The 45,350-nt window shown below is 42.8% G+C and carries 31 protein-coding genes (1 of these 31 only partly in view); 20 read left to right on the top strand and 11 right to left on the bottom strand.

Annotated features, from left to right (window positions below; all coding sequences use genetic code 11):
• Positions 1–145 precede the first annotated feature (145 nt).
• The 4 genes from glpK to JFC10_RS05625 all read left to right on the top strand — a co-directional run bounded on the left by glpK (position 146) and on the right by JFC10_RS05625 (position 4,788).
• Positions 146–1,738 (top strand): glycerol kinase GlpK, encoded by a 1,593-nt coding sequence (gene glpK, locus JFC10_RS05640; protein ID WP_087814991.1) that lies wholly within the window; start codon positions 146–148, stop codon positions 1,736–1,738.
• A gap of 251 nt (positions 1,739–1,989) precedes the next feature.
• Entirely contained in the window at positions 1,990–2,502 is a 513-nt protein-coding gene (locus tag JFC10_RS05635) for a hypothetical protein (RefSeq protein WP_193012842.1), read from the top strand.
• A gap of 327 nt (positions 2,503–2,829) precedes the next feature.
• Entirely contained in the window at positions 2,830–3,858 is a 1,029-nt protein-coding gene (locus JFC10_RS05630) for an endonuclease/exonuclease/phosphatase family protein (RefSeq protein ID WP_198332039.1), read from the top strand.
• Between the two features lie 237 nt (positions 3,859–4,095).
• On the top strand, positions 4,096–4,788 hold the full coding sequence (locus JFC10_RS05625; RefSeq protein ID WP_193012903.1) for a TetR/AcrR family transcriptional regulator: 693 nt from the start codon (positions 4,096–4,098) through the stop codon (positions 4,786–4,788).
• Between the two features lie 144 nt (positions 4,789–4,932).
• Here the strand turns inward: JFC10_RS05625 and JFC10_RS05620 are convergent, their stop codons facing one another.
• The 5 genes from JFC10_RS05620 to JFC10_RS05600 form a co-directional block, all read right to left on the bottom strand.
• On the bottom strand, positions 4,933–5,706 hold the full coding sequence (locus JFC10_RS05620) for a hypothetical protein (RefSeq protein ID WP_198332038.1): 774 nt from the start codon (positions 5,704–5,706) through the stop codon (positions 4,933–4,935).
• A gap of 154 nt (positions 5,707–5,860) precedes the next feature.
• Positions 5,861–11,194 (bottom strand): SdrD B-like domain-containing protein, encoded by a 5,334-nt coding sequence (locus JFC10_RS05615; protein ID WP_198332037.1) that lies wholly within the window; start codon positions 11,192–11,194, stop codon positions 5,861–5,863.
• A 77-nt stretch (positions 11,195–11,271) separates the two neighbouring features.
• Positions 11,272–13,308, bottom strand: a complete 2,037-nt coding sequence (locus tag JFC10_RS05610; RefSeq protein WP_198332036.1) for a hypothetical protein — start codon at positions 13,306–13,308, stop codon at positions 11,272–11,274.
• 51 nt (positions 13,309–13,359) lie between these two features.
• Positions 13,360–13,824, bottom strand: coding sequence for a hypothetical protein (locus tag JFC10_RS05605; protein ID WP_198332035.1), 465 nt, complete (start codon positions 13,822–13,824; stop codon positions 13,360–13,362).
• 273 nt (positions 13,825–14,097) lie between these two features.
• Complete coding sequence (locus JFC10_RS05600) at positions 14,098–16,188, bottom strand: hypothetical protein (RefSeq protein WP_198332034.1); 2,091 nt, start codon at positions 16,186–16,188, stop codon at positions 14,098–14,100.
• A gap of 629 nt (positions 16,189–16,817) precedes the next feature.
• Here JFC10_RS05600 and aceE point away from each other — a divergent pair.
• A complete protein-coding gene (gene aceE, locus JFC10_RS05595) occupies positions 16,818–19,631 on the top strand; it encodes a pyruvate dehydrogenase (acetyl-transferring), homodimeric type (protein WP_198332033.1) in 2,814 nt (937 codons plus the stop codon).
• 25 nt (positions 19,632–19,656) lie between these two features.
• Complete coding sequence (locus JFC10_RS05590) at positions 19,657–21,408, top strand: 2-oxo acid dehydrogenase subunit E2 (protein WP_198332032.1); 1,752 nt, start codon at positions 19,657–19,659, stop codon at positions 21,406–21,408.
• Between the two features lie 196 nt (positions 21,409–21,604).
• Here the strand turns inward: JFC10_RS05590 and JFC10_RS05585 are convergent, their stop codons facing one another.
• Positions 21,605–22,246, bottom strand: coding sequence for an OmpW/AlkL family protein (locus tag JFC10_RS05585; protein ID WP_198332057.1), 642 nt, complete (start codon positions 22,244–22,246; stop codon positions 21,605–21,607).
• 483 nt (positions 22,247–22,729) lie between these two features.
• Here JFC10_RS05585 and JFC10_RS05580 point away from each other — a divergent pair, with 483 nt between their 5' ends.
• Together JFC10_RS05580 and JFC10_RS05575 are read left to right on the top strand one after the other, a co-directional pair.
• Positions 22,730–22,906, top strand: a complete 177-nt coding sequence (locus JFC10_RS05580; protein ID WP_198332031.1) for a hypothetical protein — start codon at positions 22,730–22,732, stop codon at positions 22,904–22,906.
• Between the two features lie 181 nt (positions 22,907–23,087).
• Positions 23,088–24,071 (top strand): ion transporter, encoded by a 984-nt coding sequence (locus JFC10_RS05575; RefSeq protein WP_198332030.1) that lies wholly within the window; start codon positions 23,088–23,090, stop codon positions 24,069–24,071.
• Between the two features lie 114 nt (positions 24,072–24,185).
• On the opposite strand, the gene JFC10_RS05570 is transcribed toward JFC10_RS05575, so the two are convergent.
• The 3 genes from JFC10_RS05570 to JFC10_RS05560 form a co-directional block, all read right to left on the bottom strand.
• Positions 24,186–24,833 (bottom strand): TerD family protein, encoded by a 648-nt coding sequence (locus JFC10_RS05570; protein ID WP_198332029.1) that lies wholly within the window; start codon positions 24,831–24,833, stop codon positions 24,186–24,188.
• Between the two features lie 88 nt (positions 24,834–24,921).
• Complete coding sequence (locus JFC10_RS05565) at positions 24,922–26,040, bottom strand: helix-turn-helix transcriptional regulator (protein ID WP_198332028.1); 1,119 nt, start codon at positions 26,038–26,040, stop codon at positions 24,922–24,924.
• A gap of 230 nt (positions 26,041–26,270) precedes the next feature.
• Positions 26,271–29,102 (bottom strand): ATP-binding protein, encoded by a 2,832-nt coding sequence (locus JFC10_RS05560; RefSeq protein ID WP_198332027.1) that lies wholly within the window; start codon positions 29,100–29,102, stop codon positions 26,271–26,273.
• A gap of 339 nt (positions 29,103–29,441) precedes the next feature.
• On the opposite strand from JFC10_RS05560, the gene rsmG reads away from it, so the two are divergent.
• The 10 genes from rsmG (at position 29,442) to JFC10_RS05510 (ending at position 39,329) form a co-directional block, all read left to right on the top strand.
• Complete coding sequence (rsmG, locus tag JFC10_RS05555) at positions 29,442–30,158, top strand: 16S rRNA (guanine(527)-N(7))-methyltransferase RsmG (protein WP_198332026.1); 717 nt, start codon at positions 29,442–29,444, stop codon at positions 30,156–30,158.
• Between the two features lie 225 nt (positions 30,159–30,383).
• Positions 30,384–31,163: a ParA family protein gene (locus JFC10_RS05550; protein ID WP_193011337.1), complete on the top strand. Its 780-nt coding sequence runs from the start codon at positions 30,384–30,386 to the stop codon at positions 31,161–31,163.
• Positions 31,164–31,302: 139 nt separating this feature from the next.
• Positions 31,303–32,448 carry a ParB/RepB/Spo0J family partition protein gene (locus tag JFC10_RS05545; protein WP_198332025.1) on the top strand — a complete coding sequence of 382 codons (1,146 nt, stop codon included), beginning with the start codon at positions 31,303–31,305 and terminating at the stop codon, positions 32,446–32,448.
• Positions 32,449–32,533: 85 nt separating this feature from the next.
• Positions 32,534–33,268, top strand: a complete 735-nt coding sequence (locus tag JFC10_RS05540) for a MotA/TolQ/ExbB proton channel family protein (RefSeq protein WP_198332024.1) — start codon at positions 32,534–32,536, stop codon at positions 33,266–33,268.
• 72 nt (positions 33,269–33,340) lie between these two features.
• Positions 33,341–33,772 (top strand): ExbD/TolR family protein, encoded by a 432-nt coding sequence (locus JFC10_RS05535; RefSeq protein ID WP_025651795.1) that lies wholly within the window; start codon positions 33,341–33,343, stop codon positions 33,770–33,772.
• 90 nt (positions 33,773–33,862) lie between these two features.
• On the top strand, positions 33,863–35,650 hold the full coding sequence (gene msbA / locus JFC10_RS05530) for a lipid A export permease/ATP-binding protein MsbA (protein ID WP_198332023.1): 1,788 nt from the start codon (positions 33,863–33,865) through the stop codon (positions 35,648–35,650).
• A 66-nt stretch (positions 35,651–35,716) separates the two neighbouring features.
• On the top strand, positions 35,717–36,856 hold the full coding sequence (gene lpxK / locus JFC10_RS05525) for a tetraacyldisaccharide 4'-kinase (protein ID WP_198332022.1): 1,140 nt from the start codon (positions 35,717–35,719) through the stop codon (positions 36,854–36,856).
• Between the two features lie 37 nt (positions 36,857–36,893).
• A complete protein-coding gene (gene kdsB, locus JFC10_RS05520) occupies positions 36,894–37,706 on the top strand; it encodes a 3-deoxy-manno-octulosonate cytidylyltransferase (RefSeq protein WP_198332021.1) in 813 nt (270 codons plus the stop codon).
• Positions 37,707–37,789: 83 nt separating this feature from the next.
• Positions 37,790–38,926 (top strand): DNA polymerase III subunit delta', encoded by a 1,137-nt coding sequence (locus tag JFC10_RS05515; protein ID WP_198332020.1) that lies wholly within the window; start codon positions 37,790–37,792, stop codon positions 38,924–38,926.
• A 55-nt stretch (positions 38,927–38,981) separates the two neighbouring features.
• A complete protein-coding gene (locus JFC10_RS05510) occupies positions 38,982–39,329 on the top strand; it encodes a PilZ domain-containing protein (protein WP_198332019.1) in 348 nt (115 codons plus the stop codon).
• Between the two features lie 139 nt (positions 39,330–39,468).
• On the opposite strand, the gene ppk2 is transcribed toward JFC10_RS05510, so the two are convergent.
• Positions 39,469–40,548 carry a polyphosphate kinase 2 gene (ppk2, locus tag JFC10_RS05505; RefSeq protein WP_265089988.1) on the bottom strand — a complete coding sequence of 360 codons (1,080 nt, stop codon included), beginning with the start codon at positions 40,546–40,548 and terminating at the stop codon, positions 39,469–39,471.
• A 185-nt stretch (positions 40,549–40,733) separates the two neighbouring features.
• Entirely contained in the window at positions 40,734–42,278 is a 1,545-nt protein-coding gene (locus JFC10_RS05500; protein ID WP_198332018.1) for an acetyl-CoA C-acetyltransferase, read from the bottom strand.
• Positions 42,279–42,861: 583 nt separating this feature from the next.
• Between JFC10_RS05500 and JFC10_RS05495 the strand changes: the two genes are divergently transcribed.
• Both JFC10_RS05495 and JFC10_RS05490 read left to right on the top strand, forming a co-directional pair.
• Positions 42,862–44,262, top strand: a complete 1,401-nt coding sequence (locus JFC10_RS05495) for a 3-oxoacyl-ACP reductase (RefSeq protein ID WP_198332017.1) — start codon at positions 42,862–42,864, stop codon at positions 44,260–44,262.
• 344 nt (positions 44,263–44,606) lie between these two features.
• A protein-coding gene (locus tag JFC10_RS05490) for a MaoC family dehydratase (protein WP_198332016.1) crosses the window boundary here: on the top strand, positions 44,607–45,350 show its 5' portion. 174 nt of this gene lie beyond the right edge of the window; 744 of the gene's 918 nt are visible here — the first part of the coding sequence; the start codon lies at positions 44,607–44,609; the stop codon falls past the right edge of the window.

Genomic DNA, 45,350 nt, shown 5'->3' with positions numbered 1-45,350 from the left:
TGATAAGTTGATAAGTTGATAAGTTGATAAGTTGATAAGTTGATAAGTTGATAAGCGTTGCTCTTACAGATTATGTGATATCAGTAAAGACATTGCTATAAAATTCAAATAACAAAAATGCATGAAATAAGACAGGGTGTGAGTAATGGCAGGATATATTTTGGCTTTGGATCAAGGGACAACATCGAGTCGAGCGATATTGTACGATGATCATGCGCGTCCGATAAAAATGGCGCAGCAGCCCACCACTTTACAAACCCCAAAAGCGGGGTTTGTCGAGCAAGACGCGCAACAGATTTGGCAAACGCAGATTAGCTGTGCGCATGATGTGATTAATCAAGCAGGGCTGCTTGCTATCGATGTCACCAGTATCGCGATTACCAATCAGCGTGAATCGATTGTCATGTGGGATAAGCAAACGGGTAAACCTTTAGCCCCTGCCATCATTTGGCAAGATCGCCGCACTGCGGACTATTGTAAAACACTCGCGGCTGAGGGTGCTAGCAGTATGATGAATGACAGCCATGATGATGTGGCAAGCGAAGTGCAACGCATTACAGGGCTGCGTTTAGACCCGTATTTTAGCGCCAGTAAAATCGCTTGGTTGTTAGAGAACAATCCAAAATTGAGCGTACGAGCCAGTAGAGGAGAAATAGCAGTTGGTACTATAGACAGTTGGCTTATATATAAGCTAACAGGTGGCGAGCATGTCATTGATGTGACCAACGCTTCCCGTACCTTGCTATATGACATACATAAGCTGGCGTGGTCAGACGAGCTTTGTGCCCGTTTCGCCATACCCATGAATATCTTGCCTAAAGTGCTACCATCTGATGGTGATTTTGGTAAAACCAAGAAAGGACTGTTTGCCAAACAAATTCCTATTCAAGCGGTATTGGGCGATCAGCAAGCGGCGCTTTTTGGCCAAGGCTGCCTCGATGCTGGTATGGCCAAAAACACTTATGGGACTGGGTGTTTTATGCTGATGAATATTGGTCAAAAACCTAGACTTAGCGAGCATAAACTCCTAACAACCATTGCTTGGCAACGAAAATCCACACCAACTTGTCCAGATAATTTATCGTTTGATCAAATTGTACAGTCGGGTAAACGCATATTGCAGCCACCCAAAAAGGAAGTCACTTATGCCTTAGAAGGTAGTGTGTTTATGGCAGGTGCTATTGTTCAATGGTTACGTGATAATTTGGGTATGATTCAAAAAAGCAGTGAAATCGAAGAGTTAGCACTGCAAGTGGACAGTAGTGAAGACGTGGTGTTACTGCCTGCATTCACGGGACTAGGGGCCCCTTATTGGCGCTCCGATATCAGCGCGAGCATTACCGGTATGAGCCGTGGTACGACTAAAGCCCATATTGCCCGTGCGGCTTTAGAGGCAGTTGCTTATCAAACTTATGATGTGCTCATTGCTATGCAAAAAGACAGTCCCCATCCATTAACTGAGCTAAGAGTAGATGGCGGCGCTGCCAATAATGACTTATTGATGCAGTTTCAAGCTGATTTACTCGATGTGCCTGTTTTGCGTCCGAGGGATACAGAAATCACTGCCAAAGGTGCAGCATTACTCGCGGGATTAAAAACGGGGCTATATGATGAAGCGACGATGCAAGCGTCATGGCAAGTCGATCGGATTTTTGAACCCAAAATGTCCAGTGATATCCGTGAACAGCATCTGGATAAGTGGCAACGAGCCATTGATAGGGCATTGACTTCATTATAAGTATTTGAATAGATGAATAAAAATATTGTAACAACTGAATGAAAAATTACTTAAAACGCTTCACTGTCCTACAAAATCGTTATAAAGATACAGGCTGTAACGCAAGGCAATCGCAATACGGACACAGTTTACATAATCAGCCTATCTGTCCTTACCTATAAATTTCTATACTTCAGTTGGATTTAGCAAGACCGCTAGTTTTTTAGCAAACAAATAATTCAACAAATAATAAATAATTTAAGGAAAATATAATGAGTAACCATGACGGTATTGATCGCAGTGAAGTAAAGCACATGTCAAAAGAAACCAAGCAAGATTTGAATGCTGACATTATTACAGGTGAGCCAGGCTCGCATCCAATAGGGACGGGTATTGGTGGTATCGGCGGTGCAGCAGCGGGTGCAGCAATTGGTACAATGGCTGGCCCACTTGGTACGCTAATTGGCGGTGCTATTGGTGCTATCGTTGGTGGCGGTGCAGGACATGCAGCAGCAGAAGCGATTGACCCAACGCGTGAAGAGGCTTACTGGCGTGCAGAATATGCAAATGTAGATTATTATAAAGAAGGTTATGATTTCGACCGTGATCTACATCCAGCCTATGCAGTAGGGTATGCCAATCGTGCTCGTTATCCTGTCGATGCGCGCTTTGAAGATCATGAAGCTGAATTAGAGCGTTCATGGCATGAAGTAAAAGGTGAATCGCGCATGGAGTGGGAAGAGGCACGCAGAGCATCGCATGACGCATGGAATCGTGTGTCGTAATAAGGGCAGTTGACCCCTATAGGCGAATACTATTGTGAATGAGGTGATAGTAGGTAGTAGTGCTATCTTTAAATTAAATAAGCGAAACTAACAGCATATCTAATTTAAGTAAGTAAATAGCACATAAGCTTACTATCTTATCACTGTGATTAGTCTAATTGTAGACTTTATTCTGTTAATAGACTAAGTAATTTCAATTTATGCTATTTTAAAGCTTCCAAAGATTTCTTTGGAGGCTTTTTTACTGTATATTAGTATATATGAATATATCTAATAGCAAGGTTATCTTTAGAAGCAATAATCTAAAATAAAAATAATAGGTAATTTATGACCAGTAACGCAGCAGGTAACAGCGCCAAACAATTTTATATCGCCACTGCCAATTTGCTCAATCTTGCCAATCCTAACCGAATTTATTACGACAATGCGCCGGCTTACAATGATAATGAATACGAGCATAAGCTACGCGGCATTACCGATTTATTAGCAAAGGCTCATGCCGATATTATTGCAGTACAAGAAGTCTGGGATAGTGAAGCGCTTGAAGCATTGGCGGTATCATTGGGGTTTAAGCCCGAGCATGTCGTTATACCATTGGCAAGTAATGACAGTTCAAGCCCTTATACCCATGGAAAAGGGGCGCAAAACACTCCTGCCGTTGGTATCATTAGTCGCTTTGAACAATTAGAAAGCAGCTTGCTTGAAGATATTGCACCAAAAGCGGTGATTGATATCCCTGATATTGGCCCTTATCTACGTTTTAATCGTCCACCATTGGTAGTACGGGTTGATGCCTTTGGTCAACCGATAACGATTATTACGGCGCATCTAAAAAGTAAACGTGCTTTTTTCTTACGTGATGAAAATGGCGATTTGTTAGAAGACATGGATGATCCAAATATTCGAGTCCGTGCCAAGCTCCGTAGTTTATGTATGCGCGCTGCAGAAGCTGCCTCTATCCGTATGTCTATCATAGAGCGTTTGCACCATACTCGAGAGCCATTGATTTTATTAGGTGATATGAACGATGTCACCGGTAGCGTCACTACCCAATTGATGGCTGAGACTGGTGAAGTTAATTACGATAAAGGCATGCGTGATGTTGCCTTATTCGATGCTGCTCGCATCCAAGCACGCTATGGCTGGATGAAAGATGTGGCATATACCCATATATATCAAGGTATGCCAGAAGTGATTGATCAGTTATTTGTTTCAGAAGAATTTCTACCTGATAGTAAGTTTTCACTTGGTCAGGTTGAAAGAGTGGACTATTTTAATGACCATTTGAAGTGGGATTATGCAGATAGGGTCATCGATCATGGTATTATAAGAGCGAAAATTAAACTCAATGATTAATTTTATTACATTGCTTGGTTAACGCTATTAAATGGTTGACCTATACATTTTTTTAAACCCATTTATCTCCCTTGCTTGATAGTGTACAAGCGTTTATGATGCCACTCCGTTAGACGTAGTAGTGCTGATACCAGTTCTACATTATTAGCTAATAGGATGTAACTCTTCAATTTAGGGCGAATACTAACTATTGAAGATTATATTCATAAAATAGGGTGTAACATTAAGAGAATTATGATGAGCGAAAATAAAGACGAAAAGATTGAAGATGTGTTGGTAGACTCGGAACTGGCAAAAAAACTGGTACCGAATAAGTTTAAGTTTACTAGCCAGCAAGGCCGTGCGCGCCGTCAAAAACTTTTGGCTGGTGCCAAAAAATTGAGTGAAACCCAACCTATTAATGATATTACTTTGGCTGCTGTATGTGAAGAAGCCGGCATTCCAAGAGCTTCTGCTTATCACTTCTTCCCTAACATCGAAGCAATATTTTTAGCATTGCGTTTTTTGAATGCTATCGAAATATTAGAAATAGTAGAAACGGTCGATATTGGTAATTATGACAGATGGCAGGGCTATTTGACGGCACTTATTGATAAGTGTGTGACGATATTCCATAACGACGAAACCAAAGCCAAGCTCATTTATGACACGAACACGCCTGATTTTGAAGGTGATAGTTTTGGTGAAGATATCGATCATCAAATTGTCGATTTGGTTTATAAGCGTTTGTCAGAGCGTTATGAGATGCCGAGTTTCCACGATATTCAAGACACGCTATTGATTGCTTATAGCATTATTAATGCGATATTCACATTGTCTTATCGTCGTCATCAAAGCATTACCAATGAATATATCCAAGAAGCGAACACCGCATTTATCGCTTATTTGCGTTGCTATCTACCAGAAAAGCTACCGCGTAAAAATCGTTAGTTTTTTTCGCTATATAGGTGATAAAAAGACATTAGGGCATGGTTAACATGCTCTAATATCATCTAAGTAAATACAGAAAAAGCCGACATCATATGTCGGCTTTTTCTGTATTTACTGCCTTGATGAGCAGTGGTAATAATGGACTTAACGGATAGGCGTTAATACTTGCCCACGGCAACTATCAGCACTCGTATCTAATGTCTCATATTGCTTATAATAGCTGACGATCAATTCTTCCAAAGCGACGTTGGTCTGTGAATCATGGGTATTGACGTAAGCTTCGCGGGCTTGTTCAAGCCAACGATCTGCCATGCGGAAATGGATACCTGATTCCCGCCAGCCGCGCTCGCATTGGTTCGTAGCGGCCCAAATTAAAGCGACCTCGCTGAAGGCTATCTCTCGTGGTGCTGACTTGATACCACCACTATCTTTGAGTGCACTTAAGGTCGCCCATAGATCAGGGCGCATGAGAGCAGAGTTTGATGGTATGTCTTGAATAAGGTTGAGATCTTGTTCCTTGCCATTTTTTAAGGTGTTCAAAATCGTCTCCGCTGCCTGTGCGGCTTGCTGGCCAGCAGGTGAACGACTATTCATACTGTCTTGATGAAGGGCATAGTTAAGCCAAGCCTGAGCTTTATAGGCAAAATATTGCTGACGTGCGCTCATATTTTTTTGTTGGTACGGTTGTAACTGTGTCAGCATGCAATTCATATTACGTTGGCGCGTACTTTGGTATTTTGGGCGGTGAGGCTGAGTTTGAATATCATTGGCACAGTGAGTAGCGCCATGGGTTACTGTCATTTCAGGAATATGAGGACCCGCCGATGCAACCGAGGTCATTGTCAGGAACAAAACAGTCGATAATAAAGCCGTTATAGGCTGTTTATAATGGGCTGCTTTGTTGGCAGGATTAGGCATGATGCAAAACCTTATATTAAGCGGATCAGTATCAGTACTTGCAATTTTCGGCGCTGATTTCATTGCTTATTAAAATATATTTGTCATGTAATATGATGAACAGCGCGATAACGCCCGCATTGTCGTCAGATGATAACACGACAATGAGACTACATTACAATGTAGAATGGGTCGTTAAATGCTTGTTTTTGCGTGGATCATCACGTTTGAATAAGTTTTCGTCAAACTTGAAACGTAGTCTAAAGTAAGCGCCCTGCTGGGTTGTATCATCATAGGCGATGTCTTCATCCTCAAAGCCCATAAAGTTATAACCTAGTGACAACCAAAGATTGGTCATTGGACTATAGCCCACTTCAGCACCCAGCATATAAGATATATCATCTGCTTGTTTGTTCCAATAAGTGCCTGCTTGCAAGCCTACATCCCAGCGCTCACTGATGTCATACAGACCACGAGTATAAAGCGCATGAGCTGTATTGTCACTGCTGATATTATCTGCATCAAATTGAGTATATTTACCTGCATAACGACCTGATAACGTCAGCGGACGCGTTGGATGATAGTTACCACTCAATGACCAGATAACGGCGTCTTTTTGATAGGCATCATCGCCAGTACTGTTATCATCTAAGCGATATTCAAGCTTGGCTAACATGTCTAACTGATTGCTATCATAATCACGATAAGCAGCCCCTAGCTGGAAACGATTAATCGTGCGATTGCCATCGTCATAATCGACGCGCGAGTAGATGTCTTTGGCCAACAGAGTCACATCGTCGGTATAGCGATAAGCAATACCTGCGCTACCAAGTAAAGTATCGCTTGTTTCACCCCAACGTTTCTCAAAGCGTCCTGATGCTTTGTAGTTTTCTTTCGCAAGATACTCTACACCAATGCCCGCTGCTGTTGCGGTGTTTTCGGTATCACCCTCTAATGATTCAACACGCTCAAATAGAGTATTGATGGTTAAACCTTGCTGGACATACCATTTGTTCTTAAGACCGATGGCCGCTTCAGCTTCGCGGGCACTGATAGCATCGCGCATGCGGTATTCGCTATAGACTTTGCCGTCTTTCATATAGTTGGCATCAAAACCAAATACGGTACGTTGGCGTTCTTCAGTATCATCAAGACCATAGCTACCAGATAGACTGTTGATCAAGTCATGACGGGCGTATAGGCGACCTAAACCACCTAGCGGCGTTTCGCCTCCGATAGAGGTTGCATTACGATTACTGTTCTCGATATCTTGCTCATATTCTGCAAATACTAAAGAGTCATTGAGCTTTGGTAATCGTGCCGTGATACGAGCGCGGGCGGTGGTACCTTCAATATCTTTTTCAGAGTCACTAACATTATTTAGTGCCGACTGATTGATAATATCGTCATTAAAGATAGTGTCATTAGTCACATCTACAACGTCTGTTACCGCTTGGATATTGCGTGAGGCAGCCGTCGCATCTTGCTTATAATAACGTAAGCCAATCTCACCAACAATGTTGGTGCTCAAACGCTGTTCAATACTGGCTAAGACACCTTGGCGGCTAGCATCAGTGGTATGATCTTTAGTGCGTATGCCTTCTAGTTTTAGCGCGGTCTTTTTATCATTAATTAAATGAGTGACTTCAATACCCGACTCAGCCCGTCCAGCAGTCTGCGGTGAGGCCCCAGTAACGAAACCTTCATCAGTATCGTTATAATAAGCTTTGGCACGAGTGTTTTTCTTGTTATCAAAGTCAAGCTCGATACGTAAGGCATCACCTTCTGCATTCTGACCATCTAATTCTGTCGCATTAATTTGATTGCTTGGCTGAAAATTTGGGTTTTCAGCTTTGTTCATCGCGTATTCAGCAACGAGCTTTAGCTTATCGTTGAACTTGATAACGCTATTGACACTAGCAAGTTCTTCTTTGTTCAGTGGGTCGTCACTGTTGATATAGCTACCACCGATGGCGACTTTATTAGTCAACTGTTGCTTAGCGGCAATGCCACCGACCAAGTATTTTTCGCCGCCTTCATCTACTTCTACAGTGACCCGTAGATAAATAGGGTTGCCATCGATATCTTGGCTAGCGATAGGGGCTTTTAAAAATAAGCTGCGGCTAATCGGGTCTATCTCGTAATCAGCAAAACGAGTTAGCGTCTCACGATTGATGATGAGACCAGGATTATTGGCGTCACGAGTGATAACTTCGACGATTTCAGAGTTTTCTAGCACCGCGTCAAAGTTCTCCGCCAGTGGGTAGGGACCTGAAATACCTAAGCCGCGAGTCTCGTTAACGCGCTGGCTAGTACTAGTCTCTGCCAAAAACGCAGTCACACGAGTATTGTTATCTTCAAATTGGGCTTTTAGACCAGTCAACGTACGGTTGTATTGACCCAGTTTGATGCCTTCATCATTGTCAATTTGTGTTTTTAGATCGCCATACATAGCGAACGAGCGACCCTTGTCTAGACGCACATAGAGCTTACTGGTTGATTGTGCATCAAAGCCTTTTGCAGATGAATCACCATAGACAGGATAGTACTCACCAGGCTCAATATCACGGACGAGGCGCTCGCCTTTTTTGTCACTGTCATAAGCCAGCGTCAGCAAATAATCACCACGTACTTTGCCTTTTAGGAACATGGCGGCACGACCAGATGCAGTATAGTCATCGTTACCGGCAAAATCATTCAGCTCTTGTTCAAAGGCACCTTGAGCATCTGTAATACTGCTACCGTCAAAGTCTTTGAGTGAGATGGCACCTTCGACGATGCCCACAGCGATAAGTGGACGCAGCTTAGCCGTGAACTGTAATGGAATCACTTGTTTACTGGTACCAGTATCGATTACCAACTCGCCCTTACCGGGTACGCTTGGCGCGGTCACGGGTATGAGTAGCTCTCCACCAGAGACAATAACTTGCGTACCAGCTTGATCTTTACTGCTGTCATTAAGATTAATACGGCCAATATTGGTATCGATAGTAATTGGCGTTGAGGCGATATAAGGACGGCCATCACGGTCTTTTAGGCTAATAACGACTTGATGGTCGCTAACGCCATCTGCCGGTACTAGCTGCGCTTGAGTACGGTAGTCAATGGTTTGTAAATTATCTGGCGTTAATACTGTAATGGTTTGATCAGAGATAGTTTTGCCATTCACATCAGTGGCGACACCGCGCAAGGTATTGTTGCCACGCTTTAAGTCGACGGCATAGTAATCAAAGGCAGTCACATTCTGTTTTTTTTGCTCAGCAGTTTTGCCGATATGTTGTTCTGATACTGCTTTTCCATTGGCATATAATGTAAATATTGAACCCAGTGGCGCTTGTACCTGTACCATTTGTTTATAAGTGCTGAGCTGCTGGCCTTCGTTTAAATTGATAAAACCCACGTCATTGTTAGCCACTTCTTTGAGATATTCCTCCAGCTCCTTTTCTACTGGTGGTGCTACCGTGGTTACGGTCATATCAACCCGATTGGCGGCTGGATTGATCATCTCATTGACGATAGCAGAGTCACAGTTACTACCCAGATCTAAGTCGCCATTGATGTTGCAGCCACTGGCGTCTACATTATCATCGTAGTCACGATTGTAGTCAGGATCTAGGGTTAGCTCAGTTTTTACTGCTTGCTCAAGGCTATCATTCTTAGCACCTACTGAGTTGCTACGAGCGACAAGCTCAGTATTCAAACGCTCAGTGCTATCGCCCATGCCGACAAAGATACCGAAATCCGCACGATGTAATTCGCCATACTTCAAATCAACGAAACGGCTGCCAGCATCGCCAGCATTGCGATTACTTTGAGTAACCATCTCGGTTGAGTGAGGGATGGTGGTACGGTCAACTTTTAAGACATGAGTTTTGGCACTAACACCATAGAAGTTATACTTACCTTCAGGGTCGGTGACGACAAAGTTACCGTTTTCCATGTAAATACGTACGCCTGCGACACCAAGCTCGCCATCTTCTTTTTGTTGAATACCATCACGGTTGATATCGTGGTAGACCTTACCGATGATGATGCCATCAGTATTCATGACGCCGCGCTCTACTTCAATCTTCCACTGCGCTTCTCTTGAGACTAAGCTTTTACCTTGTTCATTATTAGCAACAGCGGTTGCACGGTTGATGCCATCACCACCCAATGATGAGGCACCGATTAAGACACGATAAGTGATTTTTTTACTTTCGCCATTTGCCATGTTACCTAAATTTAGCACCTGATATTTACCGTCAGCCTTAAACTCAGTGGTTTGTTCTTGGTTGATATTGATATCAGCAGTTTGGTTGACACGTACGCTACCATCTACATAGGCAAAGCCACGTGGTAGGGCGTCTTTTAGTTGCACATCGTAAGCAGTAGCGTTACCGCTATTGGTGATATTGATGGTATAGCTGACATAGTCACCAAGCTCGGCACTTTTGACATCACTCTCTTTGTTCACGACAAGGCTTGGAATGTCATCGACGATACGGATCTGTGAAGATAAATTATCGATACGGAACGTCAAGTCGCTATCGCCTGGTATTTCTTCATCACCAGTGCTAACAGAAGGAGCAATACAAGCATCTAAGCTTACTGTCACAGTATCGTTTGCTAATGCTTGAATCAGCTTATCGCTGATGGCATTGGCATTGTTTTGTGTTGGCATAGACAAGCGATATTGCCCCGTATTATTGCCAGTTTCAATGGCTTTCCACGAGACCTTGTCACCTGTCATCAAGGACGTGATTGTCAGCCACACTTGATCCGTTTTGTCCGGCTGGGCGTTACACTGCGCGTAGCTTGCATCAATATAGACGTTTTCGTTGAGTTGTGAGGTTGTTTTGTTTTCATCGAATTTAGGCGTCGTAAATTTTATTCCAGATTCGACGATCTGCATTTTTTCAGTAACACTAACAGATGACACCGATGGATTTTCAAGAACAACAGCCTTGATATTGATATCTTCAGTCTCACCCGTCTTGCCGTTAGGATTTGACAGAGTTTGCATGATAATTTTCATGCTTTCACCTTGACCAAGTTTGATCTGAGTGCGAGAATTAGAGAAGAAGACTTCACTATCTTCACTGTCCACAATTCCGTTGTCATTAAGATCTTGATAAACTTTAACATTAGAGATAGACGGTGTTACGTCAAGGGTTAGCTCAACAGTCTCATCGCTAAAACTGGTGTTGCTCAGCGTTTTATTCCAATTAACCCAAGTGTTGGGTGCAACTGTGCGCAACGTTTGTTGATTTAAGCTAATGCCATATTGAGGAAGTTTAGAAGATTGAATTTGTACTAGGTTTGATGTGCTGGAGATTGCGACTTCATTTTGATTGCCAACGTTATAGCTGGCGTTTGCAATATTATTGATAATTTGTAGGTTAGGGTTTGATGCATCAGCTGCAATTGCGATGTTTGATTGCATAAGCAACATTGCCAATGACAGCGTAGAGATCTTCGCTGTACACAATGCGGTACGATTAGACGGTGTCATGGTAGATAGAGTCATGTGTCGCTTATCCAATAAAATATCGGTGAGGGAACCTACAAGCATCCTGAAATGCTTGTAGGTTAACTAGGAATTAATTAAGGTTTGATTTTGATTGAGAACTGTAGAGTAGCTGTATTAGTGGCTGCTAACGGACTTACTGATGTATTAATAGATGTGTTGTTGTTGTTAGCGGGGACCGTAATCGTGTTACCCGAACCAGTAGTGGTGGTAGGAGTTATAGATTGAACAGTAGCGCCTGCTGAAAAGTTAGATAACAAATCTGAGATTACTAAGTCATTAATACCAAAGCTTGAGAAAGTATTAGTTGCTACGATTTTATAGACCACACACTGTCCAGGTAATGCTTCGAGTGGCGTAGCAGAAGAGCTGAATGCACTGGCAGCAACGGTACCGCTACAGGTAGCGTCTAATGCCTGACTCTTAACTAATTGTAAACCTTTGACATTAGTGGTATCAGTGACAGGAGTTGGAGCCACTGGTCTATCAGTACCACCTGGGATTAATGTGACTAAGGTAGTCTCATAAGTGCCAGTCACGGCATTCGTTGATACGACGGGATAACTGATAGTTACTGTACCTTTAGGTGCAATACCACCTGAGAATGCAGAGTTGATATCATATTCACCGCTTGTATTGTATGGCAGAGTAACAATAGAAATATCGGTAGTAGTAGCTGGATTACCATCTACATCATAAGTAAGCGTAATGACACCAGTCTCAGCAGGTTTAACATTGGCATTAGTACCGCCATCTTCGATTTTGAATTTCAATTCACCAGCGTTAGCACCTTCAGTCTCACGACCAGTGTTAGTGATGACAGTCTGATGTACTACTTGAGTAACAGCCGTTGACGTATTTGGTATTTCTCTAACAGTTTCACCAGTAAGTGTTAGACCACGTTGATTAGAGGTCAAAGGTTGTGTAGAGTCGCCACCTGGTGTAGTTGGAGTAGCACCAGTTTGATTTTCGTTGTCGGCGCCATTAGGATAATATGTACCTGTGTTTTCTCCACCGTTAGTACCATCAGTACTATCGATAATAGTGACATTACTGCCACCACCCAAAGGTACTTCAACACTGGCATGGTTGATAGTAGTTTTGGCTAAAGGAAGAGCGTCTTTTTGCACTTGGAATTTAACAACAATTGACTGACCTTTTGGAAGGGTAACACCATTAATGGTAAAACCATCTAATGTTGTACCTGCTGCTGCACCAGCCGTGGTCTCAGTTGTTGAACCTGTCACTACCCCAGTAGAGCCTGTAGCAGCAGATACAACGATTGATCCTGATACAAGTTTTAGACCTTGTGGTAGGTTATCAACAATTTTGGCACCGACAGCATTTGCCGCGTAAGTAGCAGAGTCGTCGTTTTTGACGGTAATAGTATACTCAGCAGTAGCATTAGGCTTGTTTAGATCCAACGTTTGTGAAACTGATTTTACAATACTGAATACTGGTAGTTTAGTGATGGATTCATCTGTATTAGTAGCAGTCGCATCTGATCCTTTGCCTGCTAGATAAGTACTCTTAGCAGTTAGAGTTAAATTCTGAGTATCACCACCTACGTTACCAGTAGTTTTACCGTTGATCGTGATGACCGCATATTCGTCTTTTGCTAGAACAATAGCTGTGTCCGTGAAAGCAGTTCCCGTTATATCGCTCACTGTTCTAACTACGGTGCCATTGTCTTTGTAAACGACATAAGTGACTTTAGTAGCGGCAAGATCGAAGTTCTTAGTACCATCATTCTTGTTTGGCAATGCCATGGTATAGGTATCAGTTAAGTTACCTAAGTTTTCTAAGCGGTGAGTGAATTGAGCAATACCAGTAGGAACAACTTCTACTCCAGCGTTCAAATCATCACCAGGTTTGCCATCTGCATTTTGGGCAATTAATAAGAAAGAACCACTTTCAGATACATTAACCGTAACTTTGTTTGAGATGACTTCATTCTGTGTAACGCCATCAACGCTATAGCTAGCTTTTGCAGTATTATCAATAACGACTGCGCCTGTTGCGGTCTTAGTTTCAGCCATAGCACCTGTAGAGATACCCATCACTGCGGCAACACCAATGGCTAACAGGCTATGATTAAAATTGTTTGATTTCATAGAGATATCCTAGAATTGAAAAAGCAGTATTTTATGAGTTGAAGGGGAGGTCTAGTTAACAATTGTGTTAAGAGCAACGGCTGCAGATTTTTGTGCTGGTAATAGCTTTATATTCCAACGCAGGGTACGGTATTCAGAAAATGGAATTTTGACCATTTTGCCATCGACTTTACGCATCAGTGGCATATCGGCATAGTTCTTGCCATCGATACTGGCTTGAGCACTGGTAGGGTTAGCGTCACCAGTGAAAGTCATATTGGCAGGGATAGGTAGTACGACAGCCAGATCTTGGATATCTTTATTAATGGTATTGCTATAGGTTGCTTTGTATTGAATAACCGTGCCCGCTGGAGCGTTACGAACAGGGACATAAGAAGTTTTACCTTCGGCACTTTTGACTACTTGATTGGCTGTTAAATCCATTTTTAAGGCATCATTGGCGTGGGCAGTACTTAATACTGTGACTGATGCTAAGCCTGCTAATATGGCACCGCGTAAAAAATTAAAACCTTTCATATCGTGTTCCTTGCTTATACCATTATTATCAAGTTAATCTCGATTTCGTCCTATGCAGCATAAAAACTGCAATCAACTACGAATAAAAGATGCTGACAAAGTTAGAATTGTTTCTAAGAACTATTTTCACGTAAACAATACAAATATTCACTACAAAAACGACAAATGGTATTTTGAAGTACACAAACGGTAAAAGCCCTATCTAAGGAGATAGGGCTTTTATTGGTAAGAAAATTTTTTCTAGATTTAGTAGTAGGTAAGGAAAAGTATTTACTAGGGAGTTATAGTAGTGCCGTACTTAGTATTGAAGCGAATAGCTCGACTGCGATCAGAGCTAGTAATTCCTAGCGGAAAGCCATTAGTTAGCACTAGACCATTATTACCAATGGACACTGAACTGCTTGAAAAAGAAGGTACACCGCTATTTTCTCCAATAGGTGTAGGCGTGGCTAAAGTAGACGTTACAAGAGCACCATTTTCTCCTTTTTTCTGTAAGGTGTCTCTAATAATGATATCTGTCAAAGGCACATTACCACGGTTAACAGCTTCAATCCTATAAGCGATACACTGGCCTGGTATGATGTTAGATATTGGGTTTGTACTATAAACAGTATTGGCGCTACCCGTATAATTAACACTAATGGTCGTCAGGTCAGTCAAGTTGCAGTCATGTACATATTGACTCTTGAACAGTACTAGAGCTGCATTATCTTGAATAACATCACCGAAGTTGTTATCAGGATAATTAAATGTATTATTTGTAATGTTTATTTGTCGCACATTGCTCGTAGTGTCAACAGAGTATGTGTAATTATTAGGTTCATTCTGAGTAGCACAGAGCCTCGTATTGCTTCCAAGCTGTGCAGGTGTCAGAGTAAAACTATAGGTTCCATCAGGATTGATGTTCATAGTTTGAGATGTAAACGTACCCGTATCACCTGCGCATTTATTCAGGGTGATAGTATGACCTGTAGTAAAAGGAATACCAGATTCAGTTGGTGAATCGTATTTACCGTTGAAGTAAAGACGGTTATTTAGATATTTATCGGATATATCATCTTTAGTTGGGCTTGTAATTTTACCATTGTCGTTAAACACGATTCCTGAGAATACGTAATTAGGCCTGCCGTTTGTAATGATGCAAGTCCAGTTATCTCCGTAAGTCATCTTTAGGTTCTTTGGGTCTAAAGTGGTTACGGGCTCACTATCCGAATTTTTACATGCATATGAAGCAGTATAATCTGCTAAGTTAGTCGTTCCAGCTATCGTTTCTGCTAACGTATAAGTTTTAGTAGGGTTAACTTTGAAAGACCCCGTAGTGCCAGTACCAGTAGTGACAGTATTGCCTGAACCCTGTGTAGTGGTCGAAGTAATGCCATTAGTGACTACAGAGCTGTCTGCATTATCTTTTATTTGGACAGTGAACTGATCCGTATTTGCTTTACGAGGCCCTGAAAGTTCTTTTTTATAAGTCAATCGTGGCTGTGGTTTATAGCAGTAGCCATCAAATCTAATATCAATTAGTTGATCGCCAGGGTCATTGAGTTGTATACCATCCCCATTATCATCGCTTTGATCATAATAATTTAAGTTTACATTGTTGCCATAATTAATATCTACTCTGACAATAGGCTGATTAAATGCAACTGAAACTTTGCAGTTGTCATCTAAACCGCCACAACTAACACTACTGGTCGTGTTAGTTTGGCGATAAGGCGCTGAGCTAGATATGCCTGAACCTTTAGACTGAATGATAGGAGTAATAGGTGTTGTTGGATTAGCACTGGTAAAGCCTGTTATTATAACTTGATCAAAAAACTCGAAGTAATCAGTACGTGAGGTACCTGAAGAAGTATATCCAGCATAATTAGTGTCTATATCAAATACGCTTAAGCCCAATTTATTGAGAGCTTGAGGCTGATTTGTAAATTTATTTTTGAAGGTATATGAAACGGTTCTAGTTGTTGTTTTATTAGCAAAATCTTGATAGAAACGGAATACCTGAGCTGCTTCAGTAGACGTAGTGACTGGAATATTCGTTGATTGGTATATGTTTACTCCTCCAGCACTTAGGATTCCGTTAGTGGTAAGGACATCGGATGCAATCAGGTAGCTCTCATTGCTTATACCAGCTATATTTTGATCGATTTTAGGGTTGGGTGGTGAAGTGACTGGTGCCAAACTAGTATAATCTGCAATGTCAAAATTATCAGATATGAACCCTGCATCACAAGTTACTGCAGCTAAGGCCGAATTATTGATTAGAAGCATAGCAATCGTGGCTATCAATGCCAGTACATGATATATATATTTACTGAATAGTTGTGAGATTATTGAATTTAGAACGTATGGCGTTTTATGCATATGGTTATCCCTATAAGAAGCTAAAACTTGCTATAAGCGTTTAACTAGCTCTCAATTATTTCACTAACTAAACTAATGTATATATTATGTAACTTAACATATTAAGTAATAATTTAGTAAAAGTCCTACGAAATGGACGAATGGCAGATATTTCATGACCGGTTACAGTATCGAGCTATAGACGTTAGCTCGTTAGTGATTAACCCTGATATTTCTTTGAAACATTTCTGAAAAAACTAATCATTATTTATTTCAAAAATACTTGTCATATCACCATTTCTTTACAGCTATAAACAACCGAAGCATAAGAGCCTATAATAAAGAGTTATTATCGTTTGATAATTGACTATAAAGTTGGGTTGGCATTTTATTATCTAACCACTTCTAAATACTCAATTCATATGCAATGGATAGTAGCGCTGTTTTTATTTTGGCTATGTGAGGCCGCTCCAGATTATGAGTCGGTCAAATACTGCTGTATAACCGCACCCTACTATAAATGTCACTTCTTCAAATTAACAAGGAAGTCATTGAGAAAATCATTCCCGCACGACAATATTGAAGTAATACTTTGATTTAATAATATCCTGTCTCCGGGCAGGACTGACTGATAAAAAAGGACAATAGTGATGAATTATTATAAGGATGCTGATAGCACCGAAACCCAAGAGTGGCTGGAAGCGTTTGAATCTGTTATCAAACATGCAGACAAAGATCGCGCTCAGTTTCTGCTAAAAGCTTTATACAACATGGCAGTTCAAGAAGACCTGCCGTTCAATCGTCTCGATACCGCTTATATCAATACCATCGCCGTTGAAGATGAGCCGATGTACCCTGGTGACCTAACTATTGAGCGCAAAATTCGTGCGTTGATTCGCTATAACGCCTTGGCCATGGTCATGCGCGCGAACAAAAACGACGACGACTTGGGTGGGCATTTAGCAACATTTGCTTCTAGTGCGACGCTTTATGAAACTGGTTTTAACCATTTCTTCCGCGCGGCTAGCGATCACTTCGGCGGTGACATGATTTATTATCAAGGTCACTCAGCACCTGGTATTTATGCGCGCTCTTATTTAGAAGGTCGATTGACCGAAGATCAGCTTGATAATTTCCGTCGTGAAGTCGGTGGCAAAGGCTTATCAAGCTATCCTCATCCATACCTTATGCCTGATTATTGGCAGTTTCCAACCGTATCGATGGGACTTGGTCCGATCATGTCGATTTACCATGCCCATGTACATCGCTATATGGAAAACCGCGGTCTGCTAGAGAAAGAAGGTCGTAAGATTTGGACATTCTTGGGTGATGGTGAAACTGATGAGCCAGAGAGTTTAGGAGCGATATCGCTTGCTGGTCGTGAGAAGTTAGATAATCTGATTTGGGTCGTCAACTGTAATTTACAGCGCCTCGATGGTCCAGTCCGTGGTAACGGTAAAATCATTCAAGAGCTAGAGTCTGTGTTCCGCGGCGCTGGCTGGCGAGTGATTAAAGTTATTTGGGGTGGTAAATGGGACAGTTTACTTGCCAATGACAAAACTGGCGTGCTCAAACATCGTATGGAAGAAGCGGTCGATGGTGAGTATCAGCTATACGAAGCCCGTACACCTGAATTTACGCGCAAAGAGTTCTTTGGTAAATATCCTGAGTTAGAAGAGATGGCTGATGCACTATCTGATGAGGATATCTCACGCTTGAATCGTGGTGGCCATGATCCAATGAAAGTCTATGCCGCCTTTAGTGAAGCCATGAAAACCAAAGGTCAGCCAACCGTTATTTTGGTCAAAACGGTCAAAGGCTATGGCTTATCGGCTCAAACACAAGCGGTCAATAAATCACATCAGATTAAGAAGCTCGATCAAGAAGCCTTGATGTATTTCCGTGATCGCTTTGATTTACCATTTACTGACGAGCAGTTAGAGACGCTACCGTTTTATCGCCCTGAAGAAGGTTCAGCGGAGATGAAGTACCTTAAAGGTCGTCGTGAAGCATTGGGTGGTCATTTGCCAAATCGTCGCAGTGGCCATATTCCACTGAATATCCCTGAATTATCGATGTTTGATCGGGTATTAAAAGGCAGTAATGGTAAAGAGCAATCGACGACTATGGTGTTTGTGCGCTTATTGTCAGCGATGCTCAAAAACAAAGACATCCAAGATCGCGTCGTGCCGATTGTACCTGACGAAGCGCGTACTTTTGGTTTAGAAGGTATGTTCCGTCAATTGGGCATCTACTCTGCGGTTGGTCAAAAATATACGCCAGAAGATAGCGAAGCCTTGATGGGTTATAAAGAAGCCATCGACGGTCACATGTTAGAAGAAGGTATCAACGAAGCAGGCGCAATGAGTACGTGGATTGCTTTGGCAACCAGTTATTCTGTGAACGCGTTACCGATGATTCCAATGTATATCTATTACTCAATGTTCGGTTTCCAGCGTGTGGGCGATTTAGCTTGGGCAGCAGGCGATTGTCAAGCACAGGGTTTCTTATTGGGTGCAACGGCTGGTCGTACCACCTTGAACGGCGAAGGTTTGCAGCATCAGGATGGCCATTCACAAATTCTATTTAACGTCGTGCCTAACTGTGTGACGTATGATCCTTGCTTCGGTTACGAGCTAGCAGTCGTTATGCACGACGGTCTACGCCGGATGTATGGTGAAGGCGAGCGCGTCTACTATTACTTGACACTTATGAACGAAAACTATGAGCAGCCTGAGATGCCAGAAGGCGTGGAAGAAGGCATCAAGCGTGGTATGTATTTGCTCGAAGACAATGGTTCAACTCAAGTGCAACTATTAGGCTCGGGCGTTATTTTACGTGAAGTACAAAAAGCGGCGCAGATTCTAAAAGATGAGTTCAATATCACGTCCAACGTCTGGAGTGTGACCAGCTTTAACGAGTTGACTCGTGACGGTATGGTCTGTGATGACTATAATCGCTTGCATCCAATGGATGAAGAGCGGGTGCCATGGGTCACTGAGCAGTTAGCGCCGCACGAAGGTATCGTAGTCGCAGCGACGGATTATATGCGCAATTATTCAGAGCAAATCCGTGCTTGGTTACCAGATAATCGTCCTTATACGACTTTAGGAACAGATGGTTACGGTCGTTCTGATACCCGTGAAAATTTGCGTAGTTTCTTTAACGTTGATGCCGCGCATATCGTTGTTGCGACGCTCAAACGCCTAGCGGATGAGGGTGAAGTTGAGATGCGTTTGGTGAAAGATGCTATTTCAAGCTTAGGTATCGATGTGGATCAGCCACCTGCTTGGCAACAACAGCCTTATTATGATCATTCTCCTGATGCACCAGCACCTGGTAATGTCAATCCAAATCCTGTCCCTGAATTTGTCGCTGAAGATGATGATGAAATCAGCAATGAGGGTCGGGCTGAAGATCAAGCTGATGCGACTTTACTTAATAACGGTGATGTCAAAGAATAATAATCATAAGACTAGGAGATAAATCATGGATATTAAAGCCCCCGATTTGGGTGTTGATAGCGCCGAAGTCAGCGAAATTATGGTAGAAGTGGGTGATGTCATTGCAAAAGATGACAACATCATTTTGCTAGAGTCTGACAAAGCGTCAGTTGAAGTGCCAAGTTCCGCTGCTGGGAAAGTCACCAAAATCAGCGTTGCTATCGGCGACCAAGTCAGTGAAGGTATGGTGCTTATTGAGCTTGAAAGTGAAGCAGACAGTGCAGAAGACAATAGCGACAGCGCCGCTGATGATAATCAGAAAGCCAATGACACAAAAAGTGAAAGTGAAGAATCTACACCTGTTGCAACGGAGTCAGCTGCTGAGCCAAGCACATCTGAAGCCGCTGCAAAGCTTACATCTAACGCTGGCAAAGCCACGACTCACGCACTGCCTGATCTAGGTGTTGATGAGGCACAAGTCTCTGAGATTATGGTCAGTGTTGGCGATATCGTCAGTGCTGAACAATCAATTCTATTGATTGAATCTGATAAAGCATCGGTGGAAGTACCAGCACCAGTCGCGGGCAAGATTGAAAAAATCTTAGTCCAGACTGGTGATATGGTTGCTAATGGTCAGGATTTTATCGTTATTGTCAGTAATGATACAGCTGCTGATACCCCTGACTCACAGGATTCAGCGCCAGCCAAATCAGACGACAATGTTAGTAAAGATAGTGTCAGCAAAGACCGTGCTAATAAAGACATGAGTGCTGCCGAGCAGCAAACAACTGGCGAGCCAAACCAAGCTGCAAAAACTGAAACAACCGCTAGCAAGAGCAATGGCAAGTTGACCGAAGCACAGGTCAATGAAAAGTTGGTTGATGTTTATGCAGGCCCAGCCGTTCGTAAGCTGGCACGTCAATTGGGTGTTGATATCACCCAAGTGAATGGCTCAGCATTAAATGATCGTATCTTAAAAGAAGACTTGTTTGCTCACGTCAAAAAGAGTCTGACCATACAGAAAGCAGCACCTGTAAGTAGTAGTAGCATTAGCTCAGGTCTGCCAAAGCTACCTGATATGAGCAACGTTGAGATCTGGGGCGAAACAGAAACCCAAGATTTAAGCCGCCTACAAAAAGTGTCAATACCGCAGCTTAATTATAATACTTTACTACCGCAAGTAACGCAGTTTGACCTATCTGATATTACCGAGACGGAAAAACTGCGCGGTGAGCTAAAAGGCGGGATGAAGGCTGAAGGCATTGGTTTTACTATTTTGGCATTTGTAGTCAAAGCGACGGCCTATGCCTTAACACAGCATCCACGCTTTAACAGTCATTTAAGCGACGACAATACGCAAGTTATCTTGCGGAAAAGTATCAATATGGGCATCGCGGTGGCAACGGATGATGGTCTCATCGTACCTGTTATCAAGAACGTGCAAGATAAAGGTCTGAAGCAAATAGCCATTGAAATTGGTGAGCTTGCGGTAAAAGCGCGTGACAAGAAACTCACTACTAAAGATTTGCAAGGCGCAAGCTTTACCATATCAAGCCAAGGCAATTTAGGTGGCACAGCCTTTACGCCATTAGTAAATTGGCCTCAAGTGGGTATTTTAGGCGTGTCTGAGGCAAGCATGCAGCCACGTTGGGATGCTAAAAAGCAAAGCTTTGAGCCGCGTCTCATGTTGCCATTGTCGCTGTCTTACGATCACCGTGTGATTAATGGAGCAGATGCTGCCGTATTTACCCGCTATATCGCGACACTGCTGGCTGATCCGCGCCGTATTTTGCTGTAAGCATCGTTTGTACTAAAAGGATCTGAAAAAAGGAGACTGTCTTAGGACGGTCTTTTTTTATGCTTAAAATTTAACGTTAATGAGCTTATTGGTTGTTAGGTTGTTTAGATATTAATGGCTGTTATCTTCTAAATTTTAGGCACAAAAAAGCCAGCGATTAAGCCGGCTTTTTTTATTCATATTACTTTATGTTATATTAGAAAGTCTTAACAAAAGCAACGCCATATACCCAAGGGCTGATGTCAACTTCACCAAGTTCAATGGTCTCACCATTAGCTTTTACGCTGGCATCTGTTTTGATGTCCATGTAGCGAGCATCAATACGGAAGTATTCAGTTGGGGCAAAAGGTATATCAAGACCAATGTGACCAGCAACGCCAACGCTATCATCAAGTTCTAATTTTTCGAAAGCATCGCTGTAGATTTTTTCTTTAAAGAAAGTCGTATAGTTAACACCAACACCAACAAATGGTTTCACATTCATAGGCATGTTGTAGCCATCGAAGTGATATTGTACAGATAGAGTGGGTGGTAAATGCTGAGTTTTAGCATCAATAGTAGTGTCGCCAGCAGTTAAGGTAATGTCATGATGGAATGGCGTAGCGGCTAGTAATTCAATACCAACGTTATTGGCAACGAAATATTCGCCGCTAATGGTTGGCTGAATATCACTGTCTACGTCGACACCAATAGTGCCATCTGCAAGAGTACCGTTATTGCTCTTTGGATCAACCATGTGAGCGCCAGCAGCGATAGACCAAGTACCAGCTGGTACAGCAAATGCTGTGGTCATAGTAAGTGCAGCAGCAGTGGCTAAAACTAGGGATTGTAGTTTCATCATTTGATTCCTTAACATAATAGAAGATTATCGGTGGTTATCTAATGAGGGATGACATTAGTTACCGATACACAATGTTATGATTATTGACTAATCTGTAACATTACAACGCTATTATAGTACAAAACCATATTTACTGTAAGGTTTTAAACGCATATTAATGGCTTTTATGGCATAAATTTACCGTAAAAGGTATATTTGTTGGAGTAATTAAAAATTATCTAGGATAGTTAGTGTTTGTGAAGTAGGGCTTAGATTCCGTCATGCTAATGTTGTATTGGGATACGATTAGTAAACTTAGCCTATAGTTAATGATGCTGAACTCTCGCTGATATTTTCAGAATGTTAAAATATTAAGAACTTAAAGTCGGTAATGATGGTTTAATAAGTTTCGAATGAACGATAATGGTACAAAAAGAGGCGTAATATATTATGCTTGGCTATTGTAGTAATTCTCCTCTACGCTGCACAAATGCACGTTCTATGACGATATTAAATCGGATGGACTCTTGCTGCCCTGAGTGCAACTTATTTTTGCTGCCTGCGCAAGATGTCAGTCAGCAGTTACGCGCTGATGAGAATTTCTTACGATCCGCTATCGTGACGATTGTGCTGATTCTAATTTTGTCTGCCTACATTTATTATTTAAATTTTGTATAATCACCGATCATGATTCATACTTAATAAGCCAGCCCCATTATTAGCAATGCTTTGAGAGCAGTGCATTGCCAAGTAGTAATGGGTATGAAGTGTTGATGGTGACCGAGCATTAATGTCATATGCTGTGATGACTGCTTTATTCTATTAATACAAGACCGGTGTTTCACCGCATAGGGACGGCATGCTATTCCAATCTATACGGCGCTTGCGTCTTTTTGTTTACAATATTCTGCAAAATGATGAGCACGATACGTTGTTTAGCCGTTGCGTTGATTATTTTTTAATATTTTTAATCATGACCAATGTAGCAGCAGTCATTGCTGAGTCGGTTGATAGTTGGTATTACCCTTATCAAGAGTATTTTACTTGGTTTGAAAATTTCTCTATTGTGGTGTTTTCTATTGAATATTTGCTGCGTTTGTGGAGTGTGGCTGAGGAAAAGCCAGAGCAAACTACTTGGCGTCAGCGCTGGGAGTGGTTGAAGAGTCCTTCCGCATTGATTGATTTGGTCGCCATTGCGCCGGCTTTTCTGAATTTCTTTGTTACGATTGATTTACGCTTCTTACGTATTTTACGTTTGTTCCGAATTCTCAAACTGACACGCTATTTTGCTTCTCTGCGCATCTTATTGGTAGTCATCAGCAAAGAAAAAGGCTCATTCCAAGCGGTTATTTTTATTCTAATAATTATGATTGTGACGGCATCTAGTGGTATTTACTTGGTTGAAAATCATGCCCAGCCAGAAGAGTTTGAATCGATACCAAAGGCGATGTGGTGGGCGGTGGTGACGTTAACGACGGTGGGCTATGGCGATGTCACGCCTATTACCAATGCGGGTAAAATATTGGGTGCGGTTATTACCATATTGGGTGTGGGTCTGGCCGCCTTACCTGCAGGTATTTTAGCGACTGGATTGGCCAATGAGCTTGCTCAGCGTCTGGAAGGACTTGAACAGGAATTTCGAGCGCAGCTGATTGATAGCGATTTTGATTTGGTAAAAAATCAGATGATGATCGATAAAATTCGCCGTGAGCTTGGACTGAATAAAGAGCAGGCACAAAATATCGTATTACAGGTATTACGCGAACAAGAGCTTGAGCGCCGCGAAAGAGAGGTAGAAACACGACAAAAGAATTTTTGCCCACATTGCGGAGAGCCACTGTAAACCTTTTATCGTGATTATTTTAGGCTTCAAACAAATAGGTATTTAAGAAAAGGGTGCGACGTTATAAGAACGTCGCACCCTTTTTATTAGAAATACACGGATATTTTATGGCATTTAGATGGCTTGAGGAATAGGGAGTGCCCGTGCCAATTCATGGGCGACTTGCTGCGCCGCCGTTGCCAAGTCTTTGGCAGGAAGGGGTAAGTTTTGCAGCGTGAGATGCCAATCATCCACTTCTCGGCGTAAATGTGCGACCCAAAGCGTCGTACAATCACGTGGCAGTTGCTTTAGATTGACTTCAAAACAACGATTGCCCTCATCATCGCTTAGATGAATCTCGCCTTTTTTGACTCTCGAAAACGGATGACCGTAGTAAGAATTGGCTATCATAGCGATGTGAGTGATATGTGCTGGAATTTTATCTAAATAAAGCCTGATTTGCTCTTGGTCAAGAGGTGCCAAATACATCGCTTGTTCGCCGCGATCTTTGCCATTGAGACTGTCGCCTTGATGTTTCACTGACTCCGCTTTATCGCGCAATTGTTTGAACCAGATGATGTCACTAATGGTGCAATTATCGTCATATAGTACGCATGCCAAATCAATATCAATGGCGCTCTGATTTTTTTTGAAGCGCTTAAACAGACCTTTTGGTTCAATCTTAGTAAATTCATAGTTTAGCGCAAAAAATAAGGTTCCAGCGTCTAAACCCAGTCCTCTTAAACTGTCTGACAGTAATGGCAATGAGGCAGTGGTCGACATAACATTCCTTATTTATTTTCGTTCTTAATTTTTAAATAGTGGTAATCGTCTGAATACGGATAAATTTGAGCGTCATTACCCGCAGTTGTTATTTATGATCTAAAGACTTATCCAACACGGCTTGATGTAACAGTTCTGGTTTGGAATTTAATAAACCATTGCCAAAACCACGTAACCACCAAACCAGTTGTGAAGTTAGATTGACCGTGGCTTGGATGGTCAGCATGTCATCATTCAACGTGACAGTTTGATCGTCACTGAGTTTGCTTTCAGTCAGGCTATTTCCTGCCTGTTTGGTGAATTGTAGCTCAATGGCGGTGTTTTTACCATGATTAGGTAGCTCGCCGAATAAGGGATGGCTAAAGCCCATACCACCAGCATCCAAATAACTATCGAGTTGGAAATTATCAGGCGTTTGAGCGGCATTTTCAAGAATTTCAACGCTAGAAAATCGATGTAGAGCAAAGGTGCGAATGGTGGCTTTTGGATCATCAGTACGAGTTGCCAGCAGATAAATAATCACCCCGCGCTGGATAATAGCGATAGGATTTAAAAGGTATTCACTGGCTTGTGATTTATTGCTGCGGGTATAACTGGCTTTGATTTGTAATTGATAAAATAGCGCATGGTAGATATTGTCTTTGCTATCCAAGTCAATATGTGGCGCGATTAACGGCTGAGTGGCAGGCTCAATACGCACTCTATCGATCCATGAATGTGTGACTTTACTGTTTTTTAGCTGCCGCCTTGCCAAGTCAAACCATGGAAATAATTCGTCTAAAATAACGGGTGGTAATAGCTGAGTTAGATTGGCTTCAACCATATTAAAGGCGACGGCTTGCGATAGATTCATGTGCGGTAAGCTTTGGAGTGGCGCGTCATCACGCCAGCGCCAGCCTTGCGGGTTGGCATTGTTTTTTTCTATGGGAAAGCGTTTCGCCAACGCATTTAAGTCGCGCTGAACAGTACGCAGGCTGATGTCAAAGCCTGCCATCATAAGCTGCTCGTAGATATGGGTTGTGCCCACCCAGCGATTGCGCTGTAGTTGTGATAGCACTTGCCATTGGCGCGCCGTTGTTGCTGCACCATGGCGATTATCGTTGCTGTCTCCTGAGACATGACTGTCCGATGCCGCTACAGTATGAACTTGCTCAACTGAGTTTGTTTGAGCGTGAGAATGGTCGGCGTCAATAGAATGTACAGTCATTAAGCGATAACCTTTATGAAATTACGAGTTGGCTTTTGTATATCTTAGCGTAGCATTAACCATTTATCATCGCAGAAGAGCATCGTAGCGTCTAGGGCATGTCCTCAATTCAATCAATGAACATTTCTATCTCCATTTTTAAAATGAGGACACGCTCTAGGGTATCTCATGAATTAGCCCACTGACGCATTGATTGGTTTTAACACGGTTAACTTTTGCTATAAATCAGCTTATATGTCGTCAATGGGCATTTTACTAGCATCGTTATCGATGCTTGAATCCTCATTTATAACGACTTCGTTATCCTTTACCTTGTCTTTACGTTTTTCTTGTTGTCTTTTTTCCTCTTTTTTTTGACGCTTTGCTTTCTGCTTTTTTTTATCTTTCTTTTTGGACTTTTTATCATCAATATCATCGTCATTGCGATCTTGATTTTCATCCCATAACATCAGACGACTTAAAACTTTGCCAAATAACGTGTCTTTACGATAGCGACCTTTTTTGTTCATGGTATCGATAGGTAAACCAGTCATCAGCGTCAAGGCTTCGCTCAGTGTATAGACACCATAAATATGAAATTCGCCCGCTTTGACGGCAGCAATGATGTCGTCACGCAGCATGAGCTGTTTGACGTTGGCCATCGGAATGACCACGCCTTGCTGCCCAGTCAGTTCTTGCTCGCGGCACGCATCAAAAAATCCGGCAATTTTAGAATTGATGCCACCAACCGCTTGCACTTCGCCCAATTGGTTCATAGAGCCAGTAATGGCAAATGATTGATCAATTGGCACATTTGCTAACGCTGATAGCAGCGCACAACCTTCGCTGACGGTGGCACTATCGCCATCTATATGGGCATAGCTCTGCTCAAAAGCGAGTGAGGCACTAAAGTTGAGTGCATGATGTTGACTGAATAACGCGCGCAAATAACTGGTCATAATCAGCATGCCTTTGGCGTGTAAACTACCGCCTAGATCCACATCACGCTCGATATCGAGAATCTCACCCGTACCGATATTTGGTTGAATAACGGCAGTCAAGCGGGCGGGCATGCCAAACTCGCTATCGGCATAGCTGACCACTGTCAGCGCATTGACTTGTCCGACAGCGCTGCCTTGGGTTTGAATAAGCTGCTGACCATTTTTTAGCTCATCCCAATAGAGGTCACGCAGGTATCCTGAGCGCTCATCCATATCATCAATAGCGTGGGTCACATGATTGGCGCTGACGATGTTTTGTCCGTTCAAATGTGCATGGCGGTTAGACTCATGCAATAGCTTGATTAATAAATCACTGTGCAAGCTTAAGCGGTCTTGGTCTTCTGCTTGTAAGCTTAAATGCTCAAGTAGGGCAGCTTGCGCGCTACGATCAAACGGATAGAGGTTGGCATAGTCAATGATATCAGCCATTTTTGCGACTAACGCCAATTCGTGCTCACTGCTGCGAACCACATCATCGTGAAAGTCAGCACGTACTTTAAACACCGCATCAAATTCAGGCTCAAGCTCTAATAGCTCATAATATAAATCAGCTTCGCCAAGTAAAATTACTTTAATATCAAGATCAATGGGGGCAGGCGCTAGCGATAAGCTGCCTGTTAAAGTTAGCATCTGCTCAAGGCTAGAGAGTTTGATTTTTCGTGATTGTAGTGCACGCTTGAGACCTTGCCAAGCATAAGGATGCTCAAGTAAGTGACTCGCTTCTAATAGTAAATAACCACCATTGGCACGGTGTAGAGCACCCGCTCGAATCATACTGACATCAGTGGTGACCGTGCCCAATTGGGTGATTTGCTCGACATGACCCAACAAGTTCAAGTGCGTCGGTAAGTCCTCAAAGATGACAGGTGCGCCATCTTCTGGGGTGTGACTGACAATGACGTTGACCGCATAGCGACTTGGGGTCGTGGCCAAAACTGCCGTTACAAACTCTTCATCATCGCCATTGACGATGCGCTCGACATGCGTAACCATATCGGCAAATACCGCTTTGAGATAGTCAATGACCAGCGGATGACTGGCAAATTGCTCATAAACGGGGGCAAATAACGGTTGTAATGCACGCCGTGCAATATTGCGATGCAGCGCTTCTATTGCATCATTGGCTTCGTCCTCTAGCTGCTCTAACGCGATGGTCAACTGACTTAAGCGTTTTTGCATATGGTTTTTTTGGACGAAGTTATTTAGCTCAGCTTCGTATTCACTATTGCCGTATTCAGTATTGTTTTCATTCCGCTCTGCATTAATAGGATTGTTATGGTCGGTGCTAGGAGTGCTCGCTTTGCTACTATTCTCGCTCACGGATTTATTTTTATGGCTAGCAGATGCTTTGTTATCACCACCACTAGTTTCTGTCGCCAGTTGACTGTGATGTACAAACACTGCTTTATTATCAAAGGAGCGAAACGTCAGTGCTAAATCATATTGTTTACCTTCCGCATTGAGCACATCATAAGCCTGACTCTCTTTTTGATGAGTGTCGTTTTTGATGGCTTCGATTTTGCTTTGATATTGGTCACTACGAAAGCGTTGGCTCAATCGTTTTTTGGCTTGTTGCCATAAATGATTGACCTGCTGCTGCAATAAGGAGGCTTGTCCCGCAGGTAGACGCAAGGCTAGTGGGGTGCGTGGATCGGTAAAATTATGCACATATACCCAGTCATCAGGTGTGGGTGCATCGGCGGCAATACGCGTTAGCAAGCGGCTGATGACAGTGCGTTTGCCCAAGCCATTTTCACCAGCCGCAAACACATGATAGCCACTGGCTTTGATATCCAAAGCCGTTTGTAAGGCTTTTAGGGCACGCTGCTGACCAAAGCCAACGTCTAGATCTGGTGCCGTGCGGGTATCCGTGGGCAACTCATCAGGGTCGCTATACCGCTTTAGTTGCTCAGCGGTGACAAGGCAGCGCTGCTTGATATCAATAAAGCATGGATGTGGTGCATTCGCTGTTGCTGATTTGGTGCTTTTTAATTCAATGATGGGTGTTGCCATATTATTAGCGTCTTTTTTATTAGCGTCTTTTGATAATTGAGAGGTAGAGATGTGTGGCTGTTCAGTCATAGGTGTACAGTAATCGTTTGTAGAAAGTGGAATGGTTATATTGATTGTTATGCTGAATTTTTTGTACTGAGCTTAATCATTAATACAGGTATTTTACAAGATATAGCCATACTTTAGATAAATCATTAAAAGCAGTTTTGTATCATTAGCAGGCTTTGTCAAAAACGCATATATAAGCAATCATTCATCATCCATTTAAGGTGATCAAAGAACAATAACGCCTCAATATAGGCTCAGATAGTATAAGATGTCTCACATTGGCGCAATCTGCAACTATTCAATGGGCAGACTGCATGATAAAATAGACGGTTCACATGTCAAAACTGGATAACTCGTTGTATGTCAGACTTTACTAGAACATCTTCATCCTCTGCTAACACGGGCAATATCCGTATTGATCCAACTGGCTTTGTAAAGCTTGGCGCGCAATTACCAGCGCTGGCAAATACCTTGGCACAAGCGGTCAATGAGCTCAGTCTATCCTTGAGTGAGACGCAGCAGCGCACATTATTATTGTACTTAGACCAGCTTTTGTTGTGGAATAAAGCGTATAATCTGACCGCCATCACTGATCCAGAAGAGGCATTGATCAAACATGTGATTGATTGTTTGGCTATTATAACGCATTTACCATCAGGGTCACTGTTAGATATTGGCACGGGAGCAGGGTTGCCAGCGGTTATTATTGCGATTTGTCAGCCAGAGCGTCAATGCACCGCCCTTGATAGTAATCAGAAAAAAATTCGTTTTATTAAGCAAATCAGTAGCGAGCTGGGTTTGAATAATATGCAGCCAATCGCTTCTCGTATCGAGGCGCATGAAGCCAGCTATGACGTTGTGACCTCTAGAGCCTTCGCCAGTTTGATCGACTTTGTCGAAGTGGCTCAGCCGCGCTTAGCAGATAATGGTTACTTATGCGCGATGAAAGGCAAAGCACCAAGTGATGAAGAACTACAAGCACTAGACAATGACTGGCATATTAAGACGATTAAACTTAAAGTGCCTCGTTTACATGATAGTCGTCATTTAATTGAATTGTCCTATAAAAATGTCTAAGCTATGAACACCTTTTAGATGATACATATCGGTGCCACATGATTTTGTTGATATCTGAATGGCATAATATTCAAAATATGGTGATACAGATCGCGCTAATTATATAGAGATACTCGTATTTTTGACGCTTATGAGTATTATGCTATGCAAAATTTAGCGAAAAATTGATTGTTCAAGTCAAAAGTAAAATAACAGTAATAGACCCTAATTAAATTGAGTGAGTGTATGGAAATCATAGCAATTGCGAATCAAAAAGGCGGCGTGGGCAAAACCACGACGGCAGTAAATTTGACCGCCAGCTTGGCTGCGAAGCGCAAGCATGTACTGCTGATTGACTTAGACCCACAGGGTAATGCGACCAGTGGTACGGGTGTCGATAAGAACGAATTAGCACTGACGATAGCGGACGTGCTATTGGACGGGGTGTCGCTGTCTGATGCTATTGTTACTAGTCCGGCAGGGTTTGATGTGATCGGTGCCAATCGTGATTTGGCTGGCATGGATATTACCTTGATGAATAAGACCGATAGTCATGAGCTGTTTAAAACAGCAATGGCAGCATTGGTCAATGATCAGCTAGCTGCTAAAGAACCGGCTTACGACTATGTGGTTATAGACTGCGCACCCAGCTTGAATTTGCTGACGATTAATGCGTTAGTTGCTACAGATAGCGTCATTATTCCGATGCAGTGTGAATACTATGCACTAGAAGGCTTGGCTGATTTGTCGCAGACGATTGAGCGTTTAACCGAGTTGAATCCGAAGCTATATATCCGCGGTGTGGTGAGAACATTATTTGATGCACGCAATACACTGGCTCGTGATGTTTCTGCCGAGCTGGAAGCGCATTTTGGCAATATTATGTATAAGACCCATATTCCAAGAAATATTCGCTTAGCAGAAGCGCCAGCGCATGGTTTGCCAGTTATCGCTTATGAGAGATGGTCAAAAGGTGCGCGCGCTTATCAAAAATTGGCGGCTGAAGTCATGAAACAAAGTGACTAATATGCATATTTTTTTAGCACCAATGATAGACTGCAGGCAAAAGCGTGCAAACAGATATTGAATATTATATTTATGAGTAATGAGTAAGTTGTATTAATAATTATTTGGCTTTTATTTTAGCGTTAGAGGATAGGTAATCATGGCGAAGAAAAGAGGGTTGGCTGCCAATCGAGGCTTAGATGCCTTATTGGGGTCAATCAAAAAAGAAAAGCAAATCACCGCCTCTGCCTTGCAAGACGATATGGCGGCGCGTGAGAGTACTTTGCCAGCTGAAACGCTAAACGCTGATAGATTAAATATTAGCACGCCTGTTCAATCTGATAGTAACGAGACCAGTGAAAAACCAATGGCCAAACCTGTTGCCTCTGACACCATTGCCAGTAGTCGTAGCACACGGTCGCCGCGTACGGTAAACAAAGGTACGGTTAATAAGAGTCGTGTTAATGGAACGGATGCCAGTGCATCTGAAGACCAAATCAGCTTGGTGCAAATAGATGTCACGCGTTTGCAAGCGGGTAAGTACCAGCCACGCCGTGATATGAGTGAAACGGCGCTTGCAGAGCTGGCGTCTTCGATTGAGCAGCATGGCGTCATGCAACCGATCGTTATCCGTCCGTTGTTGGCCAATGAAGACAAGAGTGAAGCATTCGTTACTCATGAAATCATTGCTGGTGAGCGTCGCTGGCGTGCGGCAAAAATGGCAGGTAAATCTGTCATCCCAGCGATTGAACGTGCTTTATCGGATGAGCTTGCCATCGCACTGGCCTTGATTGAAAATATCCAGCGTGAAGACTTGTCAGTGATTGAGCAAGCCGCCGCATTACAACGTTTTCATACTGAATTTGGTATGAGTCATGCGATGATTGCCGAAGTCGTTGGCAAGGCGCGCACCACCGTATCAAACCTGCTGCGTCTCAATCAGCTACATGATACAGTCAAAGATCATTTGGCAAATAGCGCCTTAGATATGGGTCATGCGCGCACACTATTGGCATTATCTTCTGAGCAGCAGCCAATTATCGCGCAAAAAATCATCGATGGCGGTATGACAGTACGCGACGCTGAAAAGTTGGTCAAATCGATCTTGCAGCCTGCGCCTAAAGCCAATCGTGCTGAGCAAACGCAATCTCGTGAGTCTGAGCGTTTGATACAAAGACTGACAGACATGTTAGGGGCTGAAGTCAAACTCAAACACAAAAAAGATGGTCAGGGTAGTGTTGAGATATTTTTCCACAGCCAAGATCAGTTAGCAGCCTTAATTAAGCATATAGAAGCACAGGCTTGATATCGCTAACGAGTTTGTCGTGATGCTTTGAACTTGAGATATTTTGATAACCGCTATTCTTATAAAAATATAAAAGAGAGTCAGTATGTGGGAGTTGGTACAAGCGGGTGGTTGGTTGATGACGCCTATCGTGGTGTGCTCAATATTGGCATTGGTTATCATCATCGAGCGTAGTCATACCTTACAGTTTAATAAAGTTGCCCCGAGTAGGTTGCGCGAACAGCTAATCACACGCTTACGTGAGAATGGGGATATTGGTCGTACACAGCTGATGAATGTCAAAGAAAAAACACCTTTGGGAGATATTTTAGCGACAGGGCTGCTGTATCGTCAATATGGCTTAGATTCGATGACGATGCATATGCAAAACCGCGCTAGCGTACAAGTGCATCAGTTAGAAAAAAACATCAATATGCTTGGGACCATAGGGGCGATTGCGCCACTACTGGGTTTGTTAGGTACGGTATTAGGCATTATTTCGTCATTTTTGGCGATTACCGATGGCGCAATGCAAGACCCAACGATGCTTGCTGCTGGTGTGTCACAAGCGTTGATTACGACTGCTGCTGGTATGATCGTGGCTATTCCAGCACTGGTTGCCTATCGTTATTTTCAGCGCCGTATTATCGATATTAATGCCCAATTTGAGACGCAAGCGGGGCTAATGATTCAAGAGTTGTATGATTATCATTTGCTGGAAAATACCTCTACTGCTGGTTTGAATGTGCCTGCACATCGTGCGCCATCGGATGACGTTGTAGATCACGAGTATGCAGTGGATGGGTTAAACTCAAATAATGGTGTTGCTCTCACTTCTTAATATTTGTGACTGTTCAGCAGGCCCTAATAATCCATCAAGCACATGAGTATTCAGTAAATTAAAGAGAGTGATATGCGCTTTAGAAAACCGACTGTTGAGCCGCTCGAAATTAACTTGACCCCGATGATTGACTGTTTATTGTTTTTGATCGTATTTTTGCTGTTAGCAACGTCGTTTAATCATTTTAGCCGTTTAAATATTATTCTTCCTGAAGCTGAAGGTGTCGCGCTGACAGAAGAGAAAAATAGTATCGAAGTGGCAGTACAAGAAGATGGCAGTTATCTGGTGAACGGTATTACGCTTGCCAGTAGCAATGAGGCAGAGTTGACCAGCATGCTACAACAAGAAGCAGGCAGTAATCGTGACATGCTATTTGTTATTGCTGCGGATGCCAATGCCACCCATCAATCGGTTGTACGAGTGATGGATATTGCGGGTAAACTGGGATTTTTGAACCTTAATATCAGTACGGTCGTGCCACTTGGTCAGCCGTTACCGCAGTAGCCTATAACTACTTTAGTGCCATTGATGCCTTTATAACACTGTGATTTTAGCGCAGTCCATTCATATTATGACCCCCAAATTGAGGCTTTTATGAGCCAAGCATATCAACCTGACTCTGCAAAAACTGCTGCTAAAACATTATCAGCAGAGCCGTCAAACATACCTAAACATAAGACCTTGCTGCGTTTGCTGAGTTATTTAAAACCATATTGGTGGGCATTAATGCTTACTGTGGTAGGCTTTGCGATTAATGCAGCGACAGAGATTTGGATTGCCAAATTACTTCAATACATCACCGACGCCATTAATCAGAGCGATCAAAGCAAACAGGATTTATTTCCATTATTGATCATTGGTCTATTTTTTGTCCGCGGTGTTGGTAGCTTTTTGGGTAATTATTACTCTGCTCTGGTCTCGCGTAATTTGGTATATGAGCTGCGGGTGGAAGTCTTTAATAAATTGCTTCGTCTGCCAAGCTCCTTCTACTTGGCCAATCCTGCTGGAACCATTTCATCCAAGCTGATATTTGATGTTGAGCAAGTCACCGCAGCCAGCACAGACTCTATGAAGACGCTACTGCGAGATGGTTTGACTGTCGTGGCCTTGATAGGCTTCTTGCTTTATAGCAATTGGCGTTTGACGTTAATTTTGTTTATTGTGCTACCGCCCATATTGTGGCTTATTCGTGTGGCTTCAAAGCGTTATCTAAAGTTGTCTAAGGGCATTCAAGAGACGATGGGTGATGTCAGCCATATTACCAATGAAGTTATCGGTGGCTATCAGGTTGTCAAAAACTATGGCGGTCAAGCATACGAAGCCGCACGCTTCGATAAAACATCAAAAAAGAACTTACGCCAAGGCATGAAGGTCGTTGTGACCAATAGTATCAATACACCAGCGGTACAGTTGCTAATGGCGATAGCCATGTCAGTTGTGGTGTGGCTCGCACTGCGCCCATCGGTGATAGACAATATCTCAGCGGGTGAGTTTATCTCGTATATCGCTGCTGCAGGATTGCTCAGTAAACCGGTGCGCTCACTGACTGATGTGAATCAAAAACTGCAAAAAGGGATTGCGGCAGGTGAGTCTATTTTTGCATTGCTAGATGAGCCAGAAGAAACAGATACTGGTGTGCTTAGCCCTACTTTGACAGGTGAAATTAAGCTGGATAATGTCAGTCTGGTTTATCCTGATTCGACGGTCGCTTTGCGTGACTTTACATTAGATGTAAGAGCGGGTGAGACGGTTGCATTGGTAGGGCGAAGTGGTGCTGGTAAATCATCTTTAGTCAATTTACTGACGCGTACCTTATCGACTTCTTCTGGGCAAATTACCTTGGATGGCATACCGATTGAAGACATTAAGCTTGAGAGCTTACGGGCGCAGATTGCGATGGTCAATCAACAAGTAGTCCTGTTCAATACCACGGTATTTAACAATATTGCTTATGGTGGCTTAGCCAGTAAAACCCAAGCTGAAGTTGAACGCGCCGCAAAAGATGCTTTTGCCCATGATTTTATTATGAAAATGCCAAATGGCTATCAAAGTGAAATCGGTGCTGAAGGTTTGCAACTCTCTGGCGGGCAGCGTCAGCGCTTATCGATTGCTCGTGCGCTATTAAAAGACGCGCCGATTTTAATTTTAGATGAAGCAACCAGTGCGTTAGACAATGAGTCAGAGTACTACATTCAACAAGCGCTTGATAATGTGATGAAAGATCGTACGACGTTAGTCATTGCACATCGATTAACCACTATTGAGTCCGCAGATCGTATCGCAGTGTTAGATAGTGGTCAAATCGTTGAGTTAGGCACGCATGATGAGCTGATGCAATTGCAAGGTCATTATGCACAAATGTATGAGCGCGATTTTGAGTAGATTTATGTATCGCTATCTTGCAACACTCTTGCTGCACTAAAATAATAGGATAAGTAGCCAATAATAATGAGCATTGAGACGACAGTGACGCGTGCCTGGCAACGTCAAGCCGCTTGGCTATGGCTATTGCTACCTATTAGTTGGTTGTATGGACTCATCACCACGCTGCGTCGTCAAGCTTACAAATCTGGGCTGTTAGAAAGTTATCGTGCGCCTGTTCCCGTTATGGTGATCGGTAATATCAGCGTGGGTGGTAGTGGCAAAACGCCATTGATTATTGCCTTGGTTGATTATCTACAAGAACGGGGAATAAAGGTAGGTGTTATTAGTCGTGGTTATGGTGGTGATACCAGTCAAATGCCCGCTTTGGTCGATGCCACCAGTTTGCCCAATGTGGTAGGGGATGAGCCTTGTTTGATTGTTAATATGACAAATGCGCCCATGGCAGTATGTCCTGATCGTAAGCAAGCAATTATGACCTTGTTAGCTGCCCATCCTGACTTGCAATTCATTATTGCCGACGATGGCTTGCAGCATTATGCACTGCAACGTGACATTGAATGGATTGTGGTCGATTCGACACGAGGCTTTGGTAATCAACAGCTCTTGCCAACAGGGTTTTTACGTGAGCCCATGTCACGCTTACAGGGGGCAACTGTTATCTACCATGAGCCACTAACAACAGATTCAGTTGATAATAACAAAGATAATAGCAGTCTATATCGAGCCAATCGCTTGACGATGCATCTAGAGGCGAATGCTCTGCAACTCTTATGGCAACCTACTTTATCTTATTCTCACATTGATTCGCCTAAAAAGGGCCATAAAGTACATGCGGTGAGCGGTATTGGTTATCCGCAGCGGTTTTTTGATACTTTAAATTCGCTTGGCTTCGATGTCGTTGGACATGCTTATCCTGATCATTATGATTTTGACTTGGCGGAATTGTTGCAGTATACCGAATATCCAATCGTAGTAACCAGTAAAGATGCGGTAAAAATGAGAGCGTTGCTGTCGAAAGCCACTACTGATAAAGCGCTAAATGATGAGTATCAAGAGCTGATAAACAGACTATGGGTACTGCCAGTAACCGCCGAACTCTCTGACAGCTGTTATGATAATCTGCAGCAGCAGCTAAAGAAGCTAGGTATTGATATCGAAAACAATGACAGTACCAATAACAATAATAAAGCAAATAATAAATGATGCTTTAAACCGTATAAAAATTGCTATAGGAAACCCCATGTCGTCAGTAATTATACCTGCCAAAACTCATATTGTTATCCCTGCTCGTTTTAAGAGCACACGGCTGCCTGGCAAGCCATTACTAGAAATACATGGTAAGCCGATGATTCTTTGGGTTGCTGAAAAAGCGCAAACAGCGCACTTCGCTGATGATATGTGCATTGCCACAGATAATGACGATATTGCCAAGGTATGCATGGATGCAGGGTTTGATGTGGTGATGACCAGTAGCGAGCATGCTTCAGGCACTGACCGTTTGGCAGAAGTAGCCGCCATCAAAGGATGGGCTGACCATGATATCGTGGTCAATATGCAAGGTGATGAACCGTTAGTGCCACCGTTATTATTAGAGCAGGTGCAGGCACTTTTGGTCGCAGACAGTGATAGCGTGATGGCGACTTTGTGTGAGTCTATCGACGACTATGAGACCTTTATGCGCTCATCAGTGGTAAAGGTTGTCAGTCAACAATCTAATGACTTGCAACGTGCGCTTTATTTTAGCCGAGCGCCCATTCCTTGTGATCGTGATATCGTATTGTCCAATGACGATCATAGAAACCCACCAAAAAATGCTTATCGTCATTTAGGGCTATACGCTTATCGCGTCCGTTTATTACAGCAGTTTGTGCATTGGCCGCAAACACCACTTGAGAGACTTGAGAGCCTAGAGCAGTTACGCGTTTTAGAAAATGGAGAGCAAATTGCTATTGCAGTTGCTGCTTGTCATCTACCAGCAGGGGTCGATACGCAAGAAGATTTAGACCGTTTAAATGCCATGAGCTTGACTGACTTTCAGAGTCCAATTGGATAAATAGCCTAAGCAAAATACTTCATCTAAAGCGTCATGAACACGCTATATCCTGAATAATCAAGCGAAGTTATAGGACGTTAGCTATGAGTGATAAGACGCAAAATACAGGCACAATGGATACCACAGACCACATTTATTTTGCAGCGTTATTGCCATGGCAGCAAAATCTGTGGTTGCAATTGACCAAGCGAGTTTTGACATCACAGCAATCTTTGCCACATGCGCTATTAGCCGCCGGTATGCAGGGTATGGGCAAGCGGGCTTTTGTATGGCGTTTGGTCGCTTGGCTGTTATGCCGTGAGCGTGACAGTCATCCAACAGGGGCTTGCGGCGCATGTGAAAGTTGCCAGTGGCTAAGATCTGGTACGCATCCAAGCTTACAGGTATTGCCACTGATCAGTATGCCAATCAGTGCAGACAATGCTGATAATAAAGAGAAATTAAGTAACGCTGCAAAAGATAAAAAATCACCCAAAACAGCCAGTAATAGTGCTCTTAAGATTAAAGTGGATGATATTCGTAACTTGCAGCCTTTTATCTACCAAGGTGGTCAAGGTATGCGTATCTGTGTGTTAGACCATGCAGAGCAAATGACGATTGCCGCGGCTAATGCGCTACTCAAGACCTTAGAAGAACCACAAGCTCAAGTCCATTTATTTTTGATCAGTGATACTCCTGCGCAATTACTGCCCACCATTAAAAGTCGGGTGCAGCAGCTGCCATTGCAGACCATTCAGCCTATGATCGCCGTTGACTATGTGACACGGGCGCTTGGCTCTACGGTCAATCGTGAAGCAGTCGGTACGGCTGCGATTGAGCAGCTTATCCAATTGGCAAATGGCGCACCTTTGGCAGCGATAGCCATGGCACAAGCTCCATGGTACAGCAAACGTGCGCTATGGTTGACGACGTGGCAGGCATTGCGTAGTGGTAAACGTAGTAGTGTGGCAGCCAGTGACTATTGGCAAAACCAACTGAGTATCACAGAATTTATTCAGCTGTCTGAGCTGATGCTACTTGATATGCGCCGTGTTTGCTTAGGGCTTAATGAGCTTCAAAAAGACGTCAATCTATCCGCTGTATTAGAAAAGCATCCACCTGATAATAATGGCTTAGCGCTTTTTTCTAGTAGCTTACAGCAGACAAAAATCGCTCTGCAACAAAATGTGCAAGAAAAATTTGCCTATGATAAGCTAATGCAAGAATTGGCTTGCTTATAAGAAAATCCGCCTTAATAGCAAATAAAAATACCAAACTTAATGAAGGAAGCTGACTATGGCCATGCCAGGACGCGGCGGGATATTAACCTGCCATATTGAAAATATCGAAATGTTATATGCCAGCTACTTGTCCTTTGTCAGTAATGGCGCATTATTTGTGTCATCCAATCAGGCTCAGCAGCTAGGTAACGAAGTATTTATCGCCATCACTTTACCCAATTCTAGCGAGCGTTTACCCATGAATGGTAAAGTGGTTTGGATCAATTCTAAAACTCAAGGTGGTCGACCGGCAGGTTTTGCTGTACAGATTGGAACTGATATTGCAGGTCAAAGAATTAAAAACGAAGTTGAGCGGTTATTGGCGGGTAAAATAGACGGTTTGCAGTCTACGTATACCATGTAATTATTAATGGTACTTGTAATGGTTTTGATAAGTGTTAGACAACTATTACTAAATAAACAGTGTGGAAAAAGCCGCTTTATATATCGATAAGGCGGCTTTTTTATAATGAGCATAAGACTAAGTAAAGCCACCATACATTTTAATAACGCGGTGGCACATACATATCATCTGGGATAGGTTCACGGTAGTATTCGTCATCGCGTTTGCGGTTGGGTAGCTCAACTTCGTCACGAGGTATTTCTTTATAAGGGATTTGTTCGAGTAAATGCGCAATACAGTTTAGCCTTGCGCGCTTCTTGTTATTGCCCTCAACTACCCACCATGGCGCTTCAGGGATATGAGTGCGTTCAAACATGGTTTCTTTTGCTTTGGTGTAATCTTCCCACCGCCGGCGTGATTGTAAATCCATCGGTGAGAGCTTCCACTGTTTAAGTGGGTCATATATTCGACTCATAAAGCGCGCATGTTGCTCATCATCAGTAATAGAAAACCAATATTTTACTAAGCGAATGCCTGATCGTACTAGCATGCGTTCAAACTCAGGCACCGACTGAAAAAACTCTTCATATTGTGCATCGGTACAAAAGCCCATCACGTGCTCAACCCCGCCGCGGTTATACCAGCTACGATCAAACAATACGATCTCACCTGCTGCTGGTAAATGCGCGACATAGCGCTGAAAATACCATTGTGTTTGCTCGCGTTCCGTTGGGGCAGGTAAGGCTGCAACACGGCAAACTCGCGGATTTAGTCGCTGGGTAATGCGTTTGATAGCGCCACCTTTACCAGCAGAATCCCGCCCTTCAAAGATAACGACGATGCGCTCACCGCGATCAACCACCCAATCTTGCAGTTTTATAAGTTCTCGCTGTAGGCGTACCAATTCATGGAAGTAAGTGCGCCGATCCAGTTTTTCTTGCTCGCTTATCTCACGTCCGTTAAAACGAAAGTCACGTGCATAATCATCTATTTCATTTTCTAGTTCTTCATCATAGGTATCGATTAAGTCTTGGTGCATTTTTCGACGCAGTTCATCGTCAAGAATATCTTTTTCGATGCGTTCAGAGAGGAGGGCTTGTTCCTGATTGTACCGATCTAAATCCTCCTTAGTCGTTAGAGATTGAAAATCAGTGGTTGTGAGGGGTGCTGTCATCACCAATTTTTCAGAGCCAAAAATGACTTGCCTCATTTTTTTTAATAAAACTTTTGTCTTACCCATAAATATTACCTTTGTGTGGCGTATCGGCTTTTTTGAGAGGCTGTTATCTAGGTCATTTCTATCATAACAAAGTACAGACAATAAAAAATGCCCTTTAAATAAATTAAAGGGCATTTTTTATTGACACATATATGCTGATTAAAATAATAAGTCAGCGTGTCTTTTTAACCTAAAAGTCATCAAACTTATTTCTCTAAGATACAAGTAACGCCCTGACCACCCGCTGCACAGATAGAGATAAGTGCGCGACCTGAGCCTTTTTGATCCAAAAGCTTGGCTGCAGTGGCTAGGATACGACCGCCCGTTGCTGCAAAAGGATGGCCCGCAGCCAACGATGAACCATTCACGTTTAGCTTACTACGATCGATAGAACCTAGTGGTGCATCTAGTCCTAGACGCTCTTCACAGAATGTCTCATCTTCCCAAGCGGCTAGTGTTGATAACACTTGTGATGCAAAGGCTTCATGAATTTCATAAAAATCGAAATCTTGTAGTGTCAGGCCAGCGCGTTCAAGCATACGTGGTACGGCATAAGCAGGTGCCATTAATAGCCCTTCTGTGGTGCCAGATTTTCCGATGAAATCTACCGCTGCTGTTTCTTGATGAACGATATAAGCCAATGGCTTAAGACCACGCTCTTTTGCCCACTCATCGGTTCCTAATAGGACACAAGAAGCGCCATCCGTTAGCGGTGTAGAGTTGGCTGCTGTCATCGTTGGGTTGGCATTCTTTTTACCAAACACAGGCTTTAATTTAGCCAGTTTTTCTAAAGTAGTATCAGGACGCAAGTTGTTATCGCGCGTTAGACCTTTGTATGGAGTGATTAGGTCATCGAAGAACCCTTCATCATAAGCGCGCGCTAGGTTCTGATGGCTGTTAAAAGCAAGCTCATCTTGTGCTTCACGGCTGATATTCCACTCAAGTGTGGTGATGGCCTGATGGTCACCCATTGATAAACCAGTACGTGGCTCGCCATTTTGTGGTGAATCGATTAAGTCTTTTGGATTTAGACCCATTAGCGCTTTTAGGCGCTGTTTATTGTTTTTAGCCGCGCCCAGTTTGATGAGTACTTTACGTAGACCATCACCAATCGCGATCGGTGCGTCAGAGGTTGTATCTACGCCGCCAGTGATGGCTGAATCAATAAGTCCAAGTGCGATCTTGTTGGCAGAAGCAAAGGTCGCTTGCAAGCCAGTACCGCAAGCTTGTGAGATATCATAAGTTGGCGTGTGTGGGTTCAGTGCTGTGTTCAATGTTGCTTCACGAGTCAAGTTGATATCGCGGCTTAGCTTCATAACAGCACCAGCAACCACTTCGCCCAACACTTCGTCTTGTAGATTATAACGTTCAATCAAGCCATCTAACGCTGCTGTCAACATGTCGGTGTTACTAACATCAGCGTATGAACCGTTCGAGCGTGCAAATGGAATACGGTTACCACCTAAGATAGCCACGCGGTTTTGACCGGCAACAGCTTTGGTTTTACTGGTTTTTTTGGCAGCAGATGCTGGCTTTTTCGTAGTAGAAGCTGCTACTTTATTGTTCGCTTCTGTTTTGTTAGAAGACTCTTTATTATTAGATGTATCTGTGGCTGTCGTACTTTTAACTTTTTTAGCAGGCGTTTCTGTTTTGGTGCTGTCTGATTTATTATCAGTAGATTTTGGGGCAGTGGCTTTTACGACTGTGCTTTCAACAACAGGGCTATCAGGGTGATTGTTTTTATTACTCATAATATTATCCTTAAAAAATATGGGTAGAAGAAAAAAGGAGGCTAACAATAATAAAGCTAATAATAAAAATGGTTAAATTAGAAAACTCAATAATCGAAAATAAACAAGAAGCAAATGTTATCACTTATTACGCAGCATAGCTGTTTACGATAAGGCATTTTTACGACCTTACTGTATATCTTTGGCAAACTATGTGACGCTTATCTAAGGTCGGTATTGGCTTTGAAAGACATCAATATGACTTTCGTAGACTGGCTAGTATCGATTATTGGCATTGCATAACGATAGATTTGATAATATATTGTTATCAATAATTGTATTTGCTATAACTTATAGGTCTGATTTTAGCACAATGCGGTGATTTTTAAATCCAGAAAAAGTGACCGTCTTGTATACTGGCTTGTTTACAGATTGTTGTAGACATTATCGGTTTTTGGACTTGTTTAAGCTGGCAGTGTATAGTTAGGCCAGCTTTAGACTCATTTACTAAATATCAATAATGATGAGGTTATTGAGTCTATATAATAGGCACATTACATTTTTTATTATTATTATTCTAACCGTTCGTTATAGGGATTATATTATGTCAGACCGTTATGGTGATTTTGTTCAGTCTTCTATTGGCAAAAAAGTGGCCAAAAATTTGGGTTTACCGTTACCCGTTACCCTTGATCGCTTCGAAAGCGGTGAGCCTTTAGTACGTGGTAGTGTATTGGTTGGTCGTGCTAAAGGTGATGATCAAAGCGTCAGTGAGTCCGTTGCGCGGATTTTGTCAGACGTACATGCTGATGTTTATGTAAACAGCAGTGATGATATCAAAGATGCCCTTGCTGATGCAGGCATTGAAGCAAAAGCCAATACGGGCGGCGATGATAAATTTAAAGTATTGCTTTTTGATGCAAGCAATATTAGCAATGCCGATCAATTAAAAGAAGTGTACGAATTCTTCCATACTGTGGCTCGTCGTGTAGAAAAGTCTGGTCGCGTCATTATTATCGGCCGCACACCAGAAAATATTACTGACATTGATACAGCTTTGGCTCAGCGAGCGCTTGAAGGCTTTGTGAAGTCTGTTGGTAAAGAATTCAAACGCGGTATTACTGCACAGCTTATCTATGTTGAAGAAGGCGCAGAGCAAAACCTAGATTCAACTTTACGCTTTTTCACCTCAGCTCGTTCAGCTTATGTCTCAGGACAAGTCGTACGCGTTAGTAAAGGTAGTAATGTCGATGTCGATTGGACACAACCTCTTGGTGGCAAAACCATGCTGGTGACTGGTGCCAGTCGCGGTATTGGTGAAGCAATTGCCCGTGTGTTGGCTCGCGAAGGCGCCCACGTTATCTGCCTTGATGTACCGCAGCAGCAAGCAGACCTACAAAAAGTGGCTAGCGAAATTAGTGGCTCAGTATTGACCGTTGATATCACCAGTGATGATGCTGGCAAACAAATCGCCGAAGCCGCACAAAAGCGTGGCGGACTCGATTCAATCATTCATAATGCTGGCGTTACTCGTGATAAGACATTGGCAAATATGGACGAGAAGAAGTGGGACATGGTTATTGATATTAACCTAGGTAGTATTGCTAGGCTGAATCGCTACTTGCTAGACAACGACGTATTAAAAGACAATGCACGTATCGTTTGTGTGTCATCAATTTCAGGTATCGCTGGTAACATGGGTCAGACCAACTATGCGACTTCTAAAGCAGGCGTTATTGGCTTGGTCAATGCTACGGCAAAACAGTTAGAAGACAATGCTAAAGGCATGACAATTAATGCAGTGGCACCAGGATTCATCGAAACACAAATGACTGAAGCCATTCCGTTCGCTATTCGCGAAGCGGGTCGCCGCATGAACTCAATGAGCCAAGGCGGCTTACCAGTAGACGTGGCTGAGACCATCGCATGGTTGGCTTCACCTGCTTCTGGTGGCCTAAATGGTAACACTGTCCGCGTCTGTGGCCAAAGCTTACTTGGTGCATAAGACCGATTTATCAATGAGCATATGTGGTGAATAATGAGAGGGTAGTTTTATGATGTTTTTCTTCGTTTTTGACTTCTCTCACATATGCTTACGAAATAATTGCTGATAAATTGTAATAAAGCTGCCCAAGGGTGGCTTTTTTATGATAAAAACACAGAGAACCCTTAGCCAAATTGTTTTTTGCTGTGAGAGTTGCTTATATGGTCTAAGACCATGCCTATGAATTGTGCCTAGTTTAGGCCTAATATTAGTGGTATCGCTCAATTATAGGCTGTAACCAATCACGTTATAGCATCTTTAGGCGCACCAAGAAAATTTGCTCAAGCCCCACTTAGGATTTACTTATGTCAGACACCCATTATGACGCGTTGCCAAAAGCACACACTACCTATGCCAATATCGTCAAAAGCTTATTACCTATTGGTAACGGTAGTAAGGTCGGTAAAGATGAATTGCCGCAGGCCACCTATTACGTCGATGATCTGCATATCGATCAGGACAATCTGAACGACTATCGTAAAATTTGTGGATTTGCTGATGATGGCAAAATACCAGCCACTTACTTCTCGGTACTATCGCAAACTTTGCAGATGAATATGATGGTCAAAGAGCCATTTCCATTTGCTATGTTGGGTCTGGTACACGTTGACAATAGCGTCACGCAGCATCGTCCTATCGGTGAGCGTGAGACAGTAGCAATGTCGGTCACTTTTGATAATTTACGTGACCATGCCCAAGGTCAGCAATTTGATTTTGTCACTACCGTTAAATCAGAAAATGAAGTGATTTGGGAAGGTACGTCAACTTATCTAGCACGCAGCAAAAAATCTAGCAGTAGTAAAGACAAAAAAAGCACGCCGCGTCCAGTTGCCGTTAAACCAGAAGTAGGTAAAAAAGACGTACATAGCATTTTTGAAGTACCAGAAGATATTGGTCGCCGTTATGCCTTTGTTTCAGGTGACTTTAACCTGATTCATTTGCATCCACTATCAGCACGTGCCTTTGGTTTCCCTAAAGCGATTGCGCATGGTATGTGGTCAAAAGCTAAGTGTCTTGCTCTCATGGGTGAGCTACCTGATGCTTATACC

It is taken from the genome of Psychrobacter aquimaris (assembly GCF_016107525.1).
Classification (GTDB): domain Bacteria; phylum Pseudomonadota; class Gammaproteobacteria; order Pseudomonadales; family Moraxellaceae; genus Psychrobacter; species Psychrobacter aquimaris.
The sequence above is the reverse complement of the archived record's forward strand: the minus strand, read 5'-3'. Positions and strand labels throughout refer to the sequence as shown.

Excerpts from the sequence above, each read along its gene's own strand:
- glpK (WP_087814991.1), top strand. The coding sequence starts at position 146 with ATGGCAGGATATATTTTGGCTTTGGATCAAGGGACAACATCGAGTCGA.
- JFC10_RS05635 (WP_193012842.1), top strand. The coding sequence starts at position 1,990 with ATGAGTAACCATGACGGTATTGATCGCAGTGAAGTAAAGCACATGTCA.
- JFC10_RS05630 (WP_198332039.1), top strand. The coding sequence starts at position 2,830 with ATGACCAGTAACGCAGCAGGTAACAGCGCCAAACAATTTTATATCGCC.
- JFC10_RS05625 (WP_193012903.1), top strand. The coding sequence starts at position 4,096 with ATGAGCGAAAATAAAGACGAAAAGATTGAAGATGTGTTGGTAGACTCG.
- JFC10_RS05620 (WP_198332038.1), bottom strand. The coding sequence starts at position 5,706 with ATGCCTAATCCTGCCAACAAAGCAGCCCATTATAAACAGCCTATAACG.
- JFC10_RS05615 (WP_198332037.1), bottom strand. The coding sequence starts at position 11,194 with ATGACTCTATCTACCATGACACCGTCTAATCGTACCGCATTGTGTACA.
- JFC10_RS05610 (WP_198332036.1), bottom strand. The coding sequence starts at position 13,308 with ATGAAATCAAACAATTTTAATCATAGCCTGTTAGCCATTGGTGTTGCC.
- JFC10_RS05605 (WP_198332035.1), bottom strand. The coding sequence starts at position 13,824 with ATGAAAGGTTTTAATTTTTTACGCGGTGCCATATTAGCAGGCTTAGCA.
- JFC10_RS05600 (WP_198332034.1), bottom strand. The coding sequence starts at position 16,188 with ATGCATAAAACGCCATACGTTCTAAATTCAATAATCTCACAACTATTC.
- aceE (WP_198332033.1), top strand. The coding sequence starts at position 16,818 with ATGAATTATTATAAGGATGCTGATAGCACCGAAACCCAAGAGTGGCTG.
- JFC10_RS05590 (WP_198332032.1), top strand. The coding sequence starts at position 19,657 with ATGGATATTAAAGCCCCCGATTTGGGTGTTGATAGCGCCGAAGTCAGC.
- JFC10_RS05585 (WP_198332057.1), bottom strand. The coding sequence starts at position 22,246 with ATGAAACTACAATCCCTAGTTTTAGCCACTGCTGCTGCACTTACTATG.
- JFC10_RS05580 (WP_198332031.1), top strand. The coding sequence starts at position 22,730 with ATGACGATATTAAATCGGATGGACTCTTGCTGCCCTGAGTGCAACTTA.
- JFC10_RS05575 (WP_198332030.1), top strand. The coding sequence starts at position 23,088 with ATGCTATTCCAATCTATACGGCGCTTGCGTCTTTTTGTTTACAATATT.
- JFC10_RS05570 (WP_198332029.1), bottom strand. The coding sequence starts at position 24,833 with ATGTCGACCACTGCCTCATTGCCATTACTGTCAGACAGTTTAAGAGGA.
- JFC10_RS05565 (WP_198332028.1), bottom strand. The coding sequence starts at position 26,040 with ATGACTGTACATTCTATTGACGCCGACCATTCTCACGCTCAAACAAAC.
- JFC10_RS05560 (WP_198332027.1), bottom strand. The coding sequence starts at position 29,102 with ATGACTGAACAGCCACACATCTCTACCTCTCAATTATCAAAAGACGCT.
- rsmG (WP_198332026.1), top strand. The coding sequence starts at position 29,442 with ATGTCAGACTTTACTAGAACATCTTCATCCTCTGCTAACACGGGCAAT.
- JFC10_RS05550 (WP_193011337.1), top strand. The coding sequence starts at position 30,384 with ATGGAAATCATAGCAATTGCGAATCAAAAAGGCGGCGTGGGCAAAACC.
- JFC10_RS05545 (WP_198332025.1), top strand. The coding sequence starts at position 31,303 with ATGGCGAAGAAAAGAGGGTTGGCTGCCAATCGAGGCTTAGATGCCTTA.
- JFC10_RS05540 (WP_198332024.1), top strand. The coding sequence starts at position 32,534 with ATGTGGGAGTTGGTACAAGCGGGTGGTTGGTTGATGACGCCTATCGTG.
- JFC10_RS05535 (WP_025651795.1), top strand. The coding sequence starts at position 33,341 with ATGCGCTTTAGAAAACCGACTGTTGAGCCGCTCGAAATTAACTTGACC.
- msbA (WP_198332023.1), top strand. The coding sequence starts at position 33,863 with ATGAGCCAAGCATATCAACCTGACTCTGCAAAAACTGCTGCTAAAACA.
- lpxK (WP_198332022.1), top strand. The coding sequence starts at position 35,717 with ATGAGCATTGAGACGACAGTGACGCGTGCCTGGCAACGTCAAGCCGCT.
- kdsB (WP_198332021.1), top strand. The coding sequence starts at position 36,894 with ATGTCGTCAGTAATTATACCTGCCAAAACTCATATTGTTATCCCTGCT.
- JFC10_RS05515 (WP_198332020.1), top strand. The coding sequence starts at position 37,790 with ATGAGTGATAAGACGCAAAATACAGGCACAATGGATACCACAGACCAC.
- JFC10_RS05510 (WP_198332019.1), top strand. The coding sequence starts at position 38,982 with ATGGCCATGCCAGGACGCGGCGGGATATTAACCTGCCATATTGAAAAT.
- ppk2 (WP_265089988.1), bottom strand. The coding sequence starts at position 40,548 with ATGGGTAAGACAAAAGTTTTATTAAAAAAAATGAGGCAAGTCATTTTT.
- JFC10_RS05500 (WP_198332018.1), bottom strand. The coding sequence starts at position 42,278 with ATGAGTAATAAAAACAATCACCCTGATAGCCCTGTTGTTGAAAGCACA.
- JFC10_RS05495 (WP_198332017.1), top strand. The coding sequence starts at position 42,862 with ATGTCAGACCGTTATGGTGATTTTGTTCAGTCTTCTATTGGCAAAAAA.